Here is a 57,671-nt window from a genome sequence, read left to right on the forward strand (position 1 = left end):
TACTGTCGTACAAGTTGAACGAAAAACTGCTTGAAAAAGAGAAAGTAAAGTAAGACTTGAGGTGAAGTGGATGCGATATATAAGTACAAGAGGAAATAAAGAAGTACAGGCAAAAGAGGCAATTTACAGAGGAATAGCTGAGGATGGAGGACTTTACACCCCTGTTTCAATTCCTTCTCTTGATTTAAGTAAGATAAAAAACATAGACTCTTACGAAAATCTTGCAAAATATATATTTGAGCTCTACCTTACTGATTTTACGAATGATGAAATTGCTGATTGTATTGACAAGTCATACAGCCGTGGCAAGTTTGACACAAAAGATGTTGTGACTATCAAAAAGCTCAGCTCGAGTCTTTTTGCACTTGAGTTGTGGCATGGTCCGACGTACGCTTTTAAAGATGTTGCATTGCAGGTGCTACCTCATCTTTTGCTAAAATCAATGCCAACTTTTTACAAACAGGCACTCATACTTGTTGCAACATCAGGCGATACCGGCAAGGCTGCGTTAGAAGGATTTAGGGATGTGGATAGAACAAAGATAGTTGTATTTTATCCATCTGAGGGTGTGTCTGAGGTTCAAAAAAGACAGATGATAACCCAGGAGGGCAGAAATACTTTTGTTGCCGGAATAAAAGGCAATTTTGACGATGCCCAATCTGGTGTGAAGGAGATTTTCACAAGCAAAAAATGCATAGATACAATCGAAAATCTGGGGTTTTTCTTTACCTCCGCAAACTCAATAAATTTTGGTAGGCTTCTTCCACAGATTGTATACTACATCTGGAGCTATATTGTACTTTTGAAGAATGGTGATATTCGCGAAGGTGAAAAAATAAACTTTGTTGTTCCGACAGGAAATTTTGGTAATATATTGGCAGGTTTTATTGCAAAGATCATGGGAATTCCTATAAATAAGCTTATTGTTGCTTCGAACATAAACAGTGTTGTTGCAGATTTTATCAGGACAGGCTTGTACGACAGAAGAAGAGAATTTTACAAAACAATTTCACCTTCAATGGACATCCTTGTTGCAAGTAATTTGGAGAGGTTATTATACTTGGTTACAAAAGATTCAGAAAAAGTAAAAAAATACATGTTAGATTTGAAGACTGAGGGGTATTTCAAAGTTGAAGAAAAGGTTTTAAAAGAGATTCAAGAGAGTTTCTGGGGCGATTTTTCCACAGATGACCAGACAAGAAATAGCATAAAGACTATTTACAGCGAATATGGTTATCTTGTTGACCCGCACTCTGCTGTTGGGTTTGATGTTTACAGCAAGTACCAGAAGCAAACCTTGGATAGTACAAAAACGGTTGTGCTACAAACTGCAAATCCTTACAAATTTGCAAAAGATGTTTTGAACGCTTTGTTTGATAGTGAATATAATAATATTGACCCGTTTGAAGCGGTTGAGGTTTTGTACACAAAGACGTGTTTTGAGGTTCCAGAAGGGATAAAAAATCTTATTTCAAAGCCAATTTTACATCCTGATGTGATAGAAAAAGACAAAATGTTTGATTTCATATTAGAGAAAATAAGAGATAATTGAAGAAATTTTAAAAATGACCCAGAAAACATAAAATTTTTGCCGAAAAAGGCTTGATAAAAGAAAAAATTGTGCTAAAATAGAAGTTGAAAAATGAATATTGTAAGATATCTCGGTAGGCGAGGCTCCTACAGGGATATAGGCTGCTGCCGCGAAAGATTGGAGACAATCTGAGCTGGTGAACAGGTTTTGCCGAAACCAAGGCATAACCTAATGCAGCTTTTTATGCCGTGTAGTGCCAAAGCTTGTACGAGGTAGCTTTAAAAATGGCTATAAGTGTGCTTTCACCTCGTTTTTAAGCTTTGGGTGAAAGCACTTTTTGTTTTTAATAGCAATGTATAAAATTTTGCTATTGCGAAAATCTTCTTAAAGAAGGAGTTGAGAGAAAAGATGGATTCTGGTCCTGTGAGTAAGCAGGATTGGACAGCAAAAAGCAATTGTACTTTGGAATGTGGAGGGGTGCTAATTTTTCTCTGTTTGGAAGAAAATAAAGGGATAAATACACCTTTTTGCAAATAGATTTTAAAGGCTTTTAGCACCCCTCCACCAAATGACAACAAAAATGAAAATTCAAAAAAGGAGGGGTGTTAAAATGCCAAATGTCACAAGCTTTTATCTTAGCAGAGTAATCGGCAACAAGGTCTTTTCAGAAGAAAAAAAGGTTGTAGGAAGACTTTTAGACTTGGTTGTTGATGCAAGTTATATAAGACCCAAAGTAATTGCTGCGAAGGTAAAAAGTGGCGGTCAAACTCAAATTGTGGACTTTTCATTTTTCATAATCTACAAGGAGAAAGGTCAGTATGTAATTGAAACCAGGAACTTAAAACCAATTAATGTTAAAAAAGAGGACACAATCATGCTTGTTCGCCATATTCTTGATAAGCAGATTGTGGATATGAATGGCAGAAAAGTTGTAAGGGTAAATGATATAAGACTTGCAGTACTTTCTACAGGTGTTTATGTAATAGCTGTAGATATCGGCCTTGAAGGGCTTTTGAGAAGGCTTGGTCTTGCAAAACCTCTGAAAAAGGTGTTAAAACCGCTTGGTAAAAACATTCCTTCGCGTCTTATTTTATGGGATGATGTACAGCCGCTTGCTTCTCCACGACTTGATCTAAAACTTTCAACCACATATTCAAAGCTTTCTACCCTGCATCCGTCAGATTTGGCAGATATTATTGAAGAACTTGACAAAAAGACACAGGCCTATATATTTTCCACACTGGATGAAGAGAAAGCTGCAGATGTTTTGGAAGAGCTTGATGTTGAGGCACAGCGAAATGTTTTAGAAAGTCTTCCTGTTGAAAAGGCTGCAGATGTGCTTGAGAAAATGCCGGCTGATGAGGTTGCAGATATTCTGGATGAGATAAAGGAAGAAAGAGCAGAAGAACTTCTGAACGAGATGGAAAAAGAGGCATCAGAAGAAGTCAAAGAGCTTATGGAATATCCAGAAAATACAGTTGGTGCAATAATGACCACAGATTTTATTGCTTTCAAAACACATTTTACTGTTGAGCAGACAATAGAGGAGCTAAGACGATTAAAGCCTGAACCAGATGAAATTTATTATCTGTATGTTGTGGACAATGAAGAAAGGCTTTGCGGGGTTGTGTCTTTGCGTGATTTGGTAATCTCTGAGCCTCAAACACCGCTTTATGAGATAATGAACAGAGACGTAGTTTGTGTTAAAGACACTGACAATGTTAATTCTCTTGTTGAGATTATTTCAAAATATAGCCTTCTTGCTGTGCCTGTTATTGATGAGAATAAGAAGCTCATTGGAGTTGTAATTATAAACGATATTGTGTACGAACTTTTGAAGATGAAAAGAAAACTGTTGCTGTAGGCATTAGCTTGATACGAAAGAGGTGATGTAAAGATGGTACAGACGACAAAAAGCTCCAGACTGAAAAATATTCTTTTAATTTTAAGTGTAATTGGGCCAGGGCTTGTGACTGCAACAGCTGACAATGATGCATCAGGTATTGCAACATATGCAATGGTAGGTTCCATGTTTGGTTACAAGATGTTATGGGGACTTTTTCTGATAACAATAAGCTTGGCAATAATTCAAGAGATGGCAGCAAGAATGGGTGTTGTAACAGGCAAGGGACTTTCTGACCTTATCAGAGAAAATTTTGGGGTGAAAATGACATTTTTTGCAATGGTGACCCTTTTGATTGCCAACTTTACAACAACAGTTGGCGAGTTTGCAGGAATTGCAGCAAGCCTTGAAATATTTGGTATATCTAAATATATCTCAGTTCCTATTACTGCTATTTTTGTATGGTATATTATCAATAGGGGTTCGTATCGAAAAACAGAGAGGTTCTTTTTAGGGCTTATGGTAATCTATGTTAGCTATATAATTTCAGGATTTTTGGCAAAACCGGATTGGAAAGAGGTATTCAAAAATACATTTTTACCCTCGTTTAGTTTTGAGCCCAATTTTGTATTGATTTTTATTGCTATGATAGGAACAACAATAACACCGTGGATGCAGTTTTATTTGCAGTCATCTGTTGTGGATAAAGGGGTTGATGTTAAAAACCTTAAGTACCAGCGATGGGATGTATTTTTGGGAGCCTTCTGGACAGACTTTATTGCGTTTTTCATAGTTGTTGCAACAGCAGCAACACTTTACAAACATGGGGTTAGTATTGAAACGGCAGAAGATGCAGCAAAAGCATTGGAGCCGTTTGCAGGGAAATATGCATCAGCTCTTTTTGCAATAGGACTTTTTGGTGCGTCGCTTTTAGGTGCATTTATTTTGCCGCTTTCAACAGCATATGCAATCACTGAAGCATTTGGCTTTGAAAATGGACTTGACAAGAAATTCAAAGAAGCCCCTGCGTTTTATGGGATAATACTTTTTTTTATTATAATAGGTGCTGGAATAATTTTATTTCCCAATATACCATTGATTAAACTTATGATAATAGCTCAGGAGATAAATGGAATTTTACTTCCAATAATTCTTATTTACATGCTCAGGCTTACAAATGACAAAGAAATTATGGGCGAGTATGTGAACTCAAAAGTATTTAATATAATTGCATGGTTAACAGTTGTGTTCATAATAATTTTGACGCTAATTTTACTTGTACAACCGTTTTTGAATATATAGACACCTTTAAGATTGTTTGGCTTTGTTTTCGAATAAAAAGTCTTTAAAATATTCCTGTTAATTTTAGCCACAGATAGTTTTTATTTAAAGACTATCTGAGGGCTTTTCTTTTTCTTTACTTGACACAAAGCATTTCTTGTTTTATAATTGACAAAAGTTAAAATGTACAAGCATAAATTGAAGTGGTTTGAATTAAAATTAATCATAAAAAATAAAGTCTATTTTCTTTATTGAAAAAGGGGAGGAAAAAATGGCAAGAGAAATGGATACAGCAAAATATCAACTTTCTCGTGAAGCATATGAAAAGTACTTAAAAGAACTTGAAAATTTGAAGACAGTCAAGAGGAAAGAGGTTGCAGAAAAGATAAAGGTTGCACGTTCGTTTGGAGACCTTTCAGAAAACTCCGAGTATGATGAGGCAAAAGCAGAACAGGCAGCAGTTGAAGAAAGAATTGCATATTTGGAACAACTCATTAATAATGCTAAGATTATTGATAAAGATGAAGTTTCAACTGATTTTGTTGGAATTGGCACAAACGTAAAAATTCAGAATTTGGATACTGGAGATGTATTTGAATATTCAATAGTTGGGTCAAAGGAAGCAGATCCTCTGAACTTTAAGATTTCTGATGAGTCGCCGGTTGGAAAGGCTTTGGTTGGGAAGAAAGTTGGAGATGTTGTTGAGGTTAATGTACCTGCAGGAAAGTTCAGATATAAGATACTTGAGATATCAAAATAAAAAGACGGAGTTGGTGAGAAGGGATGCAGGATTTTGAGTTTACACAGGATGAGCTAAACGAGCAGATACAAAACAGGATAAAAAAACTTCGAGAACTTCAGCAGAATAAATACAATCCATATGAAAAGGTAAAATACGACCCGACACATTATTCTACTGATATTAAAGAGAACTTTGACCAGTTTGAAGGTAAGTTTGTCTGTGTTGCAGGAAGAATGCTTTCAAAAAGAGGTCATGGTAAGGCTTCGTTTGTGGATATTTTGGACACAAAAGGGAAAATCCAGATTTATATAAAGATTGATGAAGTTGGAGAAGAAAAGTATCAAGAGTTCAAAGAGTATTATGATATTGGAGATATAATAGGGGTAAAAGGTGAGGTTTTCAAGACTCACAAAGGTGAGGTCTCAATAAAAGCAAAAGAGATTGAGATGCTCACCAAGTGTTTGCGACCACTTCCTGAAAAGTGGCATGGACTTAGAGATGTTGATACAAGGTATAGAAAAAGGTATCTTGACCTGATTGTAAATCCTCAGGTTCGGGATACTTTTATTAAAAGAAGCTTGATAATCCGTTCAATCCGTAAATTTTTAGATGACAGAGGATTTTTGGAGGTAGAAACTCCTGTTTTGAGCCCTATTGCAGGTGGTGCTGCTGCAAGACCGTTTATTACACATCATAACGCGCTTGATATTGATTTATATTTGAGAATTGCAACAGAGCTTCACTTAAAAAGACTTATAGTTGGTGGTTTTGACAAAGTATACGAGCTTGGTCGTGTGTTTAGAAATGAAGGTATTTCAATAAAACACAATCCTGAATTCACAACAATTGAGATTTACCAGGCGTATGCTGATTATAAAGATATGATGGATTTAACAGAAGAGCTTATCACCACAGTTGCACAGGAAGTTTTGAGTACATTAAAAATAACATATCAAGGACAGGAGATTGACCTGACACCACCATGGCAAAGACTTACTATGGTTGAAGCAATCAAAAAGTATGTTGGTGTGGACTTTGAAAATGTTTCTTCGTTGGATGAAGCAAGAAAAATTGCTAAAGATCTTGGGATTGAGGTTGAGGAAAACTGGCAGGTAGGTCATATTATTAATGAGGTGTTTGAGAAAAAGGTTGAGGATTTTCTTATCCAGCCAACGTTTATAATGGACTATCCGGTTGAAGTTTCTCCGCTTGCAAAGCGCAAAAAAGATAATCCACAGTTTACAGAGAGGTTTGAGCTTTTTATCACTTGCAGGGAAATTGCAAACGCATTTTCTGAGCTAAACGACCCGTTTGACCAGAAAGAGAGATTTTTAGAGCAGCTTAAAGAAAGGCAGAGAGGCAACCAGGAAGCGCATATGATGGATGAGGATTTTATAGAAGCACTTGAGTACGGCATGCCGCCGACAGGTGGGCTTGGAATAGGAATTGACAGGCTGGTTATGCTTCTGACAGATTCATATTCAATTAGAGATGTGTTACTTTTCCCAACAATGCGACCGAAGGATTAGTAATTAATAAAAGAGGAAGGGGCAGTTTTGTTTATTTTTTGAAAAAGCTGCCCCTTTTTTTATAATACTATAATCTTTTAATTGTGCTATAATAGTAAGGGAAGGTAAAATGGGAAAGAAGGAGACTTAAATAGTATGAAAATTGCGATTCCACATTCGCTTTTATATTATTACTATTTCCCTTTATGGGATACATTTTTCAAAGAGCTCGGGTTTGAGGTTGTGGACACAGGACCAACAACCAAGGGTATTCTTGATAAAGGTTCAAAGGCGGCTGTTGCTGACATTTGTGCGCCTATCAAAATATTTACAGGACATGTTATTGAGGGGCTGAATGTAGCTGATTATGTCTTTGTTCCAAGGTTTGCGAGGATAAAAAAGCCGGAATATTTTTGTCCAAAGTTTATGGGGCTTCCAGACATAATTGAGGGAACGGTAGAAGAAAGTAAAGGAAGAGTTATCTCACCCATAATAAATGAAAAAAACAACGAGAATATAAGCTCGCCAAAGATTTATGAAATGTTGACAGAGATGTTTGGGTTTTCTCACAGGGAAATAAGACTTGCTATGAGAAAGGCAGAAGAGGTTTTTAAAAGATTTAAAAACCTTATGAACAAAGGGCTTTCGTGTGACAAAGCACTTGATAGTTACAGAAGAGGTATATGGGAAGAGAATTTAAAAAAGGTAAAAAAAGATGGTGATATAACAATTGCTGTTTTAGGATATGTATATGACGTGTATGATTCTTTCATAAGCATGGATGTTATAAAAAAACTTGAAGCCTTAGGTGTAAATATAAAAACGTTTGAGATGGTACCCCAAGAGGTTGCATATAACAATTTAAAACACTACAGGAAAAGGCTTTTCTGGACGTTTTCAAACAGGGTACTTGGCGCAGGTCTTCATTATCTAAAAGATCCAGAGGTGGATGGTGTAATCCATGTAACTGCTTTCGGATGTGGACCTGATGCAATTGTTGGAAGATTTTTGCAGTACGAAAGCGATGTTGCTGGAAAGCCTTTTACCACTTTAAGAGTGGATGAACACACAGGCGAAGGGCATATGATCACAAGAATAGAAGCTTTTGTTGACATGCTCAGGCGAAAAAAGTGGGCAAAATTGTCGGAGGTATTGTAAAAATGAAAGTATCTTTTCCATACATGGGTTCTGCAATAGTATACAAAAAGCTTTTTGAGTTTTTGGAACATGAAGTGATAATGCCACCAAAACCAACACAGAGGACCATGGACCTTGGTGTCAAATACTCACCAGAGTTTGCTTGCATTCCTCTTAAAATGGTCATGGGCACGTATTTAGAAGCAATTGAAAAGGGAGCAAAGGTGCTTGTCACATCTGGTGGTCATGGTCCGTGCAGAGCAGGGTTTTATGGCGACACTCACAGAAATATATTGAAATCTCTTGGCTATGACGATGTTGAGCTTATAATTTTCGATGCTCCACAGGATAACTGGAGGGCATTTTTCAGGAACGTTCAAAAAATCCGAAATGGAGTTCCATGGCATAAGGTCATAAACAGGATGTACACGTTATACAGATTTGTCCAGAAACTTGATGAGCTTGAGAAAATGGTTCAAAAAATAAGACCATATGAAATCAACAAAGGGCAAACGACTCAGGTTTGGAATCAAATCCAAGAAAAGTTTGACAAAATAAAGACAAGAAAAGAACTGTACAGAGTTTATGAAGAATGCAAGCAAATGCTTCTTAGTATTCCGACAAGAAAAGTTGAAGAAAAAGACAGAATAAGAGTTGGAATTGTGGGAGAAATTTATGTTGTTATGGAAAGTTCTATCAACTTCGGGATAGAAGAGATTTTGGGCAATCTTGGAGTTGAAGTTGAGAGGAGCTTGTATCTTTTTGAGTGGATAAATGACAATCTGGTCCCATGGATTTTAAGACCCAAGAGGTTTAAAGAGATTATAAAAAAGGGCCAAAGATATATCAAGATTTTGATTGGTGGTCATGCGGTTGAAACAGTGGGCCATATTATAGACTTTAAAGAGAGAGGTTTTGATGGGATTGTTCATCTTATGCCCTTTGCATGTTTGCCAGAACTTGTAACCCAGAGTTTAATTCCAAAGATATCAAAAGAAGTTGACATTCCAATTCTATCGCTTCCAATAGATGAGCAAACAGGGAAGGCAAATATGCTCACCAGAATAGAAGCTTTTATTGATCTTTTGAAAAATAGGAAAAAAGGGAAGACAAAAGAGGTCTTTATTGACAATGTACAAGAACATGTTGAGGAAGAAAGGGTTGTAATGGTATGAAGGAAATCTACATAGGGGTTGACGTGGGTTCTGTTTCAACTAACGTTGTTGCCATTGATAGAAATGTAAATGTCCTTTTTAAGACGTATATAAGGACAAACGGACAGCCTATAGATTCTGTCAAAGAAGGTGTAAAGCAGTTAAAAGAGACTCTTGGAGATGTAGAGGTTTTAGGAGTAGGTACAACTGGGTCGGGAAGACAGCTTGCAGGTGCTATCTTGGGTGCTGACGTTGTGAAGAACGAAATTACAGCCCATGCAACAGCGACAATTCATTTTGTGCCAGATGTGAGAACTATTTTTGAGATAGGCGGTCAGGACTCTAAAATAATAATTATAAAAGACCAGATGGTTGTAGATTTTGCAATGAACACTGTATGCGCTGCAGGCACAGGTTCGTTTCTGGACCATCAGGCAGAAAGACTCAAAATTCCTATTGAGCAGTTTGGTGATTTGGCACTTTCTGCTACACGGCCAGTTCGAATTGCGGGAAGATGCACAGTGTTTGCAGAGTCTGACATGATTGCAAAGCAGCAGTTTGGCTTTTCAAAAGCTGAGATAATAAGAGGGCTTTGCGATGCTCTTGTGAGAAATTATTTGAACAATGTCGGAAGAGGCAAGAATTTAGAACCGCCATTTGTTTTTCAAGGTGGTGTTGCAGCAAACAAGGGTATAAGGGCAGCTTTTGAAAGAGAACTGCAAAGTGAGGTTATTGTACCTGAACATTTCAATGTGATGGGGGCAATAGGTAGCGCCATTTTAGCAAAAGATTACATTGAAAAGACAAATGCAAAAACAAATTTCAGGGGGTTTGACGCTGCTGATATTGACTTTTCAACATCATCTTTTGAATGCAAGGGTTGTTCGAACAGGTGCGAGGTTGTGAAAGTGTCAATGGAAGGCAAGGTCATTGCAATGTGGGGTGACAGGTGCGGCAAATGGACAAATTCGCTGTAAGTTCTCCAGCAGCAAAGCCATGGAAGGCCTGTTCCATGGCTTTGAGTTTTTTACGGCCAGGTTTATTTTTCTATTTAAAAAGTGATATAATAAAAATAGAAAAATAATTCTTGGTAAGAAGGTTTTAATCATGTCAGAGGGGTAAAGGATTATATAAGGTCAATTCTTTTGAAGATGTGTGCTTTAGAGTCATATCCGGGTAAGGAAGAGGAGTTAAAAGAGTTTGTTGAAAATGAACTTTCTGAGATGCTCATCTTTTACGACGATGATGTTAAAAACAATCTCTTTGGTGAAAGAGGAAAAAACCCCAAAGTGCTTTTGAATGCCCATCTTGATTCATATGGGGCAGAATATTTGGGTAAAAATTGGTTGTTTGAGGTAATTTATGATGAGAAAACAGACAAAATAAAAGGAAATGGAATACGTCCTATAGGTGCTGATGACAGGTGTGGTATTGCTATAATCTTAGCTCTTTTGAGGTTTACTGATTATCAATTCAAGTTTCTTTTTACTACATCTTGTGAAGATGAACATCAGGGTGTGAAGTTCTTTATTGAGAATCATCCAGAATTTTTCAAAGGAGTAAACCTTGTGATTGGTCTTGACAGAAGAGGGTTTGGGGATGTTGTCTGCAGCTATGGTGGGAAGGATGTATGTTTTAAAAATGAATGTGTTGACAAAGTGATTGAGATAGGAAAATCCTTAGGAATTCCTGCAAAAAGGGAAAAAAGTCCTCATGTTGCTGATATAAGGTTTATTGCAGACAGGTTTGGAATTAGCAGTTTTTGTCTTTCTGTTGGGTATTATAACCCTCACACAACATCTGAGTATGCTGTTTTGGATGAGGTTGTCAAGGCATATGAATGGATGTGCAAAATCTTAGAAAGTGTTCAATAGGCTATTTTATCAACTTTCAAAAAGGACCTTTTAAAAAGGTCCTTTTTTGTTATTGTAATTTTTCTTTTGCTCAAGTATAATGTATAAAAAATGATTATTTATGTATCATTTAATTAGTTATAGGCGAAAAAATCATTTTAAAAACCAGACAGTTTTATAAAAAACATGTCGACAAAGCTTTTTAAGTATAATACAATAAATAATTAATCCTTTTTTGCTCATTTCAAAATAATATACACATAGGGGGAAATGCTTCAGATGGAGGAAAAACTAATATATATCGATGGAGAATTTTACAAGAAGTCAGAAGCCAAAATTTCAGTGTTTGATCATGGTTTTTTGTATGGAGATGGAGTATTTGAAGGTATAAGGGTCTATAACGGCAAGATTTTTAAATGCAAAGAACATGTGGACAGGCTTTATCAGGCAGCAAAAGCAATCTATATGGAAATTCCAATCTCAAAAGAAGAGATGATCGAAGCTCTAAAGAAAACTTGCAGGATAAACAATATCAGGGAAGGATATATCAGGCTTGTTGTGTCGCGAGGGGTGGGTGATTTAGGTCTTTCTCCAACAAAGTGTCCAAAACCGACAATTGTAATAATTGCTGATTCAATTGTTTTATATCCACAAGAAATGTATGAAAAAGGGATGAAGGTAATAACTGCATCAACAAGAAGAAATAGTCCTCAGTGTGTAGACCCACAGATAAAGTCGCTAAATTACTTAAACAATATCTTAGCAAAGATTGAAGCAAACAGAGCAGGTGTGCCTGAGGCTATAATGCTTACCCAAGATGGTTATGTAACAGAGTGCACTGGCGACAATATCTTCATTGTAAAAGATGGTGAGCTTATTACACCACCTGTTTACCTTGGTGCTTTGGATGGAATTACAAGAAGAACTGTTATGGCTTTGGCAAAAGATTTGGGAATACCTGTGTATGAAAAGATATTTACACTCTACAACCTTTACAATGCTGATGAGTGCTTCTTTACAGGAACTGCAGCAGAGGTTATTGCTGTGACTGAAGTTGACGGTAGAAAAATTGGAAATGGAGAGGTTGGACCTATCACAAAGAAGCTTATGGAAGAGTTCAAAAAGCTTACTCAGATAGATGGTGTTGATATATATGAGTAAGGAGATGAAAGAAAAGATGAGAAGTGATATTGTCAAGAAAGGATTTGAAAAGGCTCCTCAGCGTTCGCTTTTCAAAGCAATGGGATACACTGATGAAGAGATAAGAAGACCACTTATTGCAGTTGTAAATTCATGGAATGAAGTTGTCCCCGGGCACATTCATCTTGATAGGATTGCAGAGGCAGTGAAAGCAGGTATCAGGCTTGCCGGCGCAACTCCAATGGAGTTTAACGTCATCGGTGTGTGTGATGGTATTGCAATGGGTCACATTGGCATGAAATATTCGCTCATCACAAGAGAGCTCATTGCAGATTCAATCGAGGCAATGGTGATGGCACATCAGTTTGACGGCATGGTCTTGATTCCAAACTGCGACAAAATCGTCCCTGGAATGCTCATGGCAGCAGCAAGGGTAAATATTCCAGCTATTTTAGTAAGCGGTGGACCTATGCTTGCAGGAAAGATTGGTGATAAGGTGTGTGACCTTAACTCTGTATTTGAAGGTGTGGGTGCATACTCTGCAGGCAAGATTTCTGAAGAAGATTTATATGCCTTAGAAGAAAATGCATGTCCTGGCTGTGGTTCATGCTCTGGGATGTTTACAGCAAACACGATGAACTGTTTGAGCGAGGCTTTGGGGCTTGCTCTTCCTGGAAATGGAACAATTCCAGCTGTCATGGCAGCACGAATTCGTCTTGCTAAAATGGCAGGAATGAAGATTGTTGAGCTTGTTGAAAAGGATATAAAACCGTCTGATATTTTAACTCCTGAGGCTTTTGAAAATGCCTTAGCAGTTGACATGGCGCTTGGGGGCTCAACAAACACTATCTTGCATCTTCCTGCTATTGCAAATGAAGTTGGAATAAAGTTAAACCTTGATATAATAAACGCTATAAGCGACAGAACACCAAACCTGTGCAAACTCTCACCGGCAGGACAACATCATATCGAGGACCTTTACTTTGCAGGCGGCGTTCAGGCTGTTATGAATGAGCTGTCAAAAAAGGGGTTGATCCAGTTACATCTTATGACAGTTACAGGCAAAACAGTTGGTGAGAATATTAAAGATGCAAATGTTAAGAATTACAATGTCATAAGACCAATTGACAATCCATATTCTGAAACAGGCGGGCTTGTGATTGTGAGGGGTAACCTTGCACCGGATGGTGCTGTTGTCAAAAAAAGTGCTGTGCCGCCAAAGTTATTGAGGCACAGAGGACCTGCGCGCGTGTTTGAGAGCGGTGAAGAGGTGTTTGAGGCAATCTTGAAAGGGAAGATCCAAAAAGGAGATGTTATTGTTATAAGATATGAAGGGCCAAAGGGCGGACCTGGTATGAGAGAAATGCTATCTCCAACATCGGCACTGGCAGGAGTTGGGCTAATTGAAGATGTTGCACTGATAACTGATGGCAGATTTTCTGGGGCGACAAGAGGTGCATGTTTTGGTCATGTATCGCCGGAGGCAGCAGAAAGGGGACCAATTGCAGTGGTTCAAGATGGAGATATAATTTCAATTGACATAGAAAACAAAACTCTTACCTTGGAAGTTCCTGAAGAAGAGATAAAAAGAAGGCTTGAAAACCTTCCACCATTTGAGTCAAAGGTAAAAAAAGGGTATCTTTACAGATACTCAAAGCTTGTCAGATCTGCTTCTACCGGTGCTATACTTGAATAAAAAATCTTATTTGGGGGTTGTTGGGTTTTGAAATTGACAGGAGCAGAGATTATAATCGAATGTTTAAAAGAACAGGGAGTAAATGTCATCTTTGGGTATCCGGGCGGTGCTGCTCTTAATATATATGATGCTCTTTACAAACATCAGAATGAAATAAAACATTATCTAACATCGCATGAACAGCACGCATCCCACGCTGCAGATGGATATTCAAGAGCATCCGGAAAGGTTGGTGTGGTTTTTACTACCTCAGGACCTGGTGCAACAAACATTGTGACAGGTATTGCAACAGCGTACATGGACTCTGTGCCGGTTGTGGCAATTACTGGTCAGGTGCCAACTAATTTGCTTGGTAAAGATTCTTTCCAAGAGGTCGATATTACAGGTATTACCATGCCTATTACAAAGCACAATTTCATTGTCAAGGATGTCAATACACTTGCAGATACCATCAGACGTGCGTTTGAGATCGCGCAAAGTGGAAGACCGGGACCTGTTTTGGTTGATGTATGCAAAGATGTGACAGCAGCATATGCTGAATATGAAAAAAAAGAGCCAAAGAAAATCAAGAAAAAAGTTTTTGCAACACAAGAGGAGATTGAAAAGGCAATTGAGCTTATAAATTCAAGTCAAAGACCTTTTATCTGCTCAGGTGGCGGTGTTATTTCATCAGAAGCATCTGAAGAGCTTATTGAATTTGTGGAAAAAATAAACGCACCTGTTGCAACAACCCTTATGGGTGTTGGAGGTTTTCCGTCAACGCATCCGAACTATACAGGACTTGTTGGGATGCACGGCACACGTGCTTCTAACTATGCAGTGTCACACTGCGACCTTTTGATTGCTGTTGGTGCAAGGTTTTCAGATAGGGTAATAAGCAAGGTTGACAGATTTGCACCAAATGCAAAGATTATTCACATTGATATTGACCCAGCTGAGATTGACAAAAACGTTAGCACTGATATTGCACTTGTTGGCGATGTGAAACAGATATTGAAAATATTAATTGAGAATATTCAAAAGAAAACAAATACAGAGTGGATAGATATGATTTACGAGTGGAAGAAAAACTATCCTTTAAGTTATCCTGAGGATGGAAAACTTCATCCACAGTATATTGTGGAAAGGATTTCTGCTCTTACAAACAACGATGCAATAATCACAACAGAGGTTGGACAAAACCAGATTTGGGCAGCACAGTTTTACAAATACCAAAGACCAAGACAGTTTATTTCCTCTGGTGGTCTTGGCACCATGGGCTATGGCTTTGGTGCGGCAATTGGAGCAAAGATAGCAAGGCCGGACAAAGTAGTCATTGACATTGCAGGTGATGGCAGCTTTAGAATGAACTGTGGTGAGCTTGCAACAGCTGTGCACTACAATATACCTGTGATAGTTGCACTGCTTAACAATGGCGTTTTAGGAATGGTTCGCCAGTGGCAGGACCTTTTCTATGGCAAGAGATTTTCACAGACAACCTTAGACAGGCCGCCAGATTTTGTAAAACTTGCAGATGCATACGGTGCACTTGGTATCAGAGTTACATCACCAGATGAGGTTGACAGTGCTATTTTAAAGGCGTTAGAAGCAGGAAGACCAACTGTGATTGACTTTGTAATTGACAAAGACGAAAAAGCTCTTCCAATTGTCCCACCCGGTGCGCCAATTGATGAGATTATTGATTAGAAAAGACCAATAAATGGAGTATGATTTTTTACAGCGTTTTTTGTATTGATTATTATAGCGCGGAAATATATCAAAAAATAATAAGGTAGGAGAAGAATAGTAGAATATTATATTACCGGTATTTTTTATCTTTTTGGTTTTGGGAATTATAGATTAATTTGACTTGAAAAAAGTACTTTTAATGAGATAGCAGTATTCTTATTTGTTTTATATTTATTATATTTAAACACAATAATAACATACAAATACAAAAAAGAATAAATACATTAAAATGTAAAGTTAGAAAATCAAGTTCAAAATAAAAATAAAGATAAGAGGGGCATTTCACAAAAAATTTGAAAAGCCCCTCTTTTAACTATTAAATATCCAAAAAGATTGTTGTCAATATTATCATTTTAACGATGAATTGATTGCTTACAAAACAAATTAGTTGCATATTTTGGTTTAACCCTCTCGGTAGTTCAATCATGGCAATTTGTTGGCACGAAGAACAAAATATCAAAAAGAAGTTCAGAAATATTGCGAAGAGTATTGTTCTGCGGTAAAAAATATATTCAAAATTTTTTAAAAACCTCTGGCTTTTAATTAGCTGGTCTTTTTTTGTTATTAAAAAAGTTTTTTATTTGGGGTATGTTGAATATCAAGATTCCTGTAAGATAACCAAGTAAATTAATTATAATGTCTAAAATATCAAATACACCCCTTTTTGTTAAAAACTGTAACAATTCAACTACTATAATCCATACTAAAAAAATAAAAATTGTGATTTTTGGTTTATTTTTTATTCTAAAAGAAAGGTAAAAACCAGCTGGCAAATACAAAATGAAGTTTTCAATTATTTGAGATAAACTATAATTAATTATTTCATTTAAATTAAAGTTGATGTAATGTTCTGATCTGCTTATCCGGAAAAAGCTAAGCGAAATAACCAAAACAATATAACTGATAAATAAAATATCTAACATGAAATAATATAATTTTCCGTTAAATATAAGATGCAAGAGAGAAAACAGTAAAATAGCTACAAAGACTCTCAAAAATATAAAGCTAAATGCTTCAATTGAAAAATGTAACCAGATATCATCTAAAATATAATAACATAAAAACATTGACAAAACAAGAGAACATATAACTATAGATGCATTTTTTAAGATTTCTTTAAGTTTCATAATGGTCCCCCTGCTAAAATTTCTAATATTACTTATCGTCATATACAATACCATCAAAATCTACATTATCTTTATAAGTGGACTGGAAGTATATTTTATAAGTTCCGTCAGAAAGCTCAGTAAATGGAAGTGTATAATATGATGTATCATTTGGACTAACTTGAATTGTTTGAGCTTTATTACTTACAGCCTTGTATCCCAACCATTCTTTTTTAAGAGGAGTTAATTTCATTTCAGCATATGTCCCAGTATTCCATCGAGTTGATTTAGTTATTCTGTGATAACAATAAAAATCACCTTTTGTAATTGTAAAACTGTCAACAGATTCTTTGCCGACATCAGTAAATCCTGTTCCTTGATAAGTGTCTAATTTATTTGATAGTGCAAAGACAATGTTGGTCATTAATGGTAAGCAAAATATTGCAGTTAAAGTAAGAATAATAAGATAGACTTGTTTCTTGTTATACATTGGCAATCACATACCTTTCTATTTTTAGTTATTATAAAAAATTTTTGTTGCTATTATTATATACTCTAATATTGATGAAGTCAACAACATATACCAGTGATTTAGCAACAATGCTGTAAGAATGTATAAATATCTATCTAAGTATATTAAACTAAATCAATACATTGTGTAAAAAATATTATTCTGTTAGGTTATAACAGGAATTTGGAAATAAAATATAGTTTTAATGATAAACCATTTACAATTGAATTTTCAAAATTTCAAATGTGATAAACTAACAAATAATTATAGATTGCTCTATAAAAAATAATTATTTTTATCTTTCAGTTAGGAGAAAGCTAATTTATTATGTTTCAACAACAGAAATGAGTGTTAATAGCAAACGACAAAGTAGTAGAATGGTATTTAATGTAAAGATTTTAAGAAACAAAAAATATTAAATGATTCTAGTGTAAAAACTCAATTTTAGAATCTGCTTTTCTGTACTTTGAAAATTTATTCAGGTAAATTGTGGTAATTTATACCTGTGACAACAAAAATCCAGTCTAAAATCTGTCGAGAAAAACTTATGTATTACCTTTATAATACGTTATTACCATTTATTGTACCAATACGGGCGCACTTCCCCCCTGGCTCTCTCCAATAGCTTTTTTAGCTCGCTCCAACATGTATCTTGCAAAACGCTTAAAATTCTGGGCCAATACCTTTAAACCTACGTTTACTCTACATTTTACAAGTCCCCTTACTCGAAGTTTCGAAAGACCATGACCCCTCTTCAAGGCTGAATTAGTACCTTCTATTGCTGCTCTTTTGCTCTTGTTTCCCTCACACCTGCATTCTATCTTTTCCCGTTGTTTGGCTGCTTCTATCGATTTTAGATTTACCCTCACCACATAATCTTTTTTCTGCTCTTTGCAATAACATTGATTTTTTAATTCACACTTTGCACAGGCTTCTTTTGGAAAATGGGCTACCGTCTGCCCCTTCTTAACACTTGCATGGATGGGTATTATTCCCCTTGGGCATTTTTTTATCACTTTCGTCTCTTCATCTATTTCATATTCGCTCACTGACATCCTAACAGGCTTCCTACCGTTTAAATCAGTAAAATGAACTTCTACACAGTTCTCTTTTGCAATTTGTACTACTTCTTTGGAGTAATAACCACCGTCTACATAGACTTCTTGACATTTTGTATTCTGTTTTACAATAGGTAGTCTCTCTTTTAAAAGCTCTACATCACTCTTTACGTTCTTTTCTACCGTATAGTCTGTTATGAGCTGAAAAGAATTTTCTTTTGCACAGGTTTCGCTAAGGTTTAAAACATATCCGCTTTCAGCTTTGTTCCCCTTCTTGCGATAAGTAGCATCCTCATCATATGCTGACTGAAGAGAATCGCTGGGTATACTTTTGCTATCTTTGGCCTTGAGCTTCTTGGTTTGTTCGTCGTAGTACGCCTGTTCCGACAAAAATCTTTCAAGGATCCTATACGCATCGGAGTTTTTTAGTTCAGAAATGTTTTCAATTGTTTCTTTTGTTTCTTGGCAAAGATTCAAGAGCATTTCCAGCCTGCTTTCGCCTTCTGAAGGCTTGGTTTTGTGTATCACTTCTGCCCTAAATTCAGGGTTGAGAACTTTTTTTAGGTTCTCTGAAAGTCTGTCTTCAGGAATGGATTTTACTGCCCTGTAAAGTACATCAAAGGCAAGGGCAACTCTTCCTGCTTTTTTGATGTTTGACATGAACATGGTGGAGTCCATCCGCTGTTCTTTCATGTATATACCTGCTTCTTTGGCAAAAATCATGGTAAGATTTAAAAACTGCCCGAATATTAAGTCCTCTTGTTCAGGATGTTTTATGAGGTATTTGTATATCCTTGTTCTAAAGTCATACAAGGTTTTCTCTGAAAGGTTCATACCTCCTAAGGTCCTTATTCCTACAGCATAATTTATCAGGTAATTGAAGTTGAAATTTTCGATAAGTTCATCATCAGAGTAGTTTTTAAGGTGTTTTATGTATTCCAAGGAAAGAAGTATGTTAACCAGGAAGTTAGCCCTTCCTGTATCACTGTATAAAACTGAAAAGGGTTTTTCATCGATGTTGCAGAACACGTATTTATAAAATATGGGAGCCCATGATTTCTCAAGTTTAGCCTTTATCCTTGAATCCATGAAGTTAACACTTTCAAATAATGATTGTTGGAGATGGTTGTTATTTTCTCTAAACAAGTACAACACCCCATTTGTTGTAATTTTTGCTTCTTTGATTCTAACATAATTCTATAAAAATTTGTACTACATATATTTTTATGTTTATTTATTCAATCCTGTTTTATATTTATACTTTTTCATAAAGAAAAAAGACTTTTTACACCAGAATCAAATTATAGTTTTGAATAACAATAACACTTATTAGAATGAAATGATTTTTTTGCTGCAAGAAACTATTAATAAAAATGTAATGTAAACAGCTGATTTTACTTTGCTTTTTTATGACTATGAATAGTTGAACATTTCTGCATATAGTTTATAGTAAAGGTTTGTTTGAGTATTCATCTAAACAAAAAAGGAAATTTTTGTGACATCTTTTTGAAAAGAATTAAAAGAGAAACACCTTTCACTAATTTATCAAAAATCATTTTGTTCGTGGGGCAATTGTGAGATGGAAAGTTTATGGTAAATAAGTTTTTTAAAAATGGATGGATAAACTTATGAATGGAGCATGGTTTTTTACAGCATTTGTAGTATTGATTATTATAGTGCGAGAATATATCAAAAGTTATAAAGTAGGAGGGGAACTAGTAGGATATTATATACCAGTATTTTTTATCTTTTTGGTTTTAGGGATTATAGATTTATTTAACTTAAAAAGAGTACCTTTAATGAGATGGCAATATTTTTATTTGTTTTATATTTATTGCATTTAATCACAACAATAACATACAAATACAAAAAGAATAAATACATTAAAAGGTAAAGTTAAAAAATCAAGTTAAAAATAAAAATAAGAATAAAAGGGGCTTTTCACAAAAATTTTGAAGAGCCCCTTTTTATTTCACCTGCAAATCCCCTTCAATTAGTATAGACAAAATCTGGTCAATCTCAGCAAAAGCAAGAGCAATGCAAGAGTCTGCAGCTCCATAGTAAAGATAGATTTGGTTGTCTTCCACAATTGCTCCACAGGTAAACACAACATTGTTTACATCCCCGATTCTTTCATATACCTCTTGGGGTGATAGCAGCCACTCAGGACATCTCTTTTTAACCTTTGCAGGGTTTTCTAAGTCCAAAAGTGCAGCACCAAGCCTGTAAATTGGTCCTGAAGGCATCATCTTAACACCATGGTAGATAATGAGCCAGCCTTCAGGTGTTTTTATTGGCACAGCTCCCGCACCAACCTTAAAGCCGTCCCACCAAGGCCCTCCTTTTTCAACAAGCACAACCTCATGGTTTCCCCAGTGAATTAAATCTGACGAATATGCAATCCAGATGTGTTCGATGTCCCCTGCAACAGGTCTGTGAAGCATGGCGTACCTACCGTTAATTTTTTCAGGAAACAAAACTGCATCTTTGTTGTTGGGAGGATAAATTAATCCCATTTTTTCAACTTTTTTAAAGTTCTTTGTTCTTGCAAGTGCAACTGCAGGACCATAACGAGAGTATGCAGTATAGGTTATATAGTAGTAGTCATCTTCAGGAATATAGGTTATTCGTGGATCTTCGCAGCCAAACTCTTCGTATATGAACACTGTGGGTTGGGGATAAATCAGAGGTGACTTTTCAATCTTCCAGTTAGTTTTACCATCGCTACTGCGTGCTACAGTTAAATGTGATTTCCCCTGTCTGTCTTCAACTCTCAAAAGCAGTAGGTACTCATTTTTATACTTTATAGCGCCTGCGTTGAAGACTGCGTTTGCTGAATACGGTATATCATATACTGTGATTATTGGATTTCCACTGTAGCGCGTAAATATGTCCTTTTTTGCAAAGACCTTTTTCATATTAAAATCCCCCCACAAATAAAATTATTTATACATTGAAATATACCACATTTGATATTGAATAATTACAAAAAAATTATGTAAAATATCTTTGGAAATCTGTCAAGGGAGTCAAACAGGTTTTTGAGAAAGAGGTGAAAAAGATAAAATGAGAACATACAGAAAAGAGCTGTGGTTTGAAATACCAACAAGAAGAGCATTTGTAAACATCACAGACACTCTTCAAAAGTGTGTTGATGAAAGTGGTATAAAAGAAGGGCTTTTACTTTGCAATGCCATGCACATAACAGCAAGTGTGTTTATAAACGACGATGAGCCAGGTCTTCACAAAGATTTTGAAATCTGGCTTGAAAAGCTTGCACCTGAAAAACCTTATTCTCAGTACCACCACAACGTCGGTGAAGACAATGCAGATGCCCACCTTAAAAGAACTATCATGGGAAGAGAAGTTGTGATTGCTATAACAAATGGCAAACTTGACTTGGGTCCGTGGGAACAGGTGTTTTATGGAGAGTTTGATGGAAAAAGAAAAAAGAGAGTACTTGTGAAAATTATTGGGGAGTAAGGCAATGTCATGTTTTGATCATAGGTGGTGGATAGTATTTGTGGGTTACTGGTGTTTTGTGACGATATTAACCTTTGTTGTGTTAGAAGCTAAGAAATCAGAAAAGAATATAATGGGACATTTGCCAAAACAAATTCAATGAATGCTTGGGATATAATAAAAAAAGCAATATAGCAAAGCTCAAATCCTTCATAGGATAAATTATTTCAAAATTTTTTAATACATAAAAGATAACGGCTGCAAGCCTCGAAAGTACTTATCCAGGTCTGAGTCATAGCTTATGCATTTATAACACTTAGGAATTTAAAAATTTTTTCAACAAATACGTGTAGAGATCTACACAAAACCCTATCGACAAATATGCATAAATACTGCGTTGTTTGTTAATAAAATTCATTAAAGGTTGGGATAACCTCCAAATTACAAATTGAAGAAGTATGGAAATATTTCAATAAGCTTTATTACATAAGTGAAAAAAATAGGAATTGAATTTTGGATTTTGAATTTCGCAAAATACAGTTTAAACAAACTTTTTTGAGAGGGGAGTTGCTAAGAACTTGTCATCTAAAATAAACAAGATTTCTTTAGTCATACTTTTGGTTGTTGATCCACTGCTATTGCTATTTTCATATTATATTTTTGCTGGCTTAGGAAATTACCCTATTGTAAACATTCTTGTGGGATACATTATCTGTGTTTTGCTCATAGGTATTCCTGTTGTCTTTATCGCAAGACTGAGTGCAAGAAAAGTGGAACTTGATTCAGGGTACAACCTGCCTGTATTTTTATCTTTTCTTATCTTTTTCGCAAACATCCTTGCTGCAACTTTAGTAGGTATTATTGCATCAAAAATAAAGCCTCTTCCGGAGGATGCACTTGCATTAAGGGCAAGTGGAGCAATAGCTATAAAATATGAATATTATCGCTCTTTTGCTTTTTATATATTCTAAAGTTCTAACTCAGGAGGAATTCACAAAATATGCCGAAAAGACCAAGATTTCGATTTCCACAAAATTAACAGTTGGGGTTTTATCTGTTTCTCTTTGGGTTGGTCCAGTTTTATTGAAATATATAACAATTCGAATTAACATTGACAATGCCACAAAGATGAATCTTGTCTTAATAAGTGTTTTTGCGAACATATTACTTGCTTTTGTTTTGTGGCTATTAAATAAAAAGATATTGTCAGCAGCACCTGTAATTTCCGGGACATTTTCGAAAGTAGCGCAGGGGGACCTAACCTTTAAGAGTGTTGTTCATTCAAACGATGAATTTGGCACAATTAACAACAAATTAATTGAGACTATAGAATCTCTCAAAAATCTTATAACAGGTGTGAAAAGTATGGTAATTAGTTCTATTAAAACATTCGAAAATGCACGGGAAGTTTTCGAAAGACTAAATAAGGATTCTTTTGAAAACGCTAAAGCAATTGAAAAGCAACAATCCGATATTCAGCGAGTAGCAGCTTCAGTTGAAGAAATTAATGCCAACATTGAGGAATTAGCTGCTCAAGTCCAAAGTCTCAGTGATTTAGCATCTACTGTACTTTCAATTTTTCAAGCACTATTAGAGAAATCAGAATTAGGTCAAGTGGCGGTGGAAACTATACTAAAAACGAGCGAAATACTCGTTGAAAAATACAGCAAGTTGAGAGATGGAGTACAGCAACTGGCACAAACAACCCAAAACATTGGCGATGTTGTGAAATTTGTTAGGCAGATTGCTGAGCAAACAAATCTATTGGCATTAAATGCAGCAATTGAGGCTGCAAAGGCAGGAGAAACTGGGAAGGGATTTGCTGTTGTTGCTTATGAGATTAGGAAATTAGCCGAGCAGACCAAAGAATCGACAGCTGTTATAAACCGAACAATTTCAGCTGTAGATTTATATACGAAACAACTCGAAGAACAAATAGCAGTTCTATACCGTGATGTAGAAGAAAACAAGAAGAAATATACTGAACTTTCAGAAGTTTTTTTGACATTATTCAGAGAATCAAGGACTTAACTTCTTCTTGTCGATAATCTTTCAGCTCATTCTGAAGAAGAAGGTGCGTCTGTAGCAGAAATAACTTCGGCAACCAAGGAGATAGCTGATAGTATTTCGGAGATAAGCGAATTTTCCGAAAAAATAATATCTTCCACGGAGTACAATCTGAGTCAGGCTAATGATTTATCTAAACAGATTTCTGTAATATCAAGCTCGATGGTGCAAATAAGAAATTTGATTGAAAAGTTTAAAGTATAGCAGGTATACCTTTAAATATTTATTGAAACTCGTGAAAGAATAAAATGGTCGCGCAAAAACAATCATTTAATGCAATTGCATATTAACATTGAGTTATTTAGTAAAAATAGAAAGTCAGCTGGTGGTCTTGCCTAACCTGTTTTAATTAGTTATACACTAATTTTACATGTTTTCCTAAAAATTATTTAGCGCAAAAGTTTCCTACAAACTCTTAACACCATTGTGGGAGAGTGAGAGATTGACAATTATTCCTATGTGTATTAAGATACACATAGGGAGGTGTATAAAATGAGGACCAATATTTTTATAGATGAAAATTTATTAAAGAAAGTGATGGAGATTGCTGGGGTAAAAACAAAAAAAGAAGCAGTTGAGATTGCCTTGAGGGAATACTTAGAAAATCACACACGAAAGAATTTGTTAGATTTAAAAGGCAAAATAATGTTTGCAGAAGATTATGATTATAAAAGGATGAGGGCAAGGCAATGATTTTAGTTGACACTTCTGTGTTGATAGACTTTTTTAAGGGAAATACAAACGAAAAAGTAGAAAAGTTTGAATGGATATTGAAAAATAAAATACCATTTGGGATTACTCATTTAATTTACCAGGAGATTTTACAAGGTGCTAAAGATGAAAAAGAGTTTGAGCTGTTGAAGGAATATTTGAGCATTCAACCATTTTATGAATTGACAAAAGGGAAAGAATCGTATGAAGAAGCAGCGCTGCTCTACTTTAAGTGCAAGAAAAGAGGCATAAATCTTAGAAGTACTGTAGATGTGATAATAGCCCAGATAGCTATTGAAAATAATCTTTACTTACTCCACAATGACAGAGATTATTCTAAAATTGCTGAAGTTGAAAATAGATTAAAAGAGTATTGAATGTAATAACATTTCCGGTTGACAATATTCTTTTGTTTTGTTAATATTAATGAGGCAAATTTAAAAAATTGAATATGGTGAATATGATAAGGTTATCCTTATCAAGAGAGGTGGAGGGAAAAAGGCCCGATGAAACCCGGCAACCGGCAAAGCTTTTGGCTTTGCAATGGTGCCAACTCCGTCAGAAAGCAAAATATCTTAGCTTTCTGAGAGATGAGGATAAAACTTTTACAAAAGAAAGTTTTGCCTCTTCTTTTCAGAAGGGGCTTTAAATTTTTTGGTATTTTTAAAAAACAAAGAGTTTTTATTTTACTTAAAAGGAGGTAAAAGGCAAATGAGAAAGCTATTTACATCCGAATCAGTAACAGAGGGTCATCCTGACAAAATCTGTGACCAGATTTCAGATGCTGTGTTGGATGCTATATTAGAAAAAGACCCATACGCAAGGGTTGCATGTGAGGTTGCAGTTACAACAGGTCTTGTTTTGGTTATGGGTGAGATAACAACAAAATGCTATGTAGACATACCAAAGATAGCAAGGGATACAATAAGAGAGATTGGCTATACACGTGCAAAATATGGATTTGATGCTGACACATGTGCTGTTATAACATCAATTGACGAACAGTCACCTGACATTGCAATGGGTGTTGACAAAGCTTTAGAGGCAAAACTGGGTGAAATGACAGAAGATGAGATAGAGGCAATTGGTGCAGGGGATCAGGGTATGATGTTTGGATTTGCATGCGATGAGACACCGGTTTTGATGCCAATGCCAATCTATCTTGCACACAAGCTTGCAAGAAGACTTGCTTATGTGAGAAAGGAAGGTATTCTGCCTTATCTTCGTCCAGATGGCAAAACTCAGGTCACAGTTGAGTATGAAGATGACAGACCTGTTCGTGTTGACACGGTGGTTGTATCCACACAGCACAGCCCCGATGTTACACATGCTCAGATAGAGGCAGATGTTATTGAGCATGTTATAAAACCTGTTATTCCAGAGGGAATGCTTGACAAGAACACAAAGATTTTTGTAAATCCTACAGGAAGATTTGTGATTGGTGGACCTCAAGGCGATTCAGGACTTACGGGAAGAAAAATTATTGTTGACACATATGGTGGATATGCACGCCACGGCGGTGGAGCTTTTTCTGGTAAAGACCCGACAAAGGTTGACCGCTCGGCAACATATGCTGCAAGGTATGTGGCAAAAAACATTGTGGCGTCAGGACTTGCTAAAAAATGTGAGGTTCAGGTATCCTATGCGATAGGTGTTGCAAGACCACTTTCAATCAGGGTTGACACATTTGGCACGGGTAAAATCAGTGATGAGAAGATTGCTGAGATTGTAAAGAGAGTATTTGATTTGCGACCTGCTGCAATAATCAGAGACTTGGACTTGAGACGTCCTATCTACAAACAGGTAGCAGCATATGGACATTTTGGGAGAGAAGATTTGGACCTTCCATGGGAGAGGACTGATAAGGTTGATATCATACTCAAAGAAGCTCAAAGCATTTAAAATCTAAAAGAGAGTAGTTCTAACTTTTTGAAAGCTTTAATAATGTTTATTAGAGCTTGTTTTGTATAAATTTAAAACTGCAAATGGACAGGAAAAATGTAAATGTTTCCCTTTATCAATATATATGGATCATAGTGAAATCTTTGTTCATGGTTTGTTTGCTAATATTTGTTATATCAATTTTTGTAATGTATTTTTCTATGCCAGACAAGATTGCACTTTTTCTTACACTGTTTTCTATGTTTGTAGGGATAGCATTTTCTGGGTATGAGGCAGCAGCTTTGTCACAGAACAGAAAAAAAGTAGCAGCGTTTTTGGTTTCATTTTTTGTTGCAGGTATACTTTTTATCTTAAGCATTGTGATTAAAAAAAAATTTTAGTGTTTCAAAATACCACTTGTGTATAATTCTCACTGGTCCTGTGTTGGGATTTTTAATAGGAGCGCTTAGTTCAAACAAAGTAAGAAAAACAAGGGTAAAGAGAAGGTGAAATTAGGTAAAGTTTTCTTTCCCCTTTTGCTAAAAAAGCGAAAGGGGATTTATTTTTTTGCCTTTGAGTTCATTATGATATATAATAAATTCAAGGAAAAAATTAATCTTTTTGGGGGAAAAGATGATGAGACAAAAAATTGCATATCTTATCAGCACTCTTTTTACAGTTCCTATGGTAGCACTACTTGTTTTTACTATCATGTGGGTTGATAATAGCGAAGAAAACTTTAACGGGAATTTCTACTACTATCTAAATTCGATATTCTTTTTCACCATAGTTCCCCTTTGTGCATACATTGTTGCAAGAAGTTTTCCAAAGTTTAAGGCCGGGGGAAGAGAGGTTGAGAGAAAACTTGCGTTTGTGTTCGGAATAGTTGGGTATGTGCTTGGAAATATAAGTTTAATGTTTATGAAAAAACCAACAAGGGCCATGATAGGACTTTATTTATCATATCTTATCTCAGCCTTGATTTTAGCGTTTGTAAACAAGGTGTTGAGATTCAAAGCAAGTGGTCATGCATGCGGAATAACCGGCCCGATTGTTGCAATAAACTTTATTGCGGGAATAAAGATGATCTATTTGGCTTTGCTCATTCCTCTTGTCATGTGGTCAAGACTTGTACTCAAAAGACATGATTTAAAACAGCTTCTGGCAGGTGCTACCACCTCCTTTTTTGTAACGCTCATAATAATGATTTGGATATACTGAATTTGTGCTAAGTTATTCTCTGCACTGAGGGGGCTTTTTTGAAGCATGATTTTTCAGAAGAAAAGATGGATTTTAAAAGATAGTAGCAACCTTGAAAATATAGATATTGAAATTGATGGCAAAAAAATAAAACCTCAAATTATAAAGGTTTTGAACAATAGGGGTGTGCAAGAAAGAGAAGAAATAGAGAGGTTTTTAAATCCTTCCCTGAAGAATCTTCACAATCCCTTTCTTTTGAACGATATGAAAGAGGCAGTTAAAATTATAAGTCAGGCTATTTTGCACAAAAGCAGAGTATTGATATATGGTGATTATGACTGCGACGGGGTTACAAGTACATATCTGCTTTATTCAAACTTGAGAAATTTCTTGCCCACAACCTATTATATTCCTAATAGATTTAAAGATGGGTATGGACTTAATCTTGATGTTTTAAAGAAACTGGAAGATAAATTTGATGTATTGATCACTGTCGATACAGGTACCAGTAACCACAATGAGGTAAAGTATCTCAAAGAAAAAGGGAAAACGGTTATAATTACGGACCATCATGAACCCAAAGAAGTTTTACCTGATGCTGATGCTGTGGTAAATCCCAAAAGAAAAGATAGCATTTATCCTTTTAGAGATTTAGCAGGTGTTGGGGTAGCATTTAAGCTTTTACATGCACTCAAAAGCTCAGGGATAAATCTTAAACTATCTGAGTACCTTGATGTTGTCGCAATTGGTACAATTGCAGATGTTATGCCTCTTGTTGATGAGAACAGAGTTTTAGCAAAGTTTGGTCTTAAAATTCTGAAAAATACAAAAAATGTTGGTCTTAAAAAACTCATAGAAGTAGCTGGACTTTCGTCAAAAGAGGAGTTGAAACCCTATGATGTGTCGTTCATAATTGGTCCGAGATTGAACGCTGCCGGGCGAATTTCTGATGCAAATTTGGCTGTATCACTTCTTTTAGAAAAAGATGCTATTAAAGCTGAGAGTATTGCCAAAAAACTTGACGAAGAGAATAGAAAGCGGCAAGAAATAGAGGAAAAGACAATTAAAGAAGCCCAGGGTTTGATTGTTAAGGATAAGAGTATTTTAAAAAAGAAGATATTTGTTCTTAGCAACAGTTCGTGGCATGCTGGAGTTGTTGGGATAGCTTCTTCAAAAATCACAGAAAAGTATTACAGACCTTCTCTTTTGCTTACACTGGCTGACGAGGGCATTTTAAAAGGTTCAGGAAGGTCGATTAAAGGGTTTAACCTATTCGAAGCTCTCAAAAACTGTGCAGAAATTTTGCTCAAGTTTGGTGGGCATGAACATGCAGCAGGTCTTTCACTTCCTGTTGACAATGTTGACAAACTTGACGAGATTTTAAACTCAATCGCTCAGGATTACCATTTTATGATATTCAAACCAGCAATTGAAGTTGACCTTGTACTCTCTTTAAATGAGATTGATGATGAACTTATCGACCAGGTTTATCTTTTAGAACCGTTTGGAGTTGGGAATCCTGAACCTACTTTTTTAATTAAAAATCTTATTGTTGAGAATTTTAGGTTCATGGGTGATGGCAACAAATACTACAAATTTTTTGCTGGCAACTCAACCAAATATGATGTTGTGTGCTTTTCTAACTTGGAAGATGAAGATGAGCTGGTTTCAATGAAAAAGGTTGACATTGTATGCAAGCTCGAAAAAAATATTTTTAACAGTGCGAGGAAAAATCAGTTCAATATTATTGACATCTGTGAAAATGTGAGTTTTGGAGTGGTAAAAGATCTATATTATAATTTGAAAGCTGTAAGAAATAGCTGCTCAAGCTTTCAGAGGTGTGATGTAAAAATAGGTAGTTTGCAGGATATAGAAGGGAAAAGGTGTATCTTTGTAGCTTTTTGGCCACACATTGTTCTTAACTTTTTAAAATTCTTAAAAGGTGAAGATGTTGATGGTGAATTTTTTGAATTTTTAAACAAACAAGGTAGAATAATTCAACATCAAAGTAGTCTCAAAGAAGTGTATTTTGACGATATCTTTGCAACAAGGCTTGATAAGCTAAATGCCATTATTGAAGAGGCAGATTTGGTTGTTGCTCTTGATATGCCTTCTTATCAGTATGTCAAAAACTTTTATCAAGATATTAACACTTATTTGATTGATCTTGATAACAAATTTAATGATTTTTCGTTACAAATAAATGAAGAGTGTGTTAATGTCTATAAGACGTTAAGAGAATGTGAGTTTATATCTTACAATTTTTCGGGTATATATGAATCAGACCCATTTTTGAAGGTAGTAAAACTGCTTTTTATTGTCCAAATGTTTGAAGAGGCAGGTCTCATTTTAGCAGATGTTACTCATGAGGGGATTGAGGTAAAAGAGTTTTATAAAACACAAGAAAAGGTAAACCTAAAATCCACAAAGGTGTATAATTTTTATAAGATTTTAAAAATATAAAAGTGAAAAGGGGGAGTTTTGTTGAATGTAAGCGTTTATGATTTTATATGGCTTGGGATTGCTCTTGCGTTTTTGATTGCTGACACATTTATAGGCTTTGTTTTATTCCCAATTTATATATCAGCCTTTGCTGTTTTTATTATTGATTTATTTATAAACAATATTGCACTTGAAGTAGTGATATTTATTGTTCTAGCAGTGAGTATTTTTTTGATTTCTAAACCCAAGATAAAAAGGTTTCTTCAAAACATGCCAAGGATAGAAAATAAAAGTTTTGTTTCTGTTGGTGATGAATTTTTTGTTGAGGAAGTATCTGAAGATGGATATTTTGGTAAGATAAAAAAAGATGGGATATTTTACAATATTACAAGTTCAAAAAAGCTTGAAAAAGGTGATAAAGTCAGGGTCATTAAGGTAGATGGGCTTAAGATATTTGTTGAAAAAATTGAAAATGAGGTATAAGGAGGGGAAATACAAATGTCAGCAGTTGGCTGGGTAGTACTTGTATTAGGCTTATTTTTGATATTTTTCTTTTCGAGCATAAAGGTTGTTCGAACAAAATATTGTTATGTTGTAGAAAGAATTGGACAGTTTCACAGGGTTTTGGAACCAGGTGTTCACATCATCATTCCGTTTATTGATAATGTCAGAGCAAAGGTCAATATGCAGGAACGAATTCTTGATGTTCCACCGCAGGATGTTATTACAAAAGATAATGTGAGAATAAAGATTGACTCTGTTGTGTTTTTTGAGGTATTTGACGCAAAGATGTGTACTTACAACATTCAGAACTATCAGGCAGCGATTATGTATTCAGTGCTTACAAACCTCAGAGATGTTGTTGGTAACATGACACTTGACGAAATATTTTCATCAAGAGAAGTGATTAACTCAAGACTCACATCTGTATTGGACCAGATAACAGATAATTATGGTGTTAAGGTTAAAAGGGTTGAAATAAAAGATATTATTCCGCCAGCAGAAATTACTCAGGCAATGGAAAAACAGATGAAGGCAGAGAGAGACAAAAGAGCGATGATTTTGGAAGCAGAAGGTGTAAGAGAAAGTGAGATAGCTAAAGCAGAAGGTTATAAGCAAGCGCTAATTAAAAGGGCTGAAGGTGAGAAACAGCAAAAGATTTTGCAGGCAGAAGGTCAGGCTCAGGCAATAGAGATGGTAGCTAAGGCTCAGGCAAATGCTATTGCATATGTTAACAGAGCAATAAAAGAGAGTGGTACAGATGCTGTAGTGCTTGCAATGAGGCAGATTGAAGCTGCAATTGAGATTGCTAAAAATCCGGCAAATAAAGTATATATTCCAACAGATGCATTCAAAAATCTTGGAACTCTCATTGGTGCTTCTGAGCTTATAAGAACAAATGATAATCCAAACTCTCAATCATCATCACAATAAAATAATGATAAGAGGTGGCAAAACAAAAGATGAGAAATGTATATGATATTGCATATGAACTTGCTAATGCTTTAAAGGAGTCGAGTGAAGTTAAAAGATTTAAAGCTGCGAAAGAAAAGGTTGAAAAAGATGAAAAACTAAAACAAATGATTTCTGATTTTAAAAAGAAACAATTTGAGCTTGAACAAAAGCGTTTGAAAGGTGAGGAAATTACGAGTTCTGACGTGTACTCCTTACAGCAGCTTTATCAAATAATCTCTTTGAATCCTGATATAGAAGAATACCTTTCTGCTGAGATGATGCTGGCAAAGATAATTGCTGACATTTCAAAAATCATTGTCGACAGTATTGAACTTAAAGATGAGCTTTGGGGATTTGCAGATATAAATAAGTAAAAACAAAAGTGAGGGGATTTGTTCGAAGATGGCAGATAGAATAATTTATGATTACAAAAAGGAAAAGACAAAAAAGGTTTTAAAAAGAATAGGGTTTGTTTTGGCACTGCTAATTTTGATTGCTATTGCATTTTCAATCGCATTCGATTTGTTTTTGGAGTTAATCCAGATAAGAGAGATTGGTAAGAATTTTGTTAGTGTATTCTGGAAAAATTTCTATGTAAAACTTTCTGTGCAGATAATTTCTTTTGTTATATTGTTCTTTGTGTTTTTTATTAACAATGCAATTGTGAAAAAAAATATAGAAAGAATTGTAGGGAAAATTGGTTTTTTAAAGAAAAACATTCTTAACATAATTCTTTCACTTTTCTTGGCGCTTGTGACAAGTAAATATTTAGAGAACAATCTTTATATAAAGTTTTTAACATTGACACATTCTAAGCCTTTTAATATCAAGGACCCCATTTTCAAAAAAGACATAGGTTATTATGTATTTGAAAGACCATTTTTTCTAACTGTAGTAAATTTTCTCTTTTTCTTTATGATATTTGTGTGTATATATACACTGACGCTATATATAATACTCTACACAGCTTCATTTGTTAGCAGAACCAGTTCGTGGAATATTCTATCTGATAAAAAGGTAAAATTCCACATATTTTTCAACCTCATACTCATATTTGTTGTAAAAATATTTACTTTAAAGTACGAAATGGAAGGACTTTTGTACTCTTTCTTTGGAGAAGTTGTGGGAGTTGGCTATACAGATTATTATGTTAGGATGAATTACTTTAAGCTATCTTATATAGTTTTAATTGTGATTATTGCACTTAGCATTTACTTTTTTATAAGAGGCAAGTACTCAACCGTGGGGAAAGTAATGCTTTCTTATATTGCCTGGGGAATTTTAGGGACATTAGTTGCTGCAGGATTCCAATATTTTGTTGTATCGCCAAACGAGCAGGTGTATGAGAGGCCATTTTTAGAGAAGAATATAAAGTTTACACGGCTTGCTTACAACTTGGAAAACATAGAAGAAAAGTATTTCCCTGTTGACACATCCAACAACATAACTGCAAAAGACTTAGAGCAAAACAGGGCAACGGTGGAAAACATAAGAATAACAGATTTTTCGACCACGCTGGACATTCAAAACCAGATTCAGCGGTTTAAACAATATTATATCTTCAATGATGCAGATATTGCAAAATACACCATCAACGGCAGGATAAAATCGGTGTTTATTTCTGCAAGAGAGATAAACTACGATGGTATTCCTACAAAGACATATATAAATCAAAAGTTTCAGTACACACATGGATATGGGGTTGTTATGAGTCTGATGACAGAGGTAACACCAGAAGGTCAGCCAAAGTTCATTATAAAAGACATTCCGATAAAAAGCTTAGATGGTGCACCAAAAGTTACCCAGCCGCGCATCTACTATGGAGAAAAGACAGACCCGTATGTAATAGTCAACACAAAAGTTGATGAGATAGATTATCCAGAAGGAGATTCAAACAAGCTCTACAGATACAATGGTCAGGGCGGAATAAAACTCACACCGCTAAACAGGCTGATATTTTCATATGTATACAAAGATTTTAGGCTTCTTGTTTCCTCTGCGATAAATTCAAACAGCAAACTTCTTATAAACAGAAATATTGTCCAAAGAGCAAAAAAGGTTGCGCCGTTTTTGGAGTTTGACCCTGACCCGTATATCCTGATTGATGGGAAAGGCCGTTTAGTGTGGGTTTTAGATGCGTATACAAAGACAGGTTATTTTCCATATTCAGAGCCAATCGAAGAAGGTTTTAATTACATCCGAAACTCTGTAAAGGTTTTAATTGATGCGTACAATGGCACCTTAAAGTTCTACATTGTTGACAAAAGCGACCCGATTGTGAATGTATACAAGAGCATATATCCTCAGCTTTTTGAAAAAGGAGACATTCCAAAGGATATTGCCGAGCACATACGATATCCGGAGTATATTTTCACTGTCCAGACAAACATCTTGAAAAGATATCACATGACTAATCCTAATGTGTTCTACAACAAAGAAGATTTATGGGATTTTGGGAAGCACAAAACGCCTGACGGTTCTATTGACTACATTCCGCCGTATTACAGTGTAATGAAACTTCCAGATTCGCAACAAGAAGAAATGATTTTAATGGTGCCGTTTACCCCGCTAAAATACAATACAATGATTGCATGGCTTGCAGCAAAAAGTAACCAAGAAAATTATGGGAAGCTTGTGCTTTACAAGTTTCCGAAAGGCTCAACTGTGTATGGTCCGCTTCAGGTAGAGAATATGATTGACCAGGATCCACAAATTTCAAAAGATTTGTCTCTTTGGAATCAGGGAGGGTCTAAAGTAATAAGAGGAAACTTGTTGCCACTGCCAATAAACCAGAAGATTTTATATATCGAACCTATTTATATTGCATCTGACAACGCATCAGCTTTGCCAGAGGTAAAAAGAGTAATTGCAGCCTGCAACGGAAAAGTTGTTATGGGAATGAGTTTAAATGATGCTCTTTCACAGCTGATTGGACAGCAGCTTGAACAAACTACACAAGAGCTGCAAACGCCGCAGCAGCAACAAGGTACTCAGGAGCTTCAGAACTTTTCACAGCAACTTTCAAAATTAAAAGGCATATTTGAGGATGCTAAGAAAGCTTTGCAGGAAGGCAACTGGGAAGAATTTGGGAGGAAGTTCAAAGAACTTGATGAGATGATGAAAAATATAAAATAAAAGGAAAGGCTCTTTGTGTGGATTCCCTCACGAAGAGCCTTATTTTTTTATTTTCTTCTTCACAAATAGAAAATATACAGGCAGGCCAAGTAAAGTAATTAAAACAGAAAAAATTGAGTCTGTAGGGTTTGAGAATATGTTGTTTACAAGAACGTACAAACCACTGAAGATTGCAACAAGTGGGGTTATAGGATACAGAAATGTATTGTACCCTTCCTTGTTTTTTCCTTCTCTTTTTCGCTTGATAAATATTCCAGTAAAAAACAGAACATAGAATATCCACGTTGAAAACATAGCAAGATCTGTGAGCCTGTTAAAGCTTCGTGTGAAAATATACAAGAGCGAGAGAATATAAACAAGTATGCTTGAGTTCACAGGTGTTGCAAAACGAGGATGAAGCTTTGAAAATACATTGTTTGCAATAAATCGCTGATTTGTTGCCATGGCATAAGGAATTCTTATACCTGTCAGGGCAAAACCATTTAAGGTTCCAACAATGGAAATAATTATACCAAGTGATATTAGAACTTTTCCAATTTGACCGAATAACTTTTCAGAAATAAGGTTTATAGCGTTTTCAACTGTTGCAAGCTTTCCAATTCCAATGACATTAATGTAAGCAATGTTTACAAGAAGATAAACCACTATGACAAATAACATTCCGAATATGAGCACCAAAACCAGATTTTTTTGGCATTTTTCATCTCTCCAGCAACATTTGGCACAGAGAGCCAGCCATCGTAAGCCCACAGTGTAGATAAAACTGCAAGTCCGAAATTTTTTGTAAAATGTCCATAAGATGCAAAATTTTCAGCTTCAATAGGTCTTATGAGACCAAAAAGAATAATCAGAAAAAGGGGTATTAGTTTTAAAACTGTTGCCAAAAGCTGAAGAGCTCCGCCATATTTGTTGCCTATAACATTGATTATAACTATTGCTGTCAAGATACTCAAAGCTAAAATATCATGTACCATCTGATTTGCATTTAACATACTTGATACTTGGTCTGCAAACAAAACAGATAATGCAGAGAGTATGGCCGGTATATAAATTAGAGTGTTCATCCAACCAAACAAAAAAGAAATTTCATTTCCATAAATCTTTTCAAGATAGACATAAAGCCCGCCTGTGTGAGGATACCTTGCTGAAAACTCAGCAGCAACAAGGGCACCGCACAGTGACATAACTCCACCCAAAAGCCATGCAAAAAAATAAAAGTAAAACTTCCAGAGTACTTTGCAACAGGTGTTGCTTTGAAAAATACCCCTGAACCAATTACCATTCCCACAACTAAGGATAGTGCCATCCAGATATTTAGATTTTTCTTGAGAGAGATGTTGCTTTTCATCTTGCGCCCCCTTTTAGAAAAGTTGCTTCAAAAACTGCAGAAGCTTTGTTGCATTTAGCTAAAAATATAGCACATGAAAAACCTTTGCGCAAGAGAAATATCGCCGAGAGTCTTCTGGCAGTGGTTTGTTTTAAAATAATTTTTGCAAATTTTTAATAATCTTGTAAACAATTTATAGATTAAATTAGCAATCTGGTTAGTTTAAATTTTAGATAAATGATAGTGACAAAATATCTGAGTTGTATTATAATAATTAATAAAAGACATCAAAATCAAATATAAAAACACATAAAAGCAAAACTATTTAACTTTGACTTAAAAAATCAAGCACGAGTAAACATAAATACAAAACTGCACAAATATTAGTTGTAGAGAGGGGCACAAATTATGAAATTTGAACTACTACATCCAGCCGACCAGATAGTTATGATAATGGAGAGAATATACGGCTATGGTATGACAACAACATCTGGCGGTAACATATCAATTAAAGATGATAATGGCGATATCTGGATTACACCATCTGGGATAGACAAGGGAAGTTTAAAAAGTAGCGATATTATCCAGGTAAAAGAAGATGGAGAAATAATCGGCAAACACAATCCTTCTGTTGAACTTCCATTTCATGAGATGATATACCGTGCAAGGCCTGATATAAAAGCAATAATTCATGCGCATCCACCGGCGATTATGGCGTTTTCGCTTGCACGCAAAATTCCAAATACAAAACTGATTCCGAATGTTCATCTCATATGCGGCGAAGTTGAGCTTGTTGACTATGCTTTGCCGGGAAGCACTGAGCTTGGTCAAAAGATAGCTGATACATTCAAAAAAGGGGTATCAACAGCTGTTTTGGCAAACCACGGGATTGTTGTAGGTGCAGAAAACCTTTTCAAAGCGTTTATGGCGTTTGAAACGCTTGATTTTTGTGCTCAGCTTGAGATAAGAGCAAAGCTTATTGGTGAGCCTAAATCACTTAGACCCAAAGACATTGAGATTTCAAAAGCAAAACAGGATATTCAAATGGATGAGTTCATTCCAAAGACATATTCAAGTTTCGAAAGACTCTCAAGAAAGAAGATGTGTGAACTTATCCACAGGGCATATGACCAGAGACTTTTTACAAGCACGCAAGGAACATTTTCCCAAAGACTTAGTAGCAATTCTTTTATTATCACACCATACATGGTGGATAGAAAATACATCCAGCCAGAAGATATTGTTAGGATAGAAAATGGATACAAGGAGGCTGGAAAAAGGCCGAGCAGGTCAGTGCTTTTGCACAAGTATATTTATGAAAAGCATCCAGATGTCAATGCTATAATCATTGCTCATCCGCCGAATATAATGGCTTTTGCAGTGACAGATAATGAGTTTGATTCAAAAACAATACCCGAAACTTATATTTCTCTCAGAAATGTTAAAAAGATTCCGTTTGGTTCATCATTTATGCAGCCAAAAATGACTGCAGATGTGTTTTCTAAAGAGACTCCAGCCGTGATTGTAGAAAATGACAGTGTAATTGTTGTTGGTAAAGACCTTTTAGATGCATTTGACAAGCTTGAGGTACTTGAGTTCACTGCAAAGGCCATCATAGATGCAAGAAGATTGGGTGATGTTGTGCTAATAAGCCAAGAGGAAATCGAAGAAATAGAAAGAGCATTTAAACTGTAAAAAAATATTTTGAAAGGGATGATGAGATGGAAAAAGGTAAAAGTTTGCATGAGCTTGTATGGCTGTGCCAGAAGATTGGCAGAAAAATTGACTATGTTCAGGGTGGCGGGGGAAACATTTCTGTAAAGCTTGATTCAAGATATATGGCAATAAAAGCATCTGGTTTTAGGCTTGACCAGGTGGCAGAAGATGATGGATATGTGATTGTAGACTACGAAAAAATAAAAAGCTTTTATGAAAGTGTCAATCTTTCGCTGGTTAAAGATTATGAAAAAGAGAGTTTAGAAGTTGCTCAAAAAAGCGTTTTGAGTTTTCCTGGCAAGGTTTTAAGACCATCGGTGGAGGTAGGGTTTCACTCAATCCTTGACAGGTACGTCATCCACTCTCATTCTGTGTATGCTAATATCTTAGCTTGTTCATATGAAGGCAAGCAGCTGTGCTACCAAATATTTAAAGATGAAAATTTTAACTTTATCTGGATACCTTACATTAATCCTGGTTTTTCGTTGACTGTTAAAATTGCAGACGAACTTATGAACTTGTCAGCTGAAGATAAAAAAACAAAGGTAATCTTCATGGAAAATCATGGACTTATTGTGTCTTCAGATAATTTGAAAGAAGTCTATGAGGTGCATGAAAGGGTTAACCTTTTGATAAAAAGGTGGTTCAAAATAAGAGGGCGATATCCTTCTGCTGTGCTAAAACAAATTGGGAATAACAAATACCAGAGCAGAACAAGGTTTATTTTAGATTTTATAAAGTCTGAAAGTTTTGAAATTGACTTCTTTGAAAAGTATCCTCTTTATCCTGACCAGCTTGTTTATATAAACTCAAACTTGTACACAGAAAATCCAAAGATAGAACTAAATCCACAAAAAGGCTGTGTTGTATACAATGCAAATTATTCAGAAGCACTTGCCATTGAAGAGACCCTTCTTGCTTATCTTTATGTGATAACTAAAATCAGCAAATTAGGTCTTACTATGAAGACTATGTCAGAAGATGAAACAGAGTATATCAAAAATTGGGAGAGTGAAAAATACAGAAAAGAGCTTTTGAAGAAAATGGCAAAATAAAAAAGGCAACAAGAGGATGTTTTTTCTCAAAGACCACTTGTTGCCTTTTTGTTTAAAGATGATCACTCTTAATTGGATTGGGAACAAATCTTAATGCCAATGTATTTAAAATATTCAATTCTTCTTTCTAAATTTGGAAACTTTTCTTGCATTTTTTCTGAGAAAAATCCAAGTTCTTTGTCCTCTGTTGCCATTATCTCATGTCCAATCAAAGCCCATGTAGTATCTATCAAATGCTTGAACTCATCCTGTTTTAAAGCTTCACATATAAACCTTTGGCGAGGAGAGTTTATGTCTTCTCCGCTTATCTGGAGAAAGTTATATTTTTCACATAAGTTTTTGACTTTTTTGAGCTGGGAAAGAGTATTTCTTGAGGGCATGTATGTTACTGCTTTTATGCCAAGCTCATTTAAAACCTCAAACAGAAGTTCAAGATAATCATCTTCAAATTTTTCGCTCCTTTTATCGCCTGTGACAGAATCAACAACATCACCAAGGTAGGCATATGCAATTATTGCACCTATCTCATACGAAAACTTTACAACCTCTTTTATATCAGGGCACTCATCTGTGGCATTTATGTAGAACTTTGGAGTAAAATCGCTCTTCAGGGCACCTAAAAGGTCATACTCATAAAAAGGATTTTGCTCATCATTGAGAAAGCTTTCTATTTTTGGGTTAATATCAATTTCGAGCTCATTTTTAAGAAATCTTATCAGTTTCTCTCCTTTTCCAAGTATTTCAACAAGTTTTTTTGCCAGAGCAAAAAGTATATGTCTTTCTGTGACAGTGCCTCCTTCACTATATTTTGAAATACTCACAACATCCTTTTCAAAATCCAAAAAAATTTCGTACTTTGAAAGAAGGCTATTAATGTTTTCTACCATCAGTCTATTTCTTTTCATTCTCCTCTCCACGTACGGCTTAAAAAAGTTCATTACAGTTTCAATTTGGTTATGTGGAATTCCATGAATTGCAACATAAGCAATTGAATGCTGATCAGGATTATTTATCTTCTTGCCAAAAAGCAAAGTTTTTGAAAAGTCAGCTCTGCACTCAACACCAATTGTTGTTGCAATACCTGCTAATTTACCAGCAGCCATGAATTCCTGAGCACCAGCTATGGTATCATGGTCCATTATGCCTGCTGTCGGAAGACCGCTTTTTGCTGCCATGTAAATTGCCTTTGAAGGAGAATATGGGGAAAATGAGTAAAATGTATGTATGTGATTGTTAATAACGCTACTTTTTGGTGGCAGGGCAATCTTGCCTTGCCTGACAAGCTCAAAGAACACAGAGAGAGCTTCAAGTCTTCTCTCCTTATATTCATGATTTAGCTCTTTTTCAAGAGCAAACTCAACTTGTGCCATGTTTCCAATCTTGCTCCTTTTTCAAGATTTATCTCATTTCCTGACCACCTGTTACATTTATAGCCTGCCCAGTCATGTAGCTTGCTTCATCAGATGCTAAAAATACTAATACATTTGCAACATCGTCATATGTGCATGCACGCCTTAAAGGTACCTGACTCAAATACTTTTCTCTTATCTGTTCTGGTGTAAGTCCTTGATTTTTGGAATACTGCTCATAAAGGCTGTTTACCCACAAAGGTGAGTCAAGCAGATTTCCCGGGCATATAGCATTTACTCTAATCCCGTACTCTGCAAGCTCAAGTGCCAAGCTCTGAGTAAGACCAATGCCACCAAACTTTGATGCGGAGTACGCAGAGTTTTTGTATGACCCTTTCTTTCCAGACTTGCTATTTATCTGGATTATATTTCCTTTTCGGCGTGGAATCATCACTCTTGCTGCAGCTCTCGCACACAAGAAGTATCCAATGAGGTTTACATCTATTACCTTTTTCCACTCAGCAAGCGAAAATTCTGTAATAGGCTTTGCAATTAGTATTCCAGCATTTGCAACCATCAAATCAAGCTGGCCAAAAGTTTCAATTGTCTTGTCAACCATTGCTTCGACCTCTTGTTCGTTTGTAACATCACACTTTACAGCAATGGCTTCAGATAGGTCGCTTGCCACTTTTTGAGCACCTTCAAGGTTTATATCTGCAACAACAACCTTGCATCCTTCTTTGTCAAGTCTTCTTGCTAAAGCTTCACCAAGCCCCTGAGCTGCTCCTGTAACAATTGCAACCTGTCCCTCTAATCGTTTGCAATTCATATTTATATAACCCCCTTTGATATTGTTTTAACATGTTGTCTTTTTGCTTTGTCTACAATTAATTATACAATATATGTTGTGTTTATGTCTATATCAATTTGATTTATTTTTGACTTTATTGATTTTTTGGCCAAGATGTATTATCATTATCTTATAATAGCATTGATATTTATAGATAAGATTTTGATTTATAAAGGAGGATATAAAAATGAAGACAAAAGCTGTGAGATTATATGGCAAAAACGATTTGAGACTTGAAGAATTTGAGCTTCCACCAATAAAAGAAAACGAAATTTTAGCAAAAGTAATTTCTGATAGTCTTTGTATGTCATCTTACAAGGCAGCAATACAAGGAAGCGAGCACAAAAGAGTACCAAAAGACATAGATAAAAACCCTGTTATAATAGGTCATGAATTTTGCGGGCAAATAGTAGAGGTAGGTAAGAAGTGGCAGGACAAGTTCAAGCCAGGTGACAAATTCACGGTTCAGCCTGCGCTGAACCTCAAAGACAATCCATATGCAGCACCGGGATATTCATACCAGTATATTGGTGGTGATGCGACATACATCATTATTCCGAATGAGGTGATGGAGCAAAACTGTCTTTTAAAATATGAGGGTGATGCATTCTTTTATGGCTCGCTGGCAGAACCAATGTCGTGTATTATTGGTGCATTTCATGCAAGCTATCACACCCAGCCCGGCAAGTATATACACAAGATGGGTACATTAGAAAACGGTTTTATGGCAATCTTAGCAGGTGCTGGTCCAATGGGGCTGGGGGCTATTGACTATGCTGTGCATGGACCTAAACCGCCAAAGCTGCTTGTTGTGACAGATATAAACCAGGAAAGGTTAGATAGAGCAGCCTCGATATATACTCAAGAGGATGCTAAAAAGCATGGTGTTGACCTTTATTATGTCAATACTGCCAATATAGATAATGTTGAGAATTATCTTCTTTCATTTACTGATGGCAGAGGTTTTGATGATGTCTTTGTCTTTGCACCAGTCAGAGAACTTGTTGAACTTGCAGACAAGATTCTTGCAAGAGATGGGTGTCTAAACTTTTTTGCAGGACCGAGCGACCCTAATTTTTCAGCACTTTTGAATTTTTACAATGTCCACTACAACTCAACGCACGTTGTTGGAACAAGTGGTGGCAATACCGATGACATGATTGAAGCGCTTGATTTGATGGCAAGAGGTGTTGTCAATCCCGCTGCAATGATTACTCATATTGGAGGGCTTAACTGTGTGGCGCAAACAACTCTAAATCTTCCCAAAATCCCTGGCGGAAAAAAGCTTATATACACAAACATAGAGCTTGACCTTGTAGCAATAGAAGATTTCAAAGAAAAAGGCAAAGAAAATCCTCTTTTTGCTGAGCTTGCAAAGATTGTTGAAAGAAATAATGGTCTTTGGTGCAAAGAGGCAGAAGATTTTCTTTTGACAAATGCTAAAAAGATTTGACAGTTAAAACTGGATATTGGCAAGGATGAAAGGAAGATATGCAAAGTGTGTATAAATGTTTGTTATTTAGAAAAGGTAGACTATCAGGAAGCTCTTTCAATTCAAGAGAGCATTTGGTCTTTAAGGGTTGAGAAAAAGATTGGTGACACTCTGCTGCTGCTTGAACATCCTCATGTTATCACAATAGGAAGACGTGGCAGTAGGAAAAACATCCTTGTGTCAGAGGAATTTTTAGAGAAAATGGGTGTCAAGGTGTTTGAGGTAAGCCGTGGTGGGGATGTGACATACCACGGTCCTGGTCAGCTTGTTGGATACCCAATTTTTGATTTAGCTTTGACAGATAGAGATATAAAAAAGTTTGTATATCTTTTAGAAGAGGTTTTTATAAGACTTTTAAAAGAAGAGTTTGGAATTATAGCGCGCAGGGATGAAGATAAATACACGGGTGTTTGGGTTGGCAATGACAAGATAGTTGCTATAGGTATAGCAGTTAAAAAGTGGGTAACCATGCACGGGTTTGCTTTCAATGTAAATACAAATCTTGAACACTTTTCGTGGATTGTCCCGTGCGGACTGAAAGATAGAGGTGTTACATCCTTAGAAAGACTGATTGGAAGCACAATTCGGTTTGAAGATGTGGTGGATAAGGTTCAGACTTATTTTGGAAAGGTTTTCGGCAAGAGTTTGAATATCTTGGACAAAGAAGAACTTTTCGATTTGCTAAAAATTCAAGCGCAGGAAGGTATGTAAATATGAGCTATCTAAAAAAGCCTGATTGGCTGAAGATAAGAGTAAAGGCAGATCAAAAAATAGATGATGTCATAGAAATTTTAAAAATGTTTTCTCTTCACACGGTGTGTGAAGAAGCTCAGTGTCCAAACATTTATGAGTGCTTTTCAAAAAAAACTGCTACTTTTTTGATTATGGGAGATATATGCACTAGAAACTGTACATTTTGTGATGTCAAGAAAGGGAAACCTGAGTGTTTAAATAGTGATGAACCTGAGATGGTTGCAAATGCTGTAGGTGCATTGGGACTAAAGTATGTTGTTATAACCTCTGTTACAAGGGATGATTTGCCAGACGGTGGAGCTTCTCACTTTGCAGAGTGCATTAGAAGCATAAAAGTAAAAAGTCAACATACTAAGATTGAGGTTCTAATTCCTGACTTTAAAGGTAGTTTTGAATCAGTTTCAAAGGTTGTAGAAGCTTCACCCGATGTTGTTGCACACAACATAGAGACCATCGAAAGGTTATATCCCTGCGTAAGACCTTTGGCAAGTTATAAAAGGTCGCTCGATGTCTTGAGGATGGTAAAAGAGATTGATAAGAATATATTTACAAAATCGGGTATCATGGTTGGACTTGGTGAGACAAAAGATGAAGTTAAAAAGACGCTTGAAGACTTAAGAAAAGCAGAGTGTGATTTTGTAACAATAGGACAGTATCTATCCCCTTCCAAAAATCACCATCCTGTTGTTGAGTTTGTTCATCCAGATGCCTTTGAAGAGTACAAAGAATTTGCAATTTCAATTGGATTTAAGTTTGTTATGTCAGGTCCTCTTGTGAGAAGTTCATATATGGCAGAAAATGCAAAGGATATAATTGAAAATGTCCACAAAATATAAAATTAGAAATGCAAAAATCAAAACAACATTGACAAGAAACAAACAAAATGATACTATTAAATTGGAGATGAAAAAAGTTAACATGATAGATGAAAAAATATATCAAATCTATTGAAACAAATAAACAGGTCAAATGGAGGTCATTAATATGGCAACACCTGTAATAATGCCCAAACAGGGACAGACTGTTGAAAGTTGTATAATTACAAAGTGGTATAAGAAAAAAGGTGATAAGGTTGAAGTTGGCGACCTTTTATTTTCTTATGAGACCGACAAGGCGAGTTTTGATGAGGAAGCAAAGGTAAGTGGTGTACTTCTTGATATCTTCTTCGAAGAAGGTGAAGAAGTTCCTGTCTTAACTAATGTGTGTGTGATTGGTGAACCTGGTGAGGATGTGCAACATTTCAATCCAAAGGCTTCCTCAGAAGTCCAAAAAGTTCACATCTCACACCAGACGTATGAGCAAGATGTCCCGGGGGAAACTCAAACAAAGATTTCAAAGCACTATTCTCCAATTGAAGGGAAAATAAAAATTTCACCCAGAGCAAAGAACTTAGCTGAAAAATTAAATGTTGATTTTAGGTTTGCAAAACCTTCAGGGCCAGATGGAAGAATAATTGAAAGAGACATTTTGAAACTTTTTGAATCAGGGCCAGTGTTTACAAGTGCGGCAACACAGGAAGCAAAAGAAGTTGAAGATGTTCAAATTTTAGAGCCAACTGGCATTGGTGGTAGAATTACAACTTTTGACATTGAAAGGGCAAAGCAGGAAAGCTATGTCTCAAAAATTTCTGAGTCTTCTGGGCAGAATGTAGAATATGAAGATGTGCCGCTTTCAAATATCAGAAAGGCTATCGCAAAGGCTATGTATCTATCTCTTACCACAACAGCTCAGCTGACATTACACACATCATTTGATGCAAGTAAAATCCTTGAGTTCAGGAAAAAAGTGAAAGAAAACAGAGAAAAACTGGAGCTTGAGGATATCACAATAAACGATATAATCCTTTTTGCTGTCTCAAGGGTTTTACCAAAACACAAATTGCTCAATAGCCATTTTTTGGATGATAAAATGAGATATTTCAAGAATGTTCATCTTGGGTTTGCAGTTGACACAGAGCGTGGTCTTATGGTACCAACAATATTCAACTGTAACCAAAAGACCTTAAGTCAAATCTCAAAAGAAGCAAAGGAGCTAATTGGCCTTTGCAGAAAAGGAACAATCTCACCAGACCTTTTAAAAGGTGCAACGTTCACTATTACCAATTTAGGAAGTTTTGGTATAGAAAGTTTTACACCTGTCCTAAATCCTCCTCAGACAGGGATTTTGGGTGTAAATACAATTGTTCAGAGGTCTAAGGAAGAAAATGGACAGATAAAATTCTACCCTGCAATGGGGTTGTCACTAACGTTTGATCACAGAGCGTTAGATGGAGCCGATGCGGCAAGGTTTTTGAAGGATTTAAAGGAGCTTTTAGAAAACTTTGATTTGCTTTTGGCACTCTGATTCTGAAGAAAGGGTGAAAACTAAGAATGAAATACGACCTTATTATCATAGGTGGTGGACCTGCGGGGTATCTGGCAGCAGAAAGGGCTTCAAAAGGAGGGCTCAAAACACTGTTAATAGAAGAAAGGTATTTAGGGGGTGTTTGCCTCAATGAAGGCTGTATTCCTACAAAAACTTTACTCTATAGTGCAAAGATTTTAGAAGGAGCAAAGCACGGTTTTAAATATGGTGTTGAAGTAAAAGATATTACGTTAAACCATAAAAAGGTACTTGAAAGAAAAGACAAAGTAATAAAAACTCTTGTGACAGGAATAAAAAGTAAGCTCAGAAAAAGTGGTGCTGAAATACTCAGTGGTCATGGAGAGATTTTAGGAAGAAGCAGCAAAGGATATATTGTAGCGGTGGGGGATAAAGAATTTGCCACAGATAGGCTCTTGATTGCCACCGGTTCTTCGCCTTTTATTCCACTGATTGAAGGTGTGAAAGAGGCGCTTGAAAGAGGTTTTGTGTTGACCAACAGAGAAATCCTGGAGATTGAAAGTGTGCCAGCATCGATGATTGTGATTGGTGGGGGAATTGTTGGGCTTGAGATAGCATCATATTTCAGTTCGGCAGGTTCAAAAGTGACTGTGATTGAAATGCTTGACCACATTGGCGGCAGCATGGACAGGGAAATTTCTAATATACTGCTTGAAATATACAAGAAAAAGGGAGTTGAGTTTGAACTTTCAGCAAGAGTTACTAAGATTGATGAAGGAAAAGTGGTGTATGAAAAAGATGGAAAGTTTTTTGAAAAAGAGGCTGAAAAGGTTTTGCTAAGCGTCGGGAGAAGGCCAAATATCACAGGATTTGGACTTGAAAACATAGGAGTTGAGCTTGAGAAAGGGTGTGTAAAAACAGATGATAGAATGAAGACCAATGTCCAAGAGGTGTATGCTGCAGGGGATATAAACGGCAAGCTCATGCTTGCTCATACAGCATACAGAGAAGCAGAAGTTGCTGTATGGAATATACTAGGTAGAAAAGTAAAAGTAAACTACAATTCTATTCCTTCTGTTGTATATACAAACCCGGAGGTTGCATGGGTGGGTGAAAGTGAAGAGTCAATAAAAGGAAAAGGTTTAGAATATGAAGTTATAAAACTTCCCATGCTTTACAGTGGGAGGTTTGTTGCTGAAAATGAAGAATTTGATGGACTTTGCAAAATATTGATTGATAAAAGGAAACGCACAATACTTGGCTGTCACATGATAGGAAACTACGCTTCAGAAATAATTTACGGTGTTGGTATTATGATTGAGATGCAATTGAGAGTTGAGGATATAAAAGATATTGTATTTCCACATCCGACAGTTAGCGAAATTATAAGAGAGGTCATATTTGAACTATAGAATTTGTGGGGGAGGTTGATTTTAAAGATGCCAAAGTCACAGTTTATTGACCCAAACGAAGTAAGAAAAAGTGGCTGGATAAAATTTTTTGATATTCCTGTAAACCAATATAACAGAACGTTAGAAGAGGAGAGACAAAACTTTTCAGATGACCAGCTGATTAGAATTTACAGAGACATGCTTATAATCCGCGAATTTGAGACAATGCTTTCTTTAATAAAAACAACAGGAGAATACAATGGAATAAAGTATGACTATCCAGGACCGGCACACCTATCGATTGGTCAAGAAGCAGCAGCGGTAGGGCAGGCTTTTGTGTTGGATAAAGATGATTTTATATTTGGTTCACATAGAAGTCATGGAGAGGTTATAGCAAAAGGTCTTTCAACAATTGAAAAACTCAGTGACGATGAACTTTTAAAAATCATGGAGAGCTATTTTGATGGAGCAATACTTAGAGTTGTGGAAGAAAACTTAAAAAATATCTCAAGCATTAAAGAACTTTCAGTCAATTTTTTCTTGTATGGTGCGCTTGCCGAGATATTTGGAAGAGAGACGGGGTTTCAAAAAGGTCTTGGCGGGTCCATGCATGTGTTCTTTCCACCATTTGGAATTTACCCGAACAATGCAATTGTTGGCGGGTCTGCTGACATTGCAGTAGGAGCAGCTTTGTTTAAGAAAATCAATAAGAAAAATGGCATTGTTGTTGTCAATATTGGTGACGGTTCGATGGCGTGTGGACCTGTATGGGAGGCTATGTGCCTTGCTACAATGGACCAGTACAAAAAACTATGGGATGAGGAGTACAGAGGTGGTCTTCCAATAATCTTCAATTTTATGGACAATCAGTATGCTATGGGTGGGCAGACACGCGGTGAGACAATGGGATATGACATGCTTGCAAGGGTCGGAGCAGGTGTTAATCCTGAACAGATGCATGCAGAGCGTGTTGACGGTTACAATCCACTGGCTGTAATTGATGCAATGAAGAGAAAGAAATACCTGCTTGAACAAAAACAAGGTCCGGTTCTTTTAGATATTGTCACATACAGGCTCACAGGCCACTCACCATCTGACTCATCTTCTTACAGGACAAAAGAGGAGATTGAAGCATGGGCAGTTCAGGACCCAATTGTAACTTATAGGGATGAGTTAATCAGAGCAGGCATTGTGACAGAAGAAAAGATACAGGAGATTCAAAGCTATGTAAAAGAGCTTATAACAAAGATATGTGCACTTGCTGTTGATGAAAATGTTTCACCAAGAATAAATCTTGTGAAAGACCCTGATGGTATAGCCAAATATATGTTCTCAAATCAAAGGATTGAAAAGATGGAAGACAGAACTCCTGAGGTTTTGATTCCAAAAGAAGAGAATCCGCGTGTAAAACAAATAAAGAACAAAATAAGAGTTGGGATTATTGACGGAAAACCTGTTCCAAAGGCAAAGGTGTTCAATCTCAGAGACGCAATATTTGAAGCGCTGCTTGATAAGTTCTACACAGACCCGACACTTATCTCATACGGGGAAGACTTGCGCGACTGGGGCGGAGCTTTTGCGGTCTACAGAGGACTTACAGAGTCGCTCCCATACCACAGACTGTTTAACACCTGTATCTCAGAAGGTGCAATAGTTGGGTCTGCAGTTGGATATGGTATGTGTGGTGGCAGGGTTGTTGTAGAGATAATGTACTGTGATTTTATTGGAAGGGCGGGGGATGAGATATTCAACCAGCTTGCAAAATGGCAGGCAATGAGCGCAGGGACATTAAAGATGCCTGTTATTGTGAGGGTTTCTGTTGGTTCAAAATATGGCGCACAGCATTCTCAGGACTGGACTTCTATTGTCTCTCACATTCCTGGACTTAAAGTTGTATTCCCGGCCACACCTTATGATGCAAAAGGTCTTATGAACAGCGCACTGTCTTCCACAGACCCAGTGATATTTTTTGAAAGCCAAAGACTGTATGATATTGGAGAGCTTTTTCACAAAGAGGGTGTACCAGAAGGATATTATGAGGTTCCAATTGGTGAACCTGATATCAAAAAAGAAGGTAAGGACATTACAATTCTAACAGTTGGGGCAACGCTGTACAGAGCACTCGATGCAGCCAAAATCTTGGAAGAAAAGTATGGAGTGAGCGCTGAAATCATCGATGCAAGATCGCTTGTGCCTTTTAACTATGAAAAGGTGATCGAATCTGTCAAAAAGACAGGAAGGATTGTACTAACATCTGACGCATGTGCAAGGGGCTCAATTTTGAAAGACATGGCAGCAACGATTGCTGACCTTGCCTTTGACTATCTGGATGCGCCGCCTGTTGTAGTTGGCTCCAAAAACTGGATTGTTCCTGCATACGAATTTGAAAACTATTTCTTTCCGCAAGCTGACTGGATTATTGATGCAATTCATGAAAGGATTATGCCGCTCAAAGGGCATGTGCCAAAGAACAACTTCACAACAAATGAGATTTTAAGGATAAACAGACTTGGTATATAATACTTTTAAACCCAAGATGAATTTTTGGGATGTGGTGTTGTGAATGATTTCAGAAAACAAAAAATTCTTTCTATATTAGAACAAAAAGGGGAAATCCAGCTTCAGAAACTCAAAGAATTTTTTCCCGACGTATCAACAATGACGCTACGACGCGACTTGATTGCGCTTGAAAAGGAAGGACACCTCATTCGGACGCATGGTGGTGCTATCAGCACAAAAAAGTTGTGGCAACTAACTGGCCAGGAAGACGAATATTCAAAACGTGCTCAGGAAAATATTGAAGCAAAAATGAAGATTGCAAATATTGCAAAGGGACTTGTTGAAAAAAACAGGTCAATATATTTCGACGCAGGTTCTACTATCATGTGTCTTGCCAAAATTATCGATGATAGCAATTTCACAATCATCACAAGCGGACTTAACATTGCACTTGAACTTGCGAAAAAGAAGAATGTCTTTGTTGTGATGCTTGGAGGAATTGTCAACAGCAACACCTTATCAGTGTCTGGTCCAAACGCCATATTTTCTCTTGATAGAATGAACATTGACATTGCTTTTATGAGCGCGTCAGGATTTTGTCTTGAAACAGGATTTAGTGTTTCAAATGCATATGAAGGTGAGCTCAAAAAAAGGATAATTGAGCAGAGTCAGAAAGTAGTGATGCTTATGGATACTTCAAAGGTAAGAAGGAATATGCCATTTTCATATGCAAGGCTTGATGAGATTGACATATGGGTTTGCGAAAAAGCTCTTCCAGAAGATATTGAAAAAGCTGCCCGTGATTGCGGTGTTAAGATTCTGTATTGAAAGAAAAGAGAGGGGAGGTTTTTTATGAACTTAGATTACGAAAAGATTCTTGCTGATTATGAAAGGGCAAAAGAGGTTTATAAGGACTTTGGTGTTGACACAGATGAAGTCTTAAGCAAGATGAAAGGAATTAGTATTTCACTTCACTGCTGGCAGGGCGATGATGTGACGGGTTTTGAAGAAGCAACAAAAGGCATGGGCGGTGGCGGGATTTTAGCGACAGGAAATTATTTTGGCAGAGCGAGAAATGGTGATGAACTCAGGTCTGATTTAGAGTTTGCTATGAGCCTCATTCCTGGCAAACACAAGGTAAATCTTCACGCTATATATGCTGAGACAGATGGGAAAAAGGTTGAGAGGAATGAGCTTTCAATTGACCACTTTGAAAAGTGGCTCAAGTGGGCAAAAGAAAGGGATATAGGGATTGATTTTAATCCCACATTTTTTGCCCATCCAAAAGCACAGTCAGGATACACACTCTCAAGCACAGATACAGAGATCAGGAAGTTCTGGATAGAACATGGTATAAAATCAAGAGAAATTGCATCCCAGATAGGGAAAGAGCTAAAGAAGACCTGTATAAATAACATATGGATTCCTGATGGTTCAAAAGACTTTACAGCAAAGAGGTATGAGCACAGGAAGATTTTAAAAGAATCTTTAGATGAGATATTTTCAGCATCTGTTGACAAAACTTATCTTGTTGATTCTGTTGAAAGCAAGCTTTTCGGAATTGGGTCTGAGGCATTTGTTGTTGGGTCTCATGAATTTTACATGGGCTATGTTTTTACAAGCAAGCACGATATAGCAATTTGTTTTGACCTTGGACATTTCCATCCAACAGAAAGTGTGGCTGACAAGATTTCGTCAGTTTTAGCATTTTCAAAAAAAGTACTTTTGCATTTGAGTCGTGGTATGAGATGGGACAGCGATCATGTTGTTGTGCTAAACGATGAAGTGGTGTCTGTTTCGCAGGAAGTAAAAAGAGCAGACGCTTTTGACAGAGTATTTTTTGCCCTGGACTTTTTTGATGCAAGTATAAACAGGATTATTGCTTGGGTTACAGGTGCAAGAGCTGCTTTAAAATCAATTCTGTATGCTTTGCTTGAACCAACACATCTTTTAAATGAAGCTGAAGAGGAAGGAGATTTTGGAAAAAGGCTTGCGCTTTTAGAAGAGTTTAAAACTTTACCATTTGGTGCTGTGTGGAATAAATTCTGTTATGAAAGTAACATCCCTGTTGGGAACAGCTGGCTTGACAAAGTAAAGGAGTACGAGGAGAAGGTGTTGAAAAGTAGGATATAAAAACAAAAAAGGCTGCAGTTTGCGGTTTTGGATTATATAAAACCCACTGCAGCCTTTTTTATATCAGCAATTATTTAAACGGATTTTCATCCTTGTAGAGCATATTTGCTGGTTGATTGAACGATATGTCATCAACACCCAGCATTTTCATTGCGTCAAATAGAACTTTTCCGATGTGTTTGAATGCAACTGCTGTGTGGTGCGGGAACCGCTTTTGAATCAAAACGTATCTGTAGAATCTACCCATTTCTTTTATTGCAAAAACACCAATTCCTCCAAACGAACGTGGGTCAACGTCAATTACCTCACCCTGTGCAACGTACGACCTGAGCAAACAGTCAGCTGTTGATTGAAGTCTGAATATTGTTATTTCTCCAGGTTTTATTGCACCTTCAAGTGTTCCGCGTGTGATATCAGGTTCTTTATCAGGTTCTAAAAGTCTATGCATAATAAGCTGGTATCTCATCTCTGCATATTTCATATGGCAAATTGGAGTATTTCCACAGTGGAATCCCATGAAAAGGTCTGTTAGCTTGTAATCTTTGAATTTATCCTTATTTGCTTCATACATATCTTTTGGCACTGTGTTGTTTATATCAAGGATTGTTGCAGGAAGCTGTGTTGCAAGTGTAACTATATATTCGCTCAGTGCTCCGTATATGTCAACCTCGCATGCCACAGGAATACCTCTTGATGCAAGCCTTGCATTCACATAGCAAGGAACAAATCCAAACTGTGTCTGAAAAGCTGGCCAGCACTTGTTAGCAAATATTGCAAACTTGCAGCTACCGCGGTATTTTTCATACCAGTCCATCAAGGTGAGCTCATATTGAGCAAGCTTTGGCAAGATACCTGGGTGTTTGTTACCAGTGCCAAGCTCGTCTTGCATTTGTTTTACAATCTCAGGTATACGCGGGTCGTCTTTGTGGTTGTTGAAAGCCTCAAACAGATCAAGCTCAGAGTTTTCCATTATCTCTATGCCGAGGTCATAAAGAGGTTTTATTGGTGCGTTGCATGCAAGAAAATCCTGAGGACGTGGTCCAAAACTGAAGATTTTTAGGTTCTTTACTCCTATCACAACTCTTGCAACATCTACAAAATGTGCAATCATATTTGCAACTTCTTCTGCATCGCCCACAGGATACTCAGGGATATAGGGATTGAGCTTTCTCAGACCTATATTGTACGAAGCGTTTAGCATACCACAGTAAGCATCGCCACGACCATCAAACAGATTTTCTTGTGTCTCTTCGGCTGCTGCGACAAACATAGAAGGTCCGTCGAACTTTTGTGCAAGCATTGTTTCAGGTCCTTCTGGACCAAAGTTTCCAAGATATACAACAAGAGCATTTACGCCTGCTACTTTAAGTTCATCTAAAGCTTTTAAAACGTCGTTTTCATTTTCTACTGTTGTCTTTGCTTCAAAAATGTCAATGCCAAGACGTTTGCACGTTTCAACCACCGCTTTTCTTCTTTTTTCAGAAAGTGTGATGGGGAAACAGTCTCTGCTGACTGCCACAATTCCAGGCTTAACTTCAGGCATATTCTGAATCATTTCAAATATTCCCTCCCAAATGTTCTTGTAAATTCGGAAATGTCCTTATAATCAAATTATATACTTTTCAACTTGTGCATACAATAAATTAATACCATTATATTCCAGTTATAATTAAAAAAATTGTTCACATACAAGTTAAGTGTGAAACTTTGTAGCTTTTTATAATGTGTTTGTAAGAATTTGGATAAAGAATAAGAACATAGGGAAGACTAATCAAGAATTTTGTGTTTCCAATTTATAATGTAAATTATAGAGTTAGGTTATATTATTGATGCATTTTCTAATGCTGGGAACTCCATTTTTCTATTTTGCATAGCGTAAGTTCTCTTCCTGTAAGTAAATATTAATTTCTAAGATACAGGCAGCTGAAAGTATCCATCTGAGTTTACTTCTTGCCTTTTCATAAATATTAAGGAAAGTCATCGCATATGACAATTAGAATCTCTTTTAGCCCTCTTGCAATTAATGGTCAAAAACTTTCATTTAGGTAAGCCTTATTTTCTTTGCCGAAGAAAGCGTATATGCTGAAAATGTCTTTTTTACCATTCCAAAGTCGATACCGAGGCAGGCATTGCAAGTAGCAAATTTGCTCTTACAATTACCTTAACTTCACTTTTGAATAACCATTGCTTTTGTCATTTTCGTTTTTAGCAAGGCTACTTATCTTTCTGATAACATAAAGCAATCGAGCAGGTTTTACTTTTTGTTGCTTTAGGGCTGGGCGGTTAGGATCATCACAGGAAGCAATACATATTTAATACTTGCTTCTTTTGCCATGTTTTTAGCAGTCTCAATAATTTCGTTTTTATTCATTTTAAGTAGCCCCCTTTGATGATTATTTCAATACTAATTATACAGTGGACACAATTTTGTTTTAACTTCCTGTTAAAATAAAAACTACTACAGCAAAAGGCTGTGGTTTTCGTTTTTTTGTGTGGTATAATAAAAGTTGAAAGCAAAAAACTTTGAGGCTTAAAGGGGAGTTTGTTATGTTGTTTACAGTAGTAGTAAGCAAAGAAGACAACTGGTATATCGCCAAATGCATAGAAAACAGTGTAGCTTCACAGGGGAAAACTGTCGAAGAAGCAATAGCCAATTTAAAAGAAGCTCTTGAACTTTACTATGAAGGAGAAGAGATACAAAAACCACAGATGCCACCGCTAATAACTACCATAGAGGTGGCAATATAAATGTCACCAAAATACCCTGTACTAAAGCCACAGGAAATAATAAGAGCGCTCAAAAAAGCCGGGTTCAGAGAAGTGTCACAAAAAGGCAGTCATTTCAAGCTAAAGAAAGAGAATCCAACAAGTATTGTGATTATCCCAATGCATGAAGAAGTTGCAAGGGGAACATTGAAAAGTATTCTGGAACAGGCAGGGATAAGTCTAGAAGAGTTTTTAAAACTCTACAGGTAATAAAGACACAACTCAGAAGCTGCGAATAATTCCACAATCAAAAAAAGTTAGCCACAGGTAGCTGGCAAGGAGCTATTTGTGGCTTTTTGTTTTTTCAGGGGTGTTTTTAGATGCAAAAGAAAACAGCAAGGTTTTGTATTCAAAAAGAGCTTCAAACTTTAAAAATGCTTCTTCCAGAAGTTATTATTTTTCTTCTCATGCTTGCAGTACTCATTATTCGAATTCTTGCTGTTTTGCTGGATTAAACCCTTGCAAACTTGATGCAAACATGCTACAGTATACTCAAATTCATTGCCAGAAATACAACTTTTAGGTGTTTATACAAAGTGTTAAATTTTTTTACACATAATGAAGGCATATTTACTACCTAATTTATTACAGAATAGAGAATGAAAAATTTCTATTTTCTTTAATAAGTCTTAAATGGTGTTCTCACATTCATTCCCTTACCGCAATGGGAGCTGAAAAAGATTCATGTGTCCTGCTACTTTTGAGTTCTTATGAATAAATTCTTCTTTGCTTTTGCCTCTCTGAGCATGAATCATTAAAAAGTATTCATCATCTTTTTGCTTCGGCAAATATCTCTACATCTATTCGAGCTCAAGTTTTAAAAGCTACTTTTAAAATGAAAACTTTTATGCTACAATATCATAGTTAAAATATAACTTTTTATTAGAGTGACAGCAATAAAAAATTTAAAATAAATTTTTTGAGGGAGGATTAGGATGGAGTTTAAAATTGAAAAAAAAGGAACAAACAAAGCAATAATTGAGGTTGAGGTTGAGGCTGAAAAGTTTGAAGAAGGTCTTCAGAAGTCTTACCTGAAAAATGCAAAATATTTCAAAATTCCAGGTTTTAGGCCTGGCAAGGCTCCAAGGTCTTTAATAGAGAGAGCTTATGGCGAAGAGGTTTTTTATGATGATGCTATTGACTATGTTTTAAATGAGACATATCCAAAAGTGATTGAAGAGAGCAAACTTGAAGTTGTCTCAAGGCCAGAAGTTGATATTGTTCAAGTTGGAAAGGACAAGAATTTTATATACAGGGCGGAAGTGTATGTAAAACCTGAATTTGAGCTTGGTCAGTATAAAGGAATTGAAATCAAGAAAATCGAATATCCTGTTGCAGAAGAAGAGGTGGAACACGAGCTTGAACACTTAAGAGAGGAAAATGCAAGGTTTGTTCCTGTTGAAAGACCTGTTCAGCAAGGGGATATTGTTACAATAGACTTTGAAGGGTTTGTGGATGGAGAACCGATTAAGGGTGGTGCTGCTCAAGATTATGAGCTTACAATAGGTTCTAACGCATTTATACCGGGGTTTGAAGAGCAGATTATTGGTATGAACAAGGGTGAGGAAAAAGAAATAGAGGTAACATTCCCTGAAGATTATCAGGAACCTTCGCTTGCTGGTAAAAAGGCAACTTTCAAGGTAAAAGTGAAGGATATAAAGGTGAAAGAGCTTCCTGAACTTGATGATGAGTTTGCAAAAGATGTCAGTGAATTTGAGACATTAGAGGAACTTAAGGCAAGTATAAGAAATAGAATTAAAGAGAAAAATGACCAAAGAGCAAAAGACGAGATGATTGATGCAATTTTAGAAAAGATTGCTCAAAATACATCAATAGATATTCCCGAACCAATGATTGAAAATCAGATAAATTATTATATTGAAGATGTTGCAAGAAACCTGAAGTATTTTGGCATGACATACGAAAGATACCTGCAAGCTATAGGAAAGACTGATGCTGAATTTAGAAGCCAGTTTAGAGAAAGAGCAGAGAAGGCTGTAAGAAATAACCTCATCCTGGAAAAGATTGCAAAGGTAGAAAATATCCAGGCTACAGATGAAGAGCTTCAAAAAGAGCTTGAAAGACTTGCAAAGATGTATAATTTGGAAGTTGATAAGCTCAAAGAAAGACTTTCTGAAGATGATATTGAATATATAAAAGAGGGTATAATCCTAAATAAGGCTATAGATTTTATTTACGAAAATGCTAAAATTATAAGTGAAGGGGTTCAAGGCGAAAATCAGGAAAATTAAATGAAGTTTTTAGCAAATTTTGTTTTTTAAAAAAGGAGGTAAAAATTATGTCTGCACTTGTTCCAATAGTTATTGAGCAGACAAACCGTGGCGAGAGAGCATATGACATATATTCAAGGCTTTTAAAGGACAGGATAGTAATCCTCAGCGGTGAGATTACAGACGATATTGCATCACTTATAGTTGCTCAGCTTCTTTTCTTAGAAGCTGAAGACCCTGACAAAGACATTTACCTTTATATAAACTCACCTGGTGGATCTGTTACAGCGGGTTTTGCAATCTATGACACAATGCAATATATAAAACCTGATGTTTCAACAATCTGTGTTGGGATGGCAGCATCAATGGGCGCGTTCCTGCTTGCGGCAGGTGCAAAAGGCAAGAGGTTTGCCCTGCCAAACAGCGAAATAATGATACATCAGCCGCTTGGTGGTGTTCGCGGTCAGGCAACAGATATAAAAATCCATGCAGAATGGATTTTAAAGATAAAAAATAGAATAAATAAAATCCTGTCAGAGAGGACCGGTCAGCCAATTGAAGTGATTGAGCGCGATACAGACCGTGACTTTTTCATGACAGCAGAAGAAGCACTAAAATATGGTATCATTGACAGGGTGATTGAAAGGCGTCCATAAATCCTTCTTTAATTTGAGGTGATTCAAAATTGGCTAAGTTTGAAGAAAAGAAACAACTGAGATGTTCATTCTGTGGAAAGTCACAGGATGAAGTAAGACGACTTGTTGCTGGTCCCGGCGTTTATATCTGTGATGAGTGCATTGAACTTTGTTCTGAAATAATCTCAGAGGATTTTGAAGAAGAAGAATACAATGAGTTTGACGACAGACTCCCAACTCCAAAGGAGATAAAAGAGTTTTTAGACCAATACGTTGTTGGTCAGGACCACGCAAAAAAGATTTTGTCTGTTGCTGTATATAACCATTACAAGAGGATATACTACCACGATACTAAAAAAGATGATGTTGAACTTCAAAAGAGCAACATCTTGATGCTTGGACCAACAGGGTCTGGTAAAACATACCTTGCACAGACTCTTGCAAAGATGTTGAATGTTCCGTTTGCAATAGCTGATGCAACAACTTTGACAGAGGCAGGTTATGTTGGTGA

At 36.3% G+C, this 57,671-nt stretch carries 53 protein-coding genes, 2 pseudogenes and 2 riboswitches (2 of these 57 running past the window's edge); of the genes and pseudogenes, 44 read left to right on the forward strand and 11 right to left on the reverse strand.

All coding sequences use genetic code 11. The features are described from left to right. The 14 genes from COB47_RS03010 to COB47_RS12960 form a co-directional block, all read left to right on the forward strand. Positions 1-53, forward strand: the end of a protein-coding gene (locus COB47_RS03010) for a redox-sensing transcriptional repressor Rex (protein WP_013289932.1). The gene continues 601 nt to the left of window position 1, outside the view; only the last 53 of its 654 coding nucleotides appear in the window; the start codon falls outside the window, past its left edge; the stop codon is at positions 51-53. A gap of 17 nt (positions 54-70) precedes the next feature. Next, on the forward strand, positions 71-1,552 hold the full coding sequence (gene thrC / locus COB47_RS03015) for a threonine synthase (RefSeq protein WP_013289933.1): 1,482 nt from the start codon (positions 71-73) through the stop codon (positions 1,550-1,552). A gap of 101 nt (positions 1,553-1,653) precedes the next feature. After that, a riboswitch (M-box (ykoK) riboswitch) is annotated at positions 1,654-1,810 on the forward strand. 331 nt (positions 1,811-2,141) lie between these two features. After that, positions 2,142-3,395: a magnesium transporter gene (locus COB47_RS03020; RefSeq protein WP_013289934.1), complete on the forward strand. Its 1,254-nt coding sequence runs from the start codon at positions 2,142-2,144 to the stop codon at positions 3,393-3,395. Positions 3,396-3,428: 33 nt separating this feature from the next. Next, positions 3,429-4,676: an Nramp family divalent metal transporter gene (locus COB47_RS03025; protein ID WP_013289935.1), complete on the forward strand. Its 1,248-nt coding sequence runs from the start codon at positions 3,429-3,431 to the stop codon at positions 4,674-4,676. A gap of 250 nt (positions 4,677-4,926) precedes the next feature. Next, positions 4,927-5,415: a transcription elongation factor GreA gene (greA, locus tag COB47_RS03030; protein ID WP_013289936.1), complete on the forward strand. Its 489-nt coding sequence runs from the start codon at positions 4,927-4,929 to the stop codon at positions 5,413-5,415. A gap of 23 nt (positions 5,416-5,438) precedes the next feature. Beyond that, positions 5,439-6,926, forward strand: a complete 1,488-nt coding sequence (lysS, locus tag COB47_RS03035) for a lysine--tRNA ligase (protein WP_013289937.1) — start codon at positions 5,439-5,441, stop codon at positions 6,924-6,926. 135 nt (positions 6,927-7,061) lie between these two features. Next, positions 7,062-8,063 (forward strand): acyl-CoA dehydratase activase-related protein, encoded by a 1,002-nt coding sequence (locus tag COB47_RS03040; RefSeq protein WP_013289938.1) that lies wholly within the window; start codon positions 7,062-7,064, stop codon positions 8,061-8,063. Between the two features lie 2 nt (positions 8,064-8,065). Then, positions 8,066-9,217, forward strand: a complete 1,152-nt coding sequence (locus COB47_RS03045; RefSeq protein ID WP_013289939.1) for a 2-hydroxyacyl-CoA dehydratase — start codon at positions 8,066-8,068, stop codon at positions 9,215-9,217. Next, entirely contained in the window at positions 9,214-10,173 is a 960-nt protein-coding gene (locus COB47_RS03050; protein ID WP_013289940.1) for an acyl-CoA dehydratase activase, read from the forward strand. The genes COB47_RS03045 and COB47_RS03050 overlap by 4 nt, the downstream gene beginning before the upstream one ends. A gap of 174 nt (positions 10,174-10,347) precedes the next feature. After that, positions 10,348-11,070 carry a M28 family peptidase gene (locus tag COB47_RS03055; protein ID WP_013289941.1) on the forward strand — a complete coding sequence of 241 codons (723 nt, stop codon included), beginning with the start codon at positions 10,348-10,350 and terminating at the stop codon, positions 11,068-11,070. A gap of 258 nt (positions 11,071-11,328) precedes the next feature. After that, a complete protein-coding gene (ilvE, locus tag COB47_RS03060; RefSeq protein WP_013289942.1) occupies positions 11,329-12,210 on the forward strand; it encodes a branched-chain-amino-acid transaminase in 882 nt (293 codons plus the stop codon). A 16-nt stretch (positions 12,211-12,226) separates the two neighbouring features. Continuing rightward, positions 12,227-13,885 carry a dihydroxy-acid dehydratase gene (ilvD, locus tag COB47_RS03065; RefSeq protein ID WP_013289943.1) on the forward strand — a complete coding sequence of 553 codons (1,659 nt, stop codon included), beginning with the start codon at positions 12,227-12,229 and terminating at the stop codon, positions 13,883-13,885. Positions 13,886-13,912: 27 nt separating this feature from the next. Further along, positions 13,913-15,571, forward strand: a complete 1,659-nt coding sequence (gene ilvB, locus COB47_RS03070; RefSeq protein ID WP_013289944.1) for a biosynthetic-type acetolactate synthase large subunit — start codon at positions 13,913-13,915, stop codon at positions 15,569-15,571. A 405-nt stretch (positions 15,572-15,976) separates the two neighbouring features. Beyond that, positions 15,977-16,156, forward strand: a complete 180-nt coding sequence (locus tag COB47_RS12960) for a transposase (RefSeq protein ID WP_083771548.1) — start codon at positions 15,977-15,979, stop codon at positions 16,154-16,156. Here COB47_RS12960 and COB47_RS03075 read toward each other — a convergent pair. The 4 genes from COB47_RS03075 to COB47_RS03095 form a co-directional block, all read right to left on the reverse strand. Further along, positions 16,153-16,740, reverse strand: a complete 588-nt coding sequence (locus tag COB47_RS03075; RefSeq protein ID WP_013289945.1) for a VanZ family protein — start codon at positions 16,738-16,740, stop codon at positions 16,153-16,155. The genes COB47_RS12960 and COB47_RS03075 overlap by 4 nt on opposite strands. Before the next feature lie 28 nt (positions 16,741-16,768). Beyond that, complete coding sequence (locus COB47_RS03080) at positions 16,769-17,143, reverse strand: hypothetical protein (protein ID WP_237698987.1); 375 nt, start codon at positions 17,141-17,143, stop codon at positions 16,769-16,771. 665 nt (positions 17,144-17,808) lie between these two features. Then, positions 17,809-19,377 carry a transposase gene (locus tag COB47_RS03085; protein ID WP_237698988.1) on the reverse strand — a complete coding sequence of 523 codons (1,569 nt, stop codon included), beginning with the start codon at positions 19,375-19,377 and terminating at the stop codon, positions 17,809-17,811. 878 nt (positions 19,378-20,255) lie between these two features. Further along, a complete protein-coding gene (locus COB47_RS03095) occupies positions 20,256-21,206 on the reverse strand; it encodes a glycoside hydrolase family 130 protein (protein ID WP_013289949.1) in 951 nt (316 codons plus the stop codon). Between the two features lie 148 nt (positions 21,207-21,354). Here COB47_RS03095 and COB47_RS03100 point away from each other — a divergent pair, with 148 nt between their 5' ends. The 14 genes from COB47_RS03100 (at position 21,355) to COB47_RS03160 (ending at position 34,641) form a co-directional block, all read left to right on the forward strand. Continuing rightward, the gene (locus COB47_RS03100) at positions 21,355-21,771 is read left to right on the forward strand and encodes a secondary thiamine-phosphate synthase enzyme YjbQ (protein WP_013289950.1); all 417 of its coding nucleotides are present in this window, start codon (positions 21,355-21,357) and stop codon (positions 21,769-21,771) included. A gap of 4 nt (positions 21,772-21,775) precedes the next feature. Continuing rightward, positions 21,776-21,913, forward strand: coding sequence for a hypothetical protein (locus COB47_RS12200; protein WP_013289951.1), 138 nt, complete (start codon positions 21,776-21,778; stop codon positions 21,911-21,913). 415 nt (positions 21,914-22,328) lie between these two features. Continuing rightward, positions 22,329-22,721, forward strand: coding sequence for a hypothetical protein (locus tag COB47_RS12510; RefSeq protein WP_237698989.1), 393 nt, complete (start codon positions 22,329-22,331; stop codon positions 22,719-22,721). Beyond that, entirely contained in the window at positions 22,684-23,781 is a 1,098-nt protein-coding gene (locus tag COB47_RS12515) for a methyl-accepting chemotaxis protein (protein ID WP_237698990.1), read from the forward strand. Before COB47_RS12510 ends, COB47_RS12515 begins: the two co-directional genes overlap by 38 nt. Before the next feature lie 528 nt (positions 23,782-24,309). After that, positions 24,310-24,510, forward strand: a complete 201-nt coding sequence (locus COB47_RS03110; RefSeq protein ID WP_013289952.1) for a type II toxin-antitoxin system VapB family antitoxin — start codon at positions 24,310-24,312, stop codon at positions 24,508-24,510. Next, positions 24,507-24,905 carry a type II toxin-antitoxin system VapC family toxin gene (gene vapC / locus COB47_RS03115; protein ID WP_013289953.1) on the forward strand — a complete coding sequence of 133 codons (399 nt, stop codon included), beginning with the start codon at positions 24,507-24,509 and terminating at the stop codon, positions 24,903-24,905. Before COB47_RS03110 ends, vapC begins: the two co-directional genes overlap by 4 nt. Before the next feature lie 95 nt (positions 24,906-25,000). Next, a riboswitch (SAM riboswitch) is annotated at positions 25,001-25,125 on the forward strand. A 114-nt stretch (positions 25,126-25,239) separates the two neighbouring features. Beyond that, positions 25,240-26,430, forward strand: a complete 1,191-nt coding sequence (metK, locus tag COB47_RS03125; protein ID WP_013289954.1) for a methionine adenosyltransferase — start codon at positions 25,240-25,242, stop codon at positions 26,428-26,430. Between the two features lie 149 nt (positions 26,431-26,579). Continuing rightward, a complete protein-coding gene (locus COB47_RS12520) occupies positions 26,580-26,810 on the forward strand; it encodes a hypothetical protein (RefSeq protein WP_237698991.1) in 231 nt (76 codons plus the stop codon). 235 nt (positions 26,811-27,045) lie between these two features. Further along, positions 27,046-27,630 (forward strand): hypothetical protein, encoded by a 585-nt coding sequence (locus tag COB47_RS03135; RefSeq protein WP_041742385.1) that lies wholly within the window; start codon positions 27,046-27,048, stop codon positions 27,628-27,630. 45 nt (positions 27,631-27,675) lie between these two features. Then, entirely contained in the window at positions 27,676-30,072 is a 2,397-nt protein-coding gene (gene recJ, locus COB47_RS03140; RefSeq protein ID WP_013289957.1) for a single-stranded-DNA-specific exonuclease RecJ, read from the forward strand. Positions 30,073-30,093: 21 nt separating this feature from the next. After that, positions 30,094-30,534 (forward strand): NfeD family protein, encoded by a 441-nt coding sequence (locus tag COB47_RS03145; protein ID WP_013289958.1) that lies wholly within the window; start codon positions 30,094-30,096, stop codon positions 30,532-30,534. A gap of 15 nt (positions 30,535-30,549) precedes the next feature. After that, on the forward strand, positions 30,550-31,485 hold the full coding sequence (locus tag COB47_RS03150; RefSeq protein WP_013289959.1) for an SPFH domain-containing protein: 936 nt from the start codon (positions 30,550-30,552) through the stop codon (positions 31,483-31,485). A 29-nt stretch (positions 31,486-31,514) separates the two neighbouring features. After that, a complete protein-coding gene (locus COB47_RS03155; protein ID WP_013289960.1) occupies positions 31,515-31,880 on the forward strand; it encodes a YlbF family regulator in 366 nt (121 codons plus the stop codon). Positions 31,881-31,908: 28 nt separating this feature from the next. Continuing rightward, on the forward strand, positions 31,909-34,641 hold the full coding sequence (locus tag COB47_RS03160; protein ID WP_013289961.1) for a UPF0182 family membrane protein: 2,733 nt from the start codon (positions 31,909-31,911) through the stop codon (positions 34,639-34,641). 39 nt (positions 34,642-34,680) lie between these two features. Here the strand turns inward: COB47_RS03160 and COB47_RS12525 are convergent, their stop codons facing one another. Beyond that, entirely contained in the window at positions 34,681-35,301 is a 621-nt protein-coding gene (locus COB47_RS12525) for an APC family permease (protein ID WP_237698992.1), read from the reverse strand. Further along, positions 35,286-35,825: an APC family permease gene (locus COB47_RS12530; protein ID WP_237698993.1), complete on the reverse strand. Its 540-nt coding sequence runs from the start codon at positions 35,823-35,825 to the stop codon at positions 35,286-35,288. The genes COB47_RS12525 and COB47_RS12530 overlap by 16 nt, the downstream gene beginning before the upstream one ends. A gap of 551 nt (positions 35,826-36,376) precedes the next feature. Between COB47_RS12530 and COB47_RS03170 the strand changes: the two genes are divergently transcribed. After that, a complete protein-coding gene (locus COB47_RS03170; RefSeq protein ID WP_013289962.1) occupies positions 36,377-37,663 on the forward strand; it encodes a class II aldolase/adducin family protein in 1,287 nt (428 codons plus the stop codon). A 26-nt stretch (positions 37,664-37,689) separates the two neighbouring features. Further along, positions 37,690-38,739, forward strand: a complete 1,050-nt coding sequence (locus COB47_RS03175) for a class II aldolase/adducin family protein (RefSeq protein ID WP_013289963.1) — start codon at positions 37,690-37,692, stop codon at positions 38,737-38,739. A 68-nt stretch (positions 38,740-38,807) separates the two neighbouring features. Here the strand turns inward: COB47_RS03175 and COB47_RS03180 are convergent, their stop codons facing one another. Together COB47_RS03180 and srlD are read right to left on the reverse strand one after the other, a co-directional pair. Then, positions 38,808-40,109, reverse strand: coding sequence for a PHP domain-containing protein (locus COB47_RS03180; protein WP_013289964.1), 1,302 nt, complete (start codon positions 40,107-40,109; stop codon positions 38,808-38,810). A 28-nt stretch (positions 40,110-40,137) separates the two neighbouring features. Then, positions 40,138-40,917 carry a sorbitol-6-phosphate dehydrogenase gene (gene srlD, locus COB47_RS03185; RefSeq protein ID WP_013289965.1) on the reverse strand — a complete coding sequence of 260 codons (780 nt, stop codon included), beginning with the start codon at positions 40,915-40,917 and terminating at the stop codon, positions 40,138-40,140. A gap of 208 nt (positions 40,918-41,125) precedes the next feature. Between srlD and COB47_RS03190 the strand changes: the two genes are divergently transcribed. The 8 genes from COB47_RS03190 to COB47_RS03225 all read left to right on the forward strand — a co-directional run bounded on the left by COB47_RS03190 (position 41,126) and on the right by COB47_RS03225 (position 51,528). After that, the gene (locus tag COB47_RS03190; protein WP_013289966.1) at positions 41,126-42,391 is read left to right on the forward strand and encodes a zinc-binding dehydrogenase; all 1,266 of its coding nucleotides are present in this window, start codon (positions 41,126-41,128) and stop codon (positions 42,389-42,391) included. A gap of 45 nt (positions 42,392-42,436) precedes the next feature. Then, a complete protein-coding gene (lipB, locus tag COB47_RS03195) occupies positions 42,437-43,141 on the forward strand; it encodes a lipoyl(octanoyl) transferase LipB (protein WP_013289967.1) in 705 nt (234 codons plus the stop codon). Positions 43,142-43,143: 2 nt separating this feature from the next. Further along, positions 43,144-44,019 (forward strand): lipoyl synthase, encoded by an 876-nt coding sequence (lipA, locus tag COB47_RS03200; protein ID WP_013289968.1) that lies wholly within the window; start codon positions 43,144-43,146, stop codon positions 44,017-44,019. Between the two features lie 148 nt (positions 44,020-44,167). Then, a complete protein-coding gene (locus COB47_RS03205; protein WP_013289970.1) occupies positions 44,168-45,526 on the forward strand; it encodes a dihydrolipoamide acetyltransferase family protein in 1,359 nt (452 codons plus the stop codon). 26 nt (positions 45,527-45,552) lie between these two features. After that, entirely contained in the window at positions 45,553-46,917 is a 1,365-nt protein-coding gene (gene lpdA, locus COB47_RS03210) for a dihydrolipoyl dehydrogenase (protein WP_013289971.1), read from the forward strand. Positions 46,918-46,944: 27 nt separating this feature from the next. Further along, positions 46,945-49,416, forward strand: a complete 2,472-nt coding sequence (locus COB47_RS03215) for an alpha-ketoacid dehydrogenase subunit alpha/beta (protein ID WP_013289972.1) — start codon at positions 46,945-46,947, stop codon at positions 49,414-49,416. A 39-nt stretch (positions 49,417-49,455) separates the two neighbouring features. After that, on the forward strand, positions 49,456-50,223 hold the full coding sequence (locus COB47_RS03220; protein ID WP_013289973.1) for a DeoR/GlpR family DNA-binding transcription regulator: 768 nt from the start codon (positions 49,456-49,458) through the stop codon (positions 50,221-50,223). 24 nt (positions 50,224-50,247) lie between these two features. Next, positions 50,248-51,528, forward strand: a complete 1,281-nt coding sequence (locus COB47_RS03225; protein ID WP_013289974.1) for an L-rhamnose isomerase — start codon at positions 50,248-50,250, stop codon at positions 51,526-51,528. A 70-nt stretch (positions 51,529-51,598) separates the two neighbouring features. On the opposite strand, the gene COB47_RS03230 is transcribed toward COB47_RS03225, so the two are convergent. Further along, entirely contained in the window at positions 51,599-53,083 is a 1,485-nt protein-coding gene (locus tag COB47_RS03230) for an L-fucose/L-arabinose isomerase family protein (RefSeq protein WP_013289975.1), read from the reverse strand. 475 nt (positions 53,084-53,558) lie between these two features. Beyond that, positions 53,559-53,899 (reverse strand): annotated as a pseudogene (locus tag COB47_RS12965) (hypothetical protein); the annotation flags it as partial. Positions 53,900-54,075: 176 nt separating this feature from the next. Between COB47_RS12965 and COB47_RS03235 the strand changes: the two are divergent. The 3 genes from COB47_RS03235 (at position 54,076) to COB47_RS12755 (ending at position 54,749) form a co-directional block, all read left to right on the forward strand. Continuing rightward, a complete protein-coding gene (locus COB47_RS03235; protein WP_013289976.1) occupies positions 54,076-54,276 on the forward strand; it encodes a type II toxin-antitoxin system HicB family antitoxin in 201 nt (66 codons plus the stop codon). Further along, positions 54,277-54,504 carry a type II toxin-antitoxin system HicA family toxin gene (locus COB47_RS03240; protein ID WP_013289977.1) on the forward strand — a complete coding sequence of 76 codons (228 nt, stop codon included), beginning with the start codon at positions 54,277-54,279 and terminating at the stop codon, positions 54,502-54,504. A gap of 110 nt (positions 54,505-54,614) precedes the next feature. Continuing rightward, positions 54,615-54,749 (forward strand): hypothetical protein, encoded by a 135-nt coding sequence (locus COB47_RS12755; RefSeq protein WP_272941043.1) that lies wholly within the window; start codon positions 54,615-54,617, stop codon positions 54,747-54,749. A gap of 84 nt (positions 54,750-54,833) precedes the next feature. On the opposite strand, the pseudogene COB47_RS12535 reads toward COB47_RS12755, so the two are convergent. Further along, positions 54,834-55,067, reverse strand: a pseudogene (locus COB47_RS12535) (IS481 family transposase); the annotation flags it as partial. 162 nt (positions 55,068-55,229) lie between these two features. On the opposite strand from COB47_RS12535, the gene tig reads away from it, so the two are divergent. The 3 genes in view from tig to clpX are tightly spaced (at most 47 nt apart) and all read left to right on the forward strand, a layout consistent with a single transcriptional unit that may run on beyond the window. Then, positions 55,230-56,546: a trigger factor gene (gene tig / locus COB47_RS03245; RefSeq protein ID WP_013289978.1), complete on the forward strand. Its 1,317-nt coding sequence runs from the start codon at positions 55,230-55,232 to the stop codon at positions 56,544-56,546. A gap of 47 nt (positions 56,547-56,593) precedes the next feature. Next, positions 56,594-57,181 carry an ATP-dependent Clp endopeptidase proteolytic subunit ClpP gene (gene clpP, locus COB47_RS03250; protein WP_013289979.1) on the forward strand — a complete coding sequence of 196 codons (588 nt, stop codon included), beginning with the start codon at positions 56,594-56,596 and terminating at the stop codon, positions 57,179-57,181. A 29-nt stretch (positions 57,182-57,210) separates the two neighbouring features. Next, a protein-coding gene (gene clpX, locus COB47_RS03255) for an ATP-dependent Clp protease ATP-binding subunit ClpX (RefSeq protein WP_013289980.1) crosses the window boundary here: on the forward strand, positions 57,211-57,671 show its 5' portion. It continues 841 nt past the right edge of the window; the window shows 461 of its 1,302 coding nt (coding positions 1-461); it begins with the start codon at positions 57,211-57,213; its stop codon lies off the right edge, out of view.

The organism is Caldicellulosiruptor obsidiansis OB47, from assembly GCF_000145215.1.
Lineage (GTDB): Bacteria > Bacillota > Thermoanaerobacteria > Caldicellulosiruptorales > Caldicellulosiruptoraceae > Caldicellulosiruptor > Caldicellulosiruptor obsidiansis.

Coding starts and splice junctions, on each gene's coding strand:
- COB47_RS03230 (WP_013289975.1), bottom strand. CDS start 53,083: ATGATTCAGAATATGCCTGAAGTTAAGCCTGGAATTGTGGCAGTCAGC.
- COB47_RS12525 (WP_237698992.1), bottom strand. CDS start 35,301: ATGTTATTTGTCATAGTGGTTTATCTTCTTGTAAACATTGCTTACATT.
- srlD (WP_013289965.1), bottom strand. CDS start 40,917: ATGAATTGCAAACGATTAGAGGGACAGGTTGCAATTGTTACAGGAGCA.
- COB47_RS03075 (WP_013289945.1), bottom strand. CDS start 16,740: ATGAAACTTAAAGAAATCTTAAAAAATGCATCTATAGTTATATGTTCT.
- COB47_RS12530 (WP_237698993.1), bottom strand. CDS start 35,825: ATGTCACTGTGCGGTGCCCTTGTTGCTGCTGAGTTTTCAGCAAGGTAT.
- COB47_RS03180 (WP_013289964.1), bottom strand. CDS start 40,109: ATGGCACAAGTTGAGTTTGCTCTTGAAAAAGAGCTAAATCATGAATAT.
- COB47_RS03100 (WP_013289950.1), top strand. CDS start 21,355: ATGAGAACATACAGAAAAGAGCTGTGGTTTGAAATACCAACAAGAAGA.
- COB47_RS03040 (WP_013289938.1), top strand. CDS start 7,062: ATGAAAATTGCGATTCCACATTCGCTTTTATATTATTACTATTTCCCT.
- COB47_RS03240 (WP_013289977.1), top strand. CDS start 54,277: ATGTCACCAAAATACCCTGTACTAAAGCCACAGGAAATAATAAGAGCG.
- COB47_RS03190 (WP_013289966.1), top strand. CDS start 41,126: ATGAAGACAAAAGCTGTGAGATTATATGGCAAAAACGATTTGAGACTT.
- COB47_RS03205 (WP_013289970.1), top strand. CDS start 44,168: ATGGCAACACCTGTAATAATGCCCAAACAGGGACAGACTGTTGAAAGT.
- COB47_RS12200 (WP_013289951.1), top strand. CDS start 21,776: ATGTCATGTTTTGATCATAGGTGGTGGATAGTATTTGTGGGTTACTGG.
- lpdA (WP_013289971.1), top strand. CDS start 45,553: ATGAAATACGACCTTATTATCATAGGTGGTGGACCTGCGGGGTATCTG.
- clpP (WP_013289979.1), top strand. CDS start 56,594: ATGTCTGCACTTGTTCCAATAGTTATTGAGCAGACAAACCGTGGCGAG.
- lipA (WP_013289968.1), top strand. CDS start 43,144: ATGAGCTATCTAAAAAAGCCTGATTGGCTGAAGATAAGAGTAAAGGCA.
- COB47_RS03050 (WP_013289940.1), top strand. CDS start 9,214: ATGAAGGAAATCTACATAGGGGTTGACGTGGGTTCTGTTTCAACTAAC.
- COB47_RS03045 (WP_013289939.1), top strand. CDS start 8,066: ATGAAAGTATCTTTTCCATACATGGGTTCTGCAATAGTATACAAAAAG.
- COB47_RS03135 (WP_041742385.1), top strand. CDS start 27,046: ATGAGACAAAAAATTGCATATCTTATCAGCACTCTTTTTACAGTTCCT.
- COB47_RS03160 (WP_013289961.1), top strand. CDS start 31,909: ATGGCAGATAGAATAATTTATGATTACAAAAAGGAAAAGACAAAAAAG.
- COB47_RS03155 (WP_013289960.1), top strand. CDS start 31,515: ATGAGAAATGTATATGATATTGCATATGAACTTGCTAATGCTTTAAAG.
- COB47_RS03085 (WP_237698988.1), bottom strand. CDS start 19,377: ATGGATTCAAGGATAAAGGCTAAACTTGAGAAATCATGGGCTCCCATA.
- COB47_RS03020 (WP_013289934.1), top strand. CDS start 2,142: ATGCCAAATGTCACAAGCTTTTATCTTAGCAGAGTAATCGGCAACAAG.
- recJ (WP_013289957.1), top strand. CDS start 27,676: ATGATTTTTCAGAAGAAAAGATGGATTTTAAAAGATAGTAGCAACCTT.
- COB47_RS03225 (WP_013289974.1), top strand. CDS start 50,248: ATGAACTTAGATTACGAAAAGATTCTTGCTGATTATGAAAGGGCAAAA.
- vapC (WP_013289953.1), top strand. CDS start 24,507: ATGATTTTAGTTGACACTTCTGTGTTGATAGACTTTTTTAAGGGAAAT.
- COB47_RS03080 (WP_237698987.1), bottom strand. CDS start 17,143: ATGACCAACATTGTCTTTGCACTATCAAATAAATTAGACACTTATCAA.
- COB47_RS03175 (WP_013289963.1), top strand. CDS start 37,690: ATGGAAAAAGGTAAAAGTTTGCATGAGCTTGTATGGCTGTGCCAGAAG.
- COB47_RS03170 (WP_013289962.1), top strand. CDS start 36,377: ATGAAATTTGAACTACTACATCCAGCCGACCAGATAGTTATGATAATG.
- COB47_RS03215 (WP_013289972.1), top strand. CDS start 46,945: ATGCCAAAGTCACAGTTTATTGACCCAAACGAAGTAAGAAAAAGTGGC.
- COB47_RS03095 (WP_013289949.1), bottom strand. CDS start 21,206: ATGAAAAAGGTCTTTGCAAAAAAGGACATATTTACGCGCTACAGTGGA.
- tig (WP_013289978.1), top strand. CDS start 55,230: ATGGAGTTTAAAATTGAAAAAAAAGGAACAAACAAAGCAATAATTGAG.
- COB47_RS03235 (WP_013289976.1), top strand. CDS start 54,076: ATGTTGTTTACAGTAGTAGTAAGCAAAGAAGACAACTGGTATATCGCC.
- COB47_RS03055 (WP_013289941.1), top strand. CDS start 10,348: ATGTGTGCTTTAGAGTCATATCCGGGTAAGGAAGAGGAGTTAAAAGAG.
- COB47_RS03110 (WP_013289952.1), top strand. CDS start 24,310: ATGAGGACCAATATTTTTATAGATGAAAATTTATTAAAGAAAGTGATG.
- COB47_RS12515 (WP_237698990.1), top strand. CDS start 22,684: ATGAATATTATCGCTCTTTTGCTTTTTATATATTCTAAAGTTCTAACT.
- COB47_RS12520 (WP_237698991.1), top strand. CDS start 26,580: ATGGTTTGTTTGCTAATATTTGTTATATCAATTTTTGTAATGTATTTT.
- COB47_RS03025 (WP_013289935.1), top strand. CDS start 3,429: ATGGTACAGACGACAAAAAGCTCCAGACTGAAAAATATTCTTTTAATT.
- COB47_RS12755 (WP_272941043.1), top strand. CDS start 54,615: ATGCAAAAGAAAACAGCAAGGTTTTGTATTCAAAAAGAGCTTCAAACT.
- metK (WP_013289954.1), top strand. CDS start 25,240: ATGAGAAAGCTATTTACATCCGAATCAGTAACAGAGGGTCATCCTGAC.
- COB47_RS03150 (WP_013289959.1), top strand. CDS start 30,550: ATGTCAGCAGTTGGCTGGGTAGTACTTGTATTAGGCTTATTTTTGATA.
- ilvE (WP_013289942.1), top strand. CDS start 11,329: ATGGAGGAAAAACTAATATATATCGATGGAGAATTTTACAAGAAGTCA.
- thrC (WP_013289933.1), top strand. CDS start 71: ATGCGATATATAAGTACAAGAGGAAATAAAGAAGTACAGGCAAAAGAG.
- ilvD (WP_013289943.1), top strand. CDS start 12,227: ATGAGAAGTGATATTGTCAAGAAAGGATTTGAAAAGGCTCCTCAGCGT.
- greA (WP_013289936.1), top strand. CDS start 4,927: ATGGCAAGAGAAATGGATACAGCAAAATATCAACTTTCTCGTGAAGCA.
- lysS (WP_013289937.1), top strand. CDS start 5,439: ATGCAGGATTTTGAGTTTACACAGGATGAGCTAAACGAGCAGATACAA.